Consider the following 48313-nt stretch of genomic DNA (forward strand, 5'->3'; position numbering starts at 1 on the left):
CGACCCGGCCGTCGTACAGCGTCAACTCGCTGTGCCGCCACGGTGGTACAGCGAATGTTTCACGTGAAACAGCGAAAAAAATCAGGCGGTGGGGTCGTACACCTCCGCCATCGCGACCGCGATCCTGCGCGGGCCGGTGAACGGCTCACGGCCGTGCGCGGCCAGCATGTTGTCGACGATCAGGATGTCGTCGCGCTGCCAGTCGAAGCGCGTGGTCGCCGAGCGGTAGGCGGCACGCAGATGGGCCACCGTCTCGTCGGGGATACGGCCGCCGTCGCCGTAGTAGGTGTTGGTGGGCAGGTCCTCGTCGTCGAAGATCTCCCGCAGGCCCTCCTGGACCTCGGGGGCCAGCGAGGTGACATGCCAGAAGGTGGCGTGGTTGAACCACACCTCCTCGCCGGAGCCGGGGTGGGTGTGCACCACAGGCCGGATCGCCGTCGTGCGCAGGCCGCCGTCGGACCGCCATGCGGCCGTGATGCCCTTCGTCCGGCAGTACTCCACGACCGCGTCCCGGTCGGTGGTGTTGAACGCCTCTTGCCACGGCACCCCGAAGTCGGCGTGGAAGTTGCGCACCACCCGCCAGCCACCGCGCCGTACGAACTCCTCGCGCACCGCCGGGTCGATGGCCCGGTACACCTCGCGGATGTCGGCGAGCGGGGTCGCGCCCTCGGTAAGGGCCGGCTCGATGCAGTAGAAGTACAGGGTGTTCGGCCAGACGGCCTGGTAGGAGTTCTCGTTGTGCAGGAAGATCTCCTCGTCCGCCGGGTAGTCCGTGGACGTGTAGACCTGGCCCTTGATGGTGGAACGCGGGGAGGAGCGTTCGGCGTAAGTCAGCGGGGCGCTGCCGGAGAAGCCGCGCACCACCCCGTCGAAACCGTCGACCCCGCCGACCTCGAAACCGCGCAGCAGGATCGCGCCACGCTCGCCGAGAACCGTGCGCAGCTTGTCGCGGTGCTCGCGGAGGTGGTCGTGCACCGATGCGCCGGGCTCGGCGGTGTACACGACGGCGGTCGTCTCCTCGATGGCGGTCATGGGACCAGCACCCCTTCCGTGTCCTTCGTCTCAAGGTCCGTGTAGCGCCGGAACACCACCGGGCCGGTGGCGCCCGCCTCCCGGGCCAGCGCCGCGAACACCCCGTCGGCCACCGGCAGGTCCTGCACCACCCAGCTGTCGGGGCCGGTCGGTTCGGTGTGGGCGACCAGGACCGGGCCGTCCTTCGCCGGCTGGACGTCGACCTCGCTGAGGTCGGTGATGATGCCGACGCCGATCGCCTTGACCACGGCCTCCTTGCGGGTCCAGCAGCGGAAGAAGGCGTGGGTGCGCTCGGGTCCGCCGGGCGCGGAGAGGATGTGCGCGAGCTCGGAGGCGCTCATCACGAACCGGGACGCACCCTCGACGTCCAGGGTGCGGTCGTCCTCCAGGTCGACGCCCACCTGGTGGCCGACGACCACGGCCAGCAGCCAGTGCGGTCCGGAGCGCGAGAGGTTGAAGTCCAGGTCGGTGGGCGGCCAGCTGATCCTGGGCCGGCCGTGCTCGGGGTGCGCGCAGCGCGGGCAGGGGCGGCGGCCGAGGACCACCTCGCGCGGAGGCACGCCGAGATAGCCGGAGAGCACCCGGCGCACGGCCGTGTGGGCGGCCGCGTACCGGGCCGCGGCCGGTTCCGGCAGCCGCCGGACCATCGCGGCCTCGTCGTCCGACAGCAGATCGGTGGCGCCGGGGGCGAGCGTGTCGGGCGCCCGCCCCCGCCAGATGTGGACCGCGTCGCGGTCCCTGAGCTGTTCGTATGCGGCGGTCATCGCCTCAGTCCGTTCGTCGGTGGGTCGTGCGTGCGCGCGGCCGGGGCGGCTCAGTCCGACATGGCCACCAGGACCCGGCGGTCGCCGGTGAAGGGGCGGCGGCCGTGGGCGAGCAGGATGTTGTCGATCAGCAGCAGGTCGCCGGTGCGCCAGTCGACGTCCACGGCGTGCTCCAGGCCGCGGTCGCGGATCTGGACGACGTACTCGGCCGGGATGGGGCTGCCGTCGGCGAAGGTGACGTTCTGCGGCAGGTCGTCCTCGGGCAGGATCTGCGCGAGGGCGGCCGCGGTGTCGTCGCCGAGTCCGGCCGGGTGCCACTGGTCGGCCTGGTTGAACCAGGTCTCGGTGCCGGTGACCGGGTGGCGGGTGGTGGCCGGGCGGACCGAGGTGACGCGGATGCCGCCGTCGGCCTTCCACTGCCACTGCGCGCCCGTCGGGTCCAGGAAGGCCTCGACCTCCTCGCGGCTGGTGGTCTCGAAGGTGTCCTGCCAGCTCTTGCCGAGGCCGTAGCCGTCGTGCAGGTTCTGCACATAGCGGACCCCGCCGGCGAAGGCCTCCCGGACCTCGCGATCCAGGGAGTTCAGCCACAGCTCGGCGTCGACGACCGGGGTGGCGCCGCCGCTGCCCGGCTGGATCTGGCAGTAGAAGGCGAGGCGGGCGGGCCAGGCGTGGGCGTAGCTCATCTCGTTGTGCATCGAGATGGTGAACTCCTGCGGGTACTCCGTGGAGGTGTAGACGTTGCTGCCGACCTTGGTGCGCGGGGAGTTGCCGTGCACATAGGCGAGGCGGTTGGGCAGCACCAGGTCGAGGACCTCGTCGAGGCGGTCCGGGGTGACGCCGAAGCCGCGGAAGACCAGGCCCTTCTCCTGGGTGAGCAGCCGGGCGAGCTCGTCCTGGCCCATCTCCGCGAGCCGGGCGAGGAGTTCGTCGGCGCCGCCGACGCCCTCGGACTCGAGGTCCAGCGGCGTCCAGATGGTGTCGCGGGTGGTGTCGCGGGTCGTCATGGGGTCATGCCTCCAGGTCCTTGATGAGGTCGGCGACCAGTTCGGCCTCCCGCTGGGCGAGGTAGAAGTGGTCGCCCGGGTAGGTGCGCAGGGCGAAGCCGGCCGTGCGGGTCAGCTCGGCCCAGGCCAGGACGTCGTCGGGGTCGCAGCCCGGGTCGTCGGTGCCGAGGTGCGCGGTGATCGGGGCCCGGGTCGGGCGGGGCGGGGACGCGGGCCGGTAGTTCTCGATGAGGCGGTAGTCGGCACGCAGGGCGGGCAGCAGCAGTTCGCGCAGCTCCGGCATGTCGTAGACCTCGGAGCCGAACGAGCCCAGCCGCCGTACGCCGGCGACGAGTTCGTCGTCGCCGCGCAGGTGCAGGCCGGTGGGGCGGGCGCGGTGCGGGGCGGAACGGGCCGACACGAACAGGTGCCGCGGTACGACACCGTGCCGCTCCTCCAGCCGCAGCGCGGTCTCGTAGGCGACGGACGAACCCATGCTGTGCCCGAACAGGGCGAGAGGCCGGTCCAGCAGCGGGAGCAGGGCGGTGGTGACGGCGTCGGCGAGCGTGGCCATGTCCTCGACACAGGGCTCGGCGAGGCGCTCCTGCCGGCCCGGGTAGCGGACGGCGACCAGCTCGACGTCGTCGGGCAGGTGTGCGGGCCAGGTGTGGAAGAGCTGGGCGTTGCCGCCGGCGTGCGGGAAGCAGACGAGCCGGACGCGGGCGGTGCGCCTCGGGGGATGGCGGCGCAGCCAGGGGTTCTCGTGCTCAGTCACGGGGGTCCTCTCGGGTCGCTTCATCCGCCTGCTCTCCCTTCAGATCCGGTGCCAGCGCGGCGAATACAGCCAGGACGGCCATCGCGGCGGCGATCGTGCGTACGGTGGGCAGGGCGCCCCAGGCCGCGAGGAGCAGGCCGCCCGCGAAGGAGCCGGCGGCGTTGGTGCCGGAGCCGATCAGTCCGGCGGCGGCGGCCACCCGGCCCTGGAGGGCGTCCGGGGTGGTGCGGACCTGGTAGACGGCGGCGGCCACGTTGAAGACCGCGCCGACGAAACCGGTCCCCGCGTACAGGGCGCCCAGGGCCACCGGGCTGCCGGTGAGCCCCATCGCCCCGATCAGCAGCGCCCAGGACACCGCGCCGGCGATGAGCAGCGTGCGCTGCCGCCGTATCCGGCGCTGGATCCGGCCGCCCGCCAACGCCCCGCACAGCCCGCCGACACCGCCGATGCCGACCACCACGGCGAGGGTCTGGGAGGGCAGCCCGGCCTCCTTGATCCTGAGGACCAGGGCGAGCGCGAGCATCTGGAACAGCACGTTGGTGGCGGCGACGTACCCGAGAGCGGCCCGCAGGAACCGCTGCCCCCACAACCACCGCAGGCCTTCGGCGACTTCCCCGGCGAGCCGGCCGGTGTCCGCGGGGGCGGCCCGCTGCTCCTGGAACGGCTTGCGGATCAGTAGCAGGCTTGCCGCCGAGAGCAGGTAGCCCAGGGCGCCGGAGGCGAAGGGGAGGGCGCGGCCCGCCGACTGGAGCAGGACTCCGGCCGGCTGGCCCAGCAGGCCGGCCGCCCTTCCCCGGGCCTCGTTCTGGGCGAGGGCGGCGGGGAGCTGGGAGGCCGGGACCAGGTTGCGCACGGCACCGCGTTCGGCGAGCCGGTAGAACACGGCGAGGGACGCCTCCGTGAAGGCCACGGCCGCCAGGTGCGCCACCGACAGCCGCCCCACCGCGAGCGACAGCGCCACGCTGCCGACCGCCAGGACCCGGCCCGCCTCGCAGCCCAGCATCACCCGCCGCCGGTCCCACCGGTCCACGACCGCCCCGGCCGGCAACTGCACCAGCAGCAGCGGCAGCAGCGCGGCCGTGGACACCACCGACATGGCCAGCGGCGACCCGGTGTGCCACAGCACGATCAGCGGATACGCCACCGAGGTGACCCGGGTGGCGAGGAACGACAGGCTCGCCCCCGACCACAGCAGCAGGAAGTCGCGGTTGCGGCGCAGCGGCAGCTCCGTCGTCGCCGGGCCGGCGGCCCCGGTCAGCGTCATGTCCTGCACCACTCCAGGACCGCCATCGCGCTGTGCATCTTGTTCTCGGCCTGGTCGAAGGCGATGCTCGCGGACCCGTCCAGGACCTCCGCGGTGACCTCGTCGCCGCGGTGCGCGGGCAGGTCGTGCATGAAGACGGCCTTGGGGCTGGCCTCCCACAGCGCGGAGGTCACCTGGAACGGCGCGAACACCGTCCGCCAGTCAGGGTCGGGCTTGCTGGTGCCGGTGGTCTGCCAGCGGGTGGTGTACACGACGTCCAGGTCGGCCGGCAGGTCCGCCATGTCATGCCGCTCACCGAACACCGAGCCGTACCGGGCGGCCTGCTCGGCGGCCCGCTCCCGGAACCGCGCGGCCAGGCCGTAGCCCGCGGGAGTGCGCAGCTCCAGCTCGGCGCCGGGGAAGCGGGTCAGCGCGAGCGCCAGCGCGGACGCGGTGTTGTTGCCCTCGCCGACGTAGAGCACCCGCAGGCCCTCGATCCGGCCGAACTGCCGGCGCAGTGTGGTCAGGTCGGTGAGCGCCTGGGTGGGGTGCTCGTCGGCGGACATCGCGTTGACGACGGCCATCCGGTCCTGGGCGGCCCAGGCCCGCATCTCGGCGGGGTCGCCCGCGGTCCGCGCGACCAGCACGTCGAGCATCCGGGACATCACGCGTCCGGTGTCCTCGCTGGTCTCCCCGGTGTTGAGCTGGAGGTCGCCGGGACCGTAGGTGACGAGCTGGGCGCCGAGCCGCAGCGCGCCGCTGGAGAAGGCGGTGCGGGTGCGGGTGGACGTCTTGCTGAAGTAGACGCCCACCACGTCCCCGGCGAGCGGGGCGGGCCGGCCCGCGGTGCCGGCCGAGAAGGCGGCGCCGCGTTCGACGAGGGTGTGCAGGTCGGCGTCGGTGAGGTCGTCGATCGAGATCAGGTGCCGTACGGATGTCACGGAGGGCCTCCTGGTGGCAGTGGTGGAAGAGGGGCCGCGGGTCATGCCCGCTCCTCGTCGGTGACGACCGGGGCGAGGACCGCGGGGAGCGCGTCGGAGTCGCCCGCGGAACGCCAGTCGGCGGCCAGCCGGCCCTGTCCGAACGTCCCGTCCTGGCGGCCCAGTTCGGCGGTGAGGTGCTTGACGACGGCCTTGCCGGAGTCGGCGTTGGTCAGCGCGACGAAGCCGGTCCCGGCGTGCAGACGGCTGATCGCCATGTTCCAGTAGCCGGTGGGCTCGCCCCCGTGACCGAACTCCAGGTCGTCGCCGCTGTCGTCGACGATCGTGCCCAGCCCGTAGAAGGTGCCGGTCTCGCCCGCCAGCAGCTCCCTGGCCAGGGCCTGCGGGACGAGCGCGCCCGGGGCGCCGAGCAGCGCGTCGCGCACGGCGAGGGTGAACCGGGCGGCGTCGGCCGCCGTCGTCCACAGGCCCGCCGCCGCGAGGTGGGCCCGGCGCCGCCAGCCGCCCTTGAGGGGGGTGCCGTGGGCGTCGTGGCCGAGCGCCACCGGCAGGCCGGCGGTGTGCGGGTGGTCCTGGTCGAAGCTGGTGTCGGCGAGACCGAGCGGGTCCAGGACCAGGCGCCGCATCAGCGGCTCGAAGGGCTCACCGGTGACGTCCTCAAGGACCTGCTGGAGGACCCAGTAGTGCGTGCTGCTCTTCCGGAACACCTCACCGGGCGGCAGCTCCCGCCGCACCCTCGGCGTGGTCACCGGCCCGCTGCCCGCCAGCAGGTCCAGCAGCGTGGGCAGCTCCTCGCCGGGCCGGAAGCCGACGCTGCGGTGCCGGGCGAGCCCGGCGCGGTGCCCGAGCAACTGCCGTACCGTGACCGGCCCCTGGGCCTGCGGGTCGTCGGCGAGCTCCCAGCTGGTGAGGTAGGTCGAGACGTCCGCGTCGAGGTCGAGGACCCCCTCGTCGACGAGCCGCAGGACGCCCAGCGCGGTCACGTGCTTGCTGATCGAGCCGACCTGGAAGAGGGTCCGCGTGGACACCGGCACGTCCCCGCCCGCGGCGAGCACCCCGTGCCCCTCCACGGCCGCGACCTTGCCGTCCCGGATGACGGCGAGGGCGACACCGGGGACGTGGTGGTCGGCCATGACGGCGTCGATGCCCTCGACGGCGGGAGCCCGCGGCGGGAGCAGCGCGGCGACCTCGGCGGCCGCCTCGCCGCCGGCCCGGGCGAGCAGCCGGGACAGCAGCTCGGCGGGGACCTCGACGGTGGCGGGAGCCTCGACCGTGGCCGGAGCCGCGGTCACCGGTGCCTCGACGGCCACCGGAACCTCCGAAGCCGCCGGAGCCTCCGAAGCCGGGTCCCCCTTCATGTCCTCGTCCACCGCCGCCGCCAGCTCGATCAGCGTGTCGTGCTGGTACATCCGGTAGATCGAGATCGCGAGCCCCGCCGCGCGGGCCGCGGCCAGCACCTTGATCATCAGCAAGGAGTGGCCGCCGAGGTCGAAGAAGCGGTCGTGGACACCGATCTGCTCGACCCCGAGCACCTCGCTCCAGATGGCCGCGAGGGCCTTCTCGGTCGGGGTGCGCGGCGGCACATGGTCGGTGCCGGTGCGCAGGTCGGCCCGGTCGGGGGCGGGCAGGGCGCGCCGGTCGACCTTGCCGTTGGCGTTCAGCGGCATGGCGTCCAGGGCGATGAAGGCCGCCGGGACCATGTAGTCGGGCAGCCGCAGCGCGCAGTGCGCGGCGAGGTCCTCCGGGGAGGACCCGGTGCCGGTCCAGTACGCCACCAGCCGCCGGTCCCCCGGCACCGGTTCGTGCACGGAGACGAAGGCCTCCCGCACCGCCGGATGCCCGGTCAGCACCGTCTGGATCTCACCGAGTTCGACCCGGTAGCCGCGGATCTTGACCTGGTCGTCGATGCGGCCCAGGAACTCCACGTTCCCGTCCGGCAACTGACGCACCAGGTCCCCGGTCCGGTACAGCCGCCCGGCACTAAAGGGATCCGGCAGGAACCGCTCCGCCGTCAGGTCCGGACGGCCCGCGTACCCGCGCGCCACCCCGGTACCACCGACGTACAACTCCCCGGCCACCCCGACCGGCACCGGCCGCATCCCCGAGTCCAGCACGTACACCCGCATGTTCGGCAGCGGACGCCCGATCGGGACGACCTCACGGCCGACCGGCCCGGTGACCGGGAAGACCGTGGAGCCGACGGAGGCCTCCGTGGGGCCGTACTCGTTGATCAGACGGCCCGGCCCGAGGATGTCCAGCGAACGGTCCGCGGTGGTGCCCGGCAGGGCCTCGCCCGCGACGACCGTCACCGCAGCCAGCTCGTCCGCCTGCTCGGTGGTGAGCTGCTCGGCGAGCAGGTCGAGGTGGCCCGGGGTCAGCTTGACGAAGCTGTAGGGCGCTCCGGCCAGCAGTGCGCGGCCCAGTTCCGCGGGGGCGGTGTCCTGCGGGACGGTGAAGACCCGCTGGCCGGTGACCAGCGGCCCCCACAGGTTGGGGACGATCAGGTCGAAGGCGACCGAGGAGAACATCGGGGCCCCGCCGGTCCCCCGGGACGCCAGCTCCCGGGCCGCCCAGGCGACATGGTTGACCAGGCCCCGGTGCGGCACCTCGACGCCCTTGGGGACACCGGTCGAGCCGGAGGTGAAGATGACGTACGCCAGCGTGTCGAGGTCGTCCCGGCGGGTGGGAGCGGTCGCCGGGAGAGCCGGGTCCGCCGCGGCGAACAGCACCTGCGTGCCGGCGAACCGGTCCGCGTACGCCGGAGAGGTCAGGGCCACCCGGGCCCCCGCGGTCCGCACGATCGCGGCGACCCGCTCGGCCGGGTGGGATGGGTCGACCGGCACATACGCGCCGCCGGCCTTCCACACCGCGAGCAGCGCGGCGATCAGGTCGGGGCCCCGGTCCAGCTGGACCGCGACCCGGGCCTCCGCGTCGACACCCCGGGCGCGCAGGGCGTGCGCCATCTGGTTGGCGCGGGCGTCGAGTTCGGCGTACGACAGGGTCTCGGCGCCCAGGGTGACGGCGGGCGCGTCCGGGCCCCGGGCGGCCTGGGCCTCGAAGAGCTGGAGGACGGAGGCGGTCTCGGCCTCGTGCGCGGTGTCGTTCCACTCGACGAGCTGGCGCTCCCGCTCGTCCTCCGGCAGCGGCACCTCGCGGGCGTCGCCGGACGGGTCCTGGGTCATCGCGTCCAGGACGGCCGTGTACAGCGCGGTCAGCCGGTCGGCGTTCGCGCGGGACAGGGCGTGGGTGTGGGTGGTCATCAGGAGGTACCCGGAGACCGCCGACACCGCCAGGTCGAACTCGGTGGCGCCCTCGCCGGAGCTGGCGTCCAGGTCGACGCGCTCGGTGTCGACGTGGTCGAAGTCCTGGTAGCTGAAGCGGACGTCGAGCAGGCGCTCCACGCCGGCGTCGTGCTGGATCGCCGGCATCGGGTAGCGGCGGTGCTCCCACATGCCGGCCTCGTGGGCGAAGACCTCGCGGACGAGCTCCTCCCAGGTGCGGTCGCGGTCGGCGTCGAAGGCGAACGGCAGGGTGTTGAGGTACATGCCGTAGACCCGGTCGGCGCCCGGTGCCTCGGGGCGGGCGCTGAAGACCAGCCCGGAGTGGAAGCGGTCCTCCTCGGTGAGCAGGCTCAGCGTCTTGAGATGGGCGGCGAGCAGCACGCTCTTGACCGAGACGCGGGCCCGGGTGGCGAGGGCGCGCAGCCCGGTGTCGAAGGGCTTGAGGGCGACCGCGACCCGGAACCGCTCGCGCGGGGCGGTGCGGTCGCCGGCCCAGGCGGACGGGAGGGAGAAGCGGGCGTGTCCGCCGGTGACGCCCTGCCAGTGGTCGCGGTCGGTCTCCGATTCCAGTGACCGCAGTTCGGCGGCGACGAAGTCCGCGTACCGCACCTGCGGTGCCGCGACGGTGACCCGTTCGGCGCCGTCGCGCACCCGCCGGTACTCGTCCAGCAGTTCCATCAGCAGGGCGCGGTGGCTCCAGCCCTCGGTGATGGCGTGGCAGACGGTCAGTCCGAGCCGCCAGCCGTCGTCCTCGACGTGCGCGGTCATGCGCAGCAGCGGGGCCCGCTCCAGGTCGAAGAGGTCGGCGCGCTCGGCGGCGACGAAGGCCCCGACCGTCTCGTCGACCGCTGCGGCGTCCAGGCCCCGCAGGTCGTGGACGGCGACCGGGATCTCGGCGTCCGCGTGCACCACCTGGAGCGGCTGGGAGAAACCGTCGAGGTGGAAGGAGGTGCGCAGCATCTCGTGCCGGGCGGCGACCGTGACGGCGGCGGCGCGCAGGGCGTCGGCGGCGAACGGCACGGTCTCGCCGATCCGGAACGACGACACGTTGTGGTAGGCGTGCCGGTCGTCCGCCAGCATCTCCAGGACCATGCCGAGCTGCACCTGGGTCAGCGGGTACGCGTCCACCGCGTCGGCCGGGAGCGCGGCCCGGTCCCCGTCGCCGATCAGCGCGAACCGCTCGACGGGCACGTCGACCTCGGTGCGCGCGGGGCGGCCGGTGAGGAACTCGGCGAGCTCGGCGACCGTGCGGTGCTCGAAGACGTCCCGCACACCGATGTCGAACCCGGCCGAGCGCAGCGCCCCGACCAGGGCGACGGCCCGGATGGAGTGGCCGCCGATCTCGAAGAACCCGTCCTCGACACCGACCCGCTCCAGACCCAGCACCTGCGCCCACACCTCGGCGATGCGCTCCTCGGCCACCGTGCGCGGGGCGACGTACCCGTCCGCCACCGTCTCGGCGGCGTCGGGGTCGGGCAGGGCGCGCCGGTCGACCTTGCCGTTGGCGTTGAGGGGCAGCGCCTCCAGGGGGATCAGGGCGGCGGGGAGCATGTACTCGGGCAGCCGCTCGGCCAGGTGCGCCCGTACGGCGTCGGGGGCGGCCTCGGCCGGCGCGTAGTAGGCGGCGAGCTCACCGTCGTACGTCGTCACGAACGCCTCGCGGACGGCGGGGTGTCCGGTGAGGACGGCCTGGATCTCGCCCAGCTCGATGCGGTAGCCGCGGATCTTGACCTGGTCGTCGATGCGGCCCAGGAACTCCACGTTCCCGTCCGGCAGTCGGCGCACCAGGTCCCCGGTCCGGTACAGCCGCCCGGCACCGAAGGGATCCGGCAGGAACCGCTCCGCCGTCAGGTCCTGACGGCCCGCGTACCCGCGCGCCACCCCGGTACCACCGACGTACAGCTCCCCGGCCACCCCGACCGGCACCGGCCGCATCCCCGAGTCCAGCACGTACACCCGCATGTTCGGCAGCGGACGCCCGATCGGCAGGACGTCGAGGTCAAAGGTGTCCGGGACCGGGAAGACGGTCGATCCCACGGACGCCTCGGTGGGGCCGTACTCGTTGATCAGACGGGTCCCGGGGGTGAGGGCCCGCCAGCGTTCCACCGTGGCCCGGGTGAGGGCCTCGCCCGCCACCACGAGGACCGGCGCGAGCGCGGCGGCCTGGTCGGCGGTGAGCTGCTGGGCCAGCACGTCGAGGTGTCCCGGGGTCAGCTTGACGAAGCTGAACGGCCCCGCGGCGACGAGGTGTTCGCCCAGGTCGGCCATGTCGACGTCCTGGCCGACCGTGTGCACGGCCTGCCCGGTGACCAGGGGCGCCCACAGGTTGGGGACGACGAGGTCGAAGGCGACGGAGGAGAACAGCGGGGCGCCCCCGGTGCCCTGGGAGGCCAGCTCGCGCGCCGCCCAGGCCACATGGTTGACCAGGCCCCGGTGCGGCACCTCGACGCCCTTGGGGACACCGGTCGAGCCGGAGGTGAAGATGACGTACGCCAGCGCGTCGAGGTCGTCCCGGCGGGCCGGGGCTCCGGCGGGCAGCCCCGTGAGGTCCGGGAGTTCGGTGAGCGTGGCCACCGCGCCGGACGCCTCGCGCATCGCGTCGACGCGGGCGGCCGGGTAGGACGGGTCGACCGGCACATACGCGCCGCCCGCCTTCCACACCGCGAGCAGGGCGGTCAGCAGGTCGGGGCCGCGGTCCAGCTGGACGAGGACGCGGGACTCGGCCGTCACGCCCCGCTCCCGCAGGACGTGCGCCACCTGGTTGGCCCGCCGGTCGAGTTCGCAGTACGACAGCGATCCGCCCGCGTGCCGTACCGCCGCCGCCCGCGGGGTGCGGGCCGCCTGCGCCTCGAAGAGCCCGAGGACGGAGGCGGTCTCGGGCTCGTGGGCGGTGGCGTTCCACACGACGAGCTGGCGCTCGCGCTCGCCCTCCGGGAGGAAGGTGGCGCGGGCGTCGCCCTCGGGATCGCCGGCCATCGCCTCCAGGACCTGGCGCAGCATCTGCGCGAGGCGGTCCGTGCCGGTGCGGCTCAGGGCGCGCGGGGAGGCGGTCAGGACGAGGTGGCCGACGCGGGCGGAGACGCCGAGCGGGAACTCGGTGGGGCTGTCGTCGATGCTGGCCAGGTAGTCGACCTGGGCGCGGTCGACCTGGTCGAAGTCGTGGTAGCTGAACCGCATGTCGATCAGCCGCTCGCCGTCGGCGAGTTCACGCTGGATGACCGGCATGGGATAGGTGCGGTGCGGCCACAGCTCGACCTCGCGGGCGAACACGGAGGCCACCAGCTCGCGCCAGGTGCCGGCCGCCGTGCGGTCGTGGGCGAAGGGCAGCGTGTTGAGGTGCATGCCGTAGACGCGGTCGGCGCCGAGGACCTCGGGCCGGGCGTTGCAGACCAGCCCTGAGAAGAAGCGGTCCTCCTCGGTGAGCATGCTCAGCGTCTTCAGGTGGGCCGCGTGCAGCACGCTCTTGAGGGAGGCGCCCGCCTTGGCGGCCAGGGCGCGCAGCCGGTCCTCCAGGTCGTGGAAGGGGACCGGGACACGGTAGGGGGCGCCGGTGTCGTCCGGGGCGCCGCGCCAGGGGGCGGGCACGGTGAGCCGGGCGTGTCCGTCGACGACGGACTGCCAGTAGGCGCGGGACTCCTCGGAGGCCAGGGCCTCCCGTTCGGCGGCGACGAAGTCGGCGTAGCGGACGGCCGGCCGCTCGGGCTCAACGGCCTCGGTGCCGTCCACCAGCCGGTCGTACTCCTGGAGCACCTCCATGAGGAGCGAGTGGTGGCTCCAGCCGTCGAGGATCGCGTGGCACTCGGTGTTGGTGATCCACCAGCTGCCGTCGGCGGTCGTGTGCGCGTACAGCCGCAGCAGCGGCGGGTTCGCCAGGTCGAACAGCCGGGCGCGCTCCTGCTCGGTGAACTCCCTGAGGGACGCGAGGAGTTCGTCCTGGCCGAGGTGGGAGAGGTCACGGGCGCCGACCGGCATCTCGGCGCTGTCGTGGACCAGTTGGAGGGGGACCGAGCAGGTGGTGAGGTCGAAGGAGGTGCGCAGGACCTCGTGCCGGGCGACGACCCGCGCGGCGGCGGCGCGCAGCGCGTCCAGGGAGAAGGGGCGCTCGTCGCGGATCCGGAACGAGGTGACGTTGTGGTACGGGTGCTTGCCGTCGTCGGTGAGCATCTCGACGACCATGCCGAGCTGCACCTGGGACAGCGGATAGGCGTCGACCAGACCCGCCGCAGGGAGCTTCGCCCGGTCCGCGTCGCCGATCAGGGCGTACGGCTCGACGGTGCGGTCGGCGTCGGCCGGGGCCGGGCGCCCGGTGACCAGCTCGGCGATCCGGGCGACCGTGCGGTACTCGAAGACGTCCCGCACGGCGAGGTCGTAGCCGATCGCGCGCAGCCGTCCGACGAGGGTGACCGCGCGGATGGAGTGCCCGCCCACCTCGAAGAACCCGTCCTCGACGCCGACCCGCTCCAGGCCCAGCACCTCCGCCCACACCTCGGCGACGCGCTCCTCGGCGACCGTGCGCGGGGCGACGAAGTCGGCGCCGCCGAGGGCGTCCTGGCCGGGGGTGGGCAGGGCGCGCTTGTCGAGCTTGCCGTTGGTGGTCAGCGGCAGCGCGTCCAGGGTGACGAAGGCGGCCGGGACCATGTACTCGGGCAGCCGGGCCGCCAGACGGGAGCGCAGGTCGCCGGGCTCGGGCGCGGTGTCCCCGGCCGGGGTCACCCACGCCACCAAGCGCTTGTCGCCGGGGGTGTCCTCGCGGACCAGGACCACCGCGTCCCGCACGTGCGGGTGGGCGGCCAGGGCGGTCTCGATCTCGCCGAGTTCGACGCGGAAGCCGCGGATCTTGACCTGGTCGTCGATCCGGCCCAGGAACTCCAGGCTGCCGTCGGGCAGCCGGCGCGCCAGGTCGCCGCTCCTGTAGAGACGGGAGCCGGGCGGGCCGTAGGGGTCCGGGACGAACCGCTCGGCGGTCAGACGCGGCCGGTTGAGGTAGCCGCGGGCCACGCCGGGGCCCGCCACGTACATCTCGCCGGGCACCCCGACCGGGACCGGGCGGGCGTGCGCGTCCAGCAGACAGACGCGCAGGTCCGCCAGCGGGTGGCCGACGGGGTTGCCGGCCCGCGGGTCGAGGTCGGCCCCGGTGATGCGGTGGTAGGTGGTGTGCACGGTGGTCTCGGTGATCCCGTACATGTTGACCAGGGCCACCCGGTCCAGGCCGAACCGGTCGGCGAACGGCCTGAGTTCGGAGACCTCCAGCTTCTCGCCCGCGAAGACGACCGCCCGCAGCGACAGCTCGGCGTCGGTGTCCACCAGCGCACGGAACGCGGTCGGCGTCTGGTTGAGCACGGTGACCTTCTCCCGGACCAGCAGGTCCAGGAAGTCCTCCGGCGAGCGCGTCACGGCCTGCGGTACGACGACCAGCCGGCCGCCGAACAGCAGCGCGCCCCACATCTCCCACACCGAGACGTCGAAGGCGTAGCTGTGGAACAGCGGCCACACGTCGGTCTCGGCGAAGGCGTAGTGCTCGTGGCCGCGGGCCAGGAGGCGGGCCACGTTGGCGTGGGTGAGGGCGACGCCCTTGGGGCGGCCGGTGGAGCCGGAGGTGTAGATCGTGTAGATCAGGTTCTCGGGGCTGCCGGGGACGCCGGGGCTGGTGTCGGGCTGCTCGTCGAGCGGGTCCCGGTCCAGGAGCAGCAGGTCCACGTCGAAGAGGTGGGCGTGGTCCGAGACGGTGACGACGACCGGGGCCCGGGCGTCCCCGACGATGTAGGCGATGCGGTCGGCCGGGTTGGCCGGGTCCAGCGGGAGGTAGCCGGCGCCGGACTTCAGGATGCCGAGGAGGGCGGGGATCAGCTCGATGCCGCGCTCCAGGCTGAGGCCCACCAGGGTCTCCGGGCCGACGCCCTTGGCGATCAGGGCGTGGGCAACGCGGTTGGCGCGGGCGTCGAGCTCGGCGTAGGTCAGGTCGGTGCCCTCGAAGCTCAGGGCGGTGCGGTGCGGGGTGCGGGCGGCCTGCTCCTCGAACAGCTCGTGCACCCGCCGGGTGACCGGGAACTGTTCCCGGGGCGGGCCGAGCAGCACGGCCCGCTCCTGCTCGTCCAGGATCTCCAGGGCGGACAGCGGGGACCCGGGGGCGTCGGCGATCGCGTGCAGCAGCCGGACCAGGTGACCGGCCAGGCGCTCGATCGTCGTGCGGTCGAAGAGCGCGGTCGCGTACTCCAGGTGGCCGCCGAGCGGGCCGTCGGCGCTCTCGCGGACCTGGAGGTCGAGGTCGAACTTGGCGACGCGGCCGGAGCCGGCGAAGGGTTCGGCCTCGATGCCGGGCAGGTCGAAGGCGGCGCCGCGGTCGCCGTGCAGGGTGAAGGCGACCTGGAACAGGGGGGTGCGGGACAGGTCGCGGTCGGGGGCGAGGGCCTCGACGACCTGGGCGAAGGCCACGTCCTGGTGGTCGTAGGCGTCCAGGACCGTGGCGCGGGTGCGGGCCAGCAGGGTGGTGAAGGACGGGTCGCCGGTGAGGTCGCCGCGCATCACCAGGCTGTTGATGCCGTAGCCGATGAGCTGCTGGAGCTCGGGTCGGCCGCGCCCTGAGACCACGGTGCCCACCGCGATGTCGGTGCGTCCGGTGTACCGGGACAGCAGGGTCTGCCAGGCCGCCAGGAACAGCATGAACAGGGTGCTGTCCCGGTCGGCGGCGAGCTGCCGGAGGCGGGCGGCGAGGTGGTCGGGCACCTCGAAGGGGACCGCGTCGCCGGCGCCGTCGCGGACCGGCGGACGGGGGCGGTCGGCGGGCAGCTCCAGCGGCGGCAGGTCGGCCAGCGCGGCCTTCCAGTGGTCGAGGTGACGGGCGACCACGGCGTCGGTCAGCGTGGTGCGCTGCCAGGCGGCGTAGTCGGCGTACTGCACGGCGAGCGGGGCCGGGGCGGTGCCCGTGTACAGCTCGCTGAGCTCCTGGCCGAAGACCTGGGTGGACCAGGCGTCGCAGGCGATGTGGTGGAAGACGACCGCGAGGACGTGCTCGTCGTCGCCGACGCGGACGAGACGGCCGCGCACGGGCCAGTCCCGGCCGAGGTCGAAGGTGCGGGCCAGGTCGGCCTCGACGAGGGCCCGCACCCCGGTGTCGTCGGCGGCCGTGGAGTGGGTCAGGGGCAGCGGGCGCGGCGGGTCGACGATCTGCACGGGCGCGTCACCGGCCAGCTCGTAGCGGGTGCGCAGGATCTCGTGCCGGTCCAGGACACCCTGCCAGGCCCGCTCCAGCGCCTCGGTGTCCAGGGTGCCGCGCAGCCGCAGCACCAGCGGCACCAGGTACTCGGGGCTGTCCGGCTCCAGCCTGCTGAGGAACCACATCTGCTGCTGGCCGTACGACAGCGGCAGCGCCGCGGTGCGGTCGGCGCGGGGTATCTCCGTGCGGCGCGGGGCCGCGGCGCCGCGGCCCGCGAGCCGGCGGCGCAGCAGTTCGGCGCGCAGCGCGTCGGCCTCGGTACCGGAACCACCGTCGCCGCCGCCCGTGACGACGGGCCTCTCCATTTCCCCGGTGCTCATGCCTGCTGCTCCTCGGTGTGCGATGCGGTGTGGGGGCGGACGGTGGTCTGTGGTGCGGTGCCGGTGGTGGGGGCCCCGGCGGTCGCGGAGAGCCCGGCCGTCTCCCCGGCCGTGGGGGCCCCGGCGGCCTCGTCCAGCAGTTCGCGGTCGGACAGCGCCGCCACCTCGGCCGTGACCCGGTCGGTGACCGTCGCCGCCAGCTGGGCGATCGTCGGGCCCTCGAAGACCGTGCGGACGGCGAAGTCGATGCCGAACTCCTGCTGGATGCGGGAGATGAGCCGGATCGCGAGGATCGAATTGCCGCCGATGTGGAAGAAGTTGTCGTGCGCGGAGGCCTGCACGCCGAGCAGTTCGGTCCAGACCTCGGCGATCCGCTCCTGCACGGGCCCCTTCGGCGCCACATGGGCGGGCCCGTCCTCGCGGCGCCCCGGTTCGGGCAGGGCCCGTCGGTCGACCTTGCCGTTGGCGTTGACCGGGATCGCGTCCAGCGCGGTGAAGGTCGCCGGGATCATGTACTCCGGCAGCCGGGCAGCGAGCGACGCGCCGAGGTCGGGCAGTTCGGCGCCGGGCGCGGCCGGTACGGCGTAGCAGGCCAGCGCCGGTTCGCCGCCCTCGGGACGGTGGACGACGACCACGGCCTCCCGGATCTGCGGGTGCTCCTCCACGACCGCCCGGATCTCGCCGAGCTCGACGCGGTAGCCGCGGATCTTGACCTGGTCGTCGAGCCGGCCGAGGAAGGCGACGTTCCCGTCCGGGAGCCGGCGCACCAGGTCCCCGGTGCGGTACAGCCGGGCGCCCGCCGCGTCGCCGTACGGGTCGGGCACGAACCGCTCGGCGGTCAGCTCGGGCCGGCCGGCGTACCCGCGGGCCACGCCCGTCCCGCCGACGTACAGCTCGCCCGCGACCCCCACCGGGACCGGGTTCAGGGCCGGGTCGAGGACGTACATGGTCATGCCGGGCAGCGGGCGGCCGATGGGCAGCACGTCGGGGACCGGTTCGGCCTCGTCCTGCGGCACCGGGAAGACCGAGGTACCGACGGAGGCCTCGGTCGGGCCGTACTCGTTGACCAGCAGCATCTCGGGGGCGAGCTCCCGCCAGCGTTCCAGGGCCGCCCGGGTGAACGGCTCGCCCGCCACCACGGTGAGCGGGGTCAGCGAGCCCGCCTGGGCCGGGGACAACTGGTGGGCCAGGATGTCGAGATGGCCCGGGGTCAGCTTGAGGAAGCTGAAGGGGGCCGCCTCCGACAGCCGCTTGCCGAGCTCCGACATGTCGGTGTCCTGCGGCAGCAGGAACAGCCGCTGCCCGGTGACCAGGGGCGCCCACAGGTTGGGGACGACCAGGTCGAAGGCGACCGAGGAGAACAGCGCGGCACCGCCGTGGTCCCGTCCGGCCAGCTCCCGCGCGGCCCATGCCACGTGGTTGGCCAGGCCCCGCTGGGTGACCTCGACGCCCTTGGGGACCCCGGTGGAGCCGGAGGTGAAGATGACGTACGCGAGCCGGTCCGGGTCCCGGTCCCGCGCGGGCGCGGCCGCGGGCCGTACGGCGATCTCGGCGGCGTCGGTGTCCAGCCGCAGCACCCTGAGGCCCGCCACGCCGGTGAACCGCTGCTCGTACGCCGACGCGGTGACCGCCGTGCGCACTCCGGCCGCCCGGCACATCGCGGCGACGCGCTCGGCCGGGTAGGACGGGTCGACCGGTACGTAGGCGCCGCCCGCCTTCCAGACCGCGAGCAGGGCGGTGACCAGTTCGGGGCTCCGGTCGAGCAGGACGGCGACCCGGCGCTCGGCGCCCACGCACAGGGTGCGCAGCTGCTGGGCGAGCCGGTTGGCGGCGGTGTCCAGCTCGCCGTAGGAGACGGTCCGTTCGCCGAAGGCGAGGGCGGTGCGGTCGGGGCGGGTGCGGGCCTGCTCCTCGAAGCGTTCGAGGATGGTGCGCTCGTCGGACTCCCATGCGGTGTCGTTCCAGCCGTCGAGGAGCTGCCGGCGCTCCTGCTCGCCGAGCAGGTCGAGGGAGCCGAGCGGGGCGTCCGGGTGGGCGGCGACCTGGTCGAGGAGGGTGAGGAAGTGGCCGGCCATGCGGGCGGCGGTGGCCTGGTCGAACAGCGAGGTGGCGTACTCCAGGACGCCGTCCAGGGCGCCCTCGGGGGTCTGCCGCATGAACAGCGACAGGTCGGTCTTGGCGACCTGCCAGGCCTCGGTGAACGCGGCCAGGTCCGCGTCCTCGGTGACGACGCTGGTCACGCCCTCGCTGTGCAGGTCGAAGGCGACCTGGTAGAGCGGGGTGCGGGACAGGTCGCGCTCCGGCTGGAGCTCGTCGACCAGCCGCTCGAAGGGCAGTTCCTGGTGGACGAAGGCGGCGCGCGCCGCGTCCCTGACCCTGACCAGGGCCTCGGCGAAGCCCAGGTCGGGGGTCAGACCGCAGCGCACGACCAGGGAGTTGAGGAAGAAGCCGACCATGTGCTCGGTCTCGGGCCGGGTGCGGCCCGCCACCGGGGTGCCGACCGGCACGTCCCAGCGGCCGCTCCAGCGGGCCACGAGGGTGGCGTACGCGGTCAGCAGCGTCATGAACGGCGTGGCCCCGTGCCCGCGGCCCAGCTCGGTCAGGGCGGCCGCGGTCCGCTCCGGAACCCTGAGCGGCACAACGGCGCCCCGCGGGTCGCGGACCGCCGGGCGGGGCCGGTCGGCGGGCAGCTCCACCGGCTCGACGCCGTCGAGGGCGGCCCGCCAGTGCGTGAGTTCCGCCTGGACGAAGTCCTCGGTGAGCCGGGCGTGCTGCCAGGCCCCGTAGTCGGCGTACTGGAGCTCCAGGGCGGGCAGTTCGGGCTTCCGCCCCTCCATGCGGGCCGCGCACAGCTCGCGCAGCTCCCGCTCCAGGACGACCGTCGACCAGCCGTCGCAGGTGATGTGGTGCAGGGTCAGCAGCAGCAGGTGGTCCTCGCCGGGCAGCCGCACCAGCAGCGCCCGCCACAGCGGCCCTGCCGCCAGGTCGAAGCCCTTCGCGAACTGCTCGGCGAACAGCCCGGACACCGCGTCCCGGCCGGCGTCCTCGACCCGCAGCTCGACACCGGCCGTGCCCGGGGCGTCGATCACCTGCCGCACCTCACCGCCCTCGGCGAGATACCGGGTGCGCAGCGGCTCGTGCCGGGCGGCCAGCGCGTCGAGGGCGGCGGCCAGGTCGGCCGGGTCGAGCCCGGAGGGCAGCCGCAGGAAGAGCGGCGCGACCCACTCGGGGCTGCCGGGGTGCATCCGGTCGAGGAACCAGAGACGGCGCTGACCGGAGGAGAGGGGGAGGGCGCCGGTACGGGGGGTGGGGCGGAGTGATTCGGACTCCGCGGTGGCCGCCGGGGGCGTTCCGAGCAGTCTGGCCTGCGCCTCGACCGTCGTCGCGCCGAACAGGCCGCGCAGGGAGATCTTCTCGCCGGAGGCCGCGCGCAGGCGGGCGGCCAGGCGGGTCAGTTGGAGCGAGGTGCCGCCGAGGGCGAAGAAGTCGTCCAGAGCACCCACCCGTTCGCGGCCCAGCAGCTCCGCCCAGACCCCGGCGACCAGCTCCTCGGCCGCGTCGCGCGGGGCGACGAAGCCGGACCGGGACGCGGCGGCGATCTCGGCCGGCGTCGGCAGCGCGGCCCGGTCCGCCTTGCCGCTCGCCAGCAGCGGGAAGGCGTCCAGGACGTGGAAGAAGGACGGCACATGGCTCTCGGGCAGCCACTCGGCGAGGAAGACCCGCAGCTCGGTGGAGCCGGGAGCGGGACCGTCGGTCGTCAGATGCGCCGCGAGCCGCTTGCCGCCGTCCTCGCCCTCGTACGGCACCACGACGGCACCGGTGACCGAGGGGTGCGCGGCGAGCGCGGCCTCGACCTCGCCGGGCTCGATGCGCACGCCGTTCACCTTGACCTGGTGGTCCAGGCGGCCGAGGTACTCCAGCGTGCGGTCGGCCCGCCACCGCACCTGGTCCCCGGTGCGGTAGAGCCGGGCGCCGGACTCGTACGGGTCGGGCACGAACCGCTCGGCGGTCAGAGCGGGCCGGCCCGCGTACCCGCGGGCGACGCCGACGCCGCCGACGTACAGCTCCCCCGGGACGCCGACCGGCACGGGCGCGCCGGACGGGTCGAGCACGAGCACCTTCATGCCGGGCAGGGGCCGGCCGATCGGCACCGGTCCGGTCGTGACGGCGGGATCGGCCGCGAAGGCCGTGACGTCGATGGAGCACTCGGTGGGACCGTAGGTGTTCCACACCTCCAGCCCCGGACCCGCCAATTCCCGCACTTTCGCGACGAGTTCGGCGTGCAGCGCCTCGCCCGCCGAGAACAGCAGCCGCAGCGGGCCGCAGCCGCTCCAGTCGCCCTCCTCCACCAGCAGCCGCAGCACCGAGGGCACGACCTGGAGGACGGTGACCCGGTGCTCGGCGACGGCCCGCAGCAGCGCGGCCGGGTCGCGCTCGGCACCGGCCGGGGCGAGCACCACCGTGCCGCCGCCGACCAGCGGGGCGAAGATCTCCCAGCCGGCCGCGTCGAAGCCGATGGTGGTCTTCTGGAGCACCCGGTCACCGGCGCCCAGCGCATGCCGTTCGACCGTCCAGCCGACCCGGTTGGCGATGCCCGCGTGGGTGACGGCGACGGCCTTGGGGGTGCCGGTGGAGCCGGAGGTGAAGATGGCGTACGCGACCCCGTCCGGGTCGGGAGCAGCCAAGGGGCCGTCCGCGGAGGGGAGTTCGGCGGCCGGGTCGACCCGGCGGGCACCCGCCTCGGCCACCGCCCGCTCCAGCTCCGCCCCGGCCAGCACCAGCCCCGCCCCCGACTCGCGGATCAGCGAGGAAAGCCGGGCCGCGGGCTGGGCCGGGTCGAGCGGCACATAGCCGGCGCCCGCCCGCCACACGCCCAGCAGCGCGACCACCAGGTCGACGCTCCGGGGCAGGCTCACCCCGACGAGCGTCTCGGGCCCCGCACCCAGGTCCCCGAGGAGGCGGGCCATGCGAGCGGACGCGCGGTCCAGCTCCTCGTACGTCACCGCCCGCTCGCCGTCGACGACGGCGACGGCGTGGGGCGTACGGAACGCCTGCTCGGCGAAGCGTTCCGGAAGCAGTTCGGCGTTCACGGCAACTCCTGTCACAGACCTGGGTGGAGGGCGGCGCGACTCAGGCCGCGGAGGACTCGTGCATGCGGCGGCGCAGGCTCAGCGGACGCATGTCGGTCCACACCTCGGCGATCCGGGCCAGGCACTCCTCGCGGGAGCCCTCGGTGCCCTCGGCGTGCCAGCCGGCGGGCAGCTCGCGGGCGACGGGCCACAGCGAGTACTGCTCCTCGTCGTTGAACACCACGCGCTGGCGGGGGCCTTCGGTCTGCTGCTCGGCGGTCATGACTGCTCCTTCAGGCATACGGATGACGACAGTTGGCATGAGACGGGCGCCGGCTCTCAGGCCGGCAGGAAGTCCTCGACGCGGATCCCGAGCCCGCGTCGGCCGGCCTCCTCGCGCACGTACTCGGCGAGCGCGATGTCCAGCACGCCGAGGCCGAACGGCGAGTACACGACGGGCCGTTCGGGGGTGCGCGCGAGCTTCACGCGCCCCCGCAGCAGCGCGCCGATCTCGGCGGCGACGAAGTCCCGGTCGCCCGTGATCTGCTGGGCGAGGTCGAGGGAGGTGCGCTCGCGGCACACGTGGTCGGTGTCGTCGACGACGTTGACCGCGCCGAGGATCGCCTCGGCGGTGAGGTCGCGCAGCGAGACGTGCAGGACGGTGGTGTCGGGGCCGCAGGCGGCGAGGTCCAGGTGCGGGGTCGCGGCCGTGGTGGCCAGCGACACGAGCCGGTGCTCGCCGAGCGCGGCGGTGAGGTCGGTGACCGGGCGGGCCTGCACCGCGGGGGCCGCCTCCTGGCAGCGGGCGGCGAACTCCTCGGCGCGGGCCGGGTCGGTGTCGTACAGGGCGGCCTCGGTGAGCCCGGGCAGGGCCGCCGCCAGGAAGCGCAGGATCTCCAGGTTGATCACCCCGCAGCCGATCAGCAGCACGGAGGCGGGCGGGCGTTCGGCGGTGAGCTCGGCGGCGGCCAGTGCGGCGCTCGCCGCGGTCCGCTTGGCGGAGACCACCGCGCCCTCGACCAGGGCCACCGGGCGCCCGTGGTCGAGGGAGTTGAGGAGGATGGCGGCGCCGGCCCGCTCGGTGCCGGCGGCCACGTTGCCGGGGAAGGAAGCGATCCACTTCATCCCGGCGGCCGGCCGCCGGCCGCCCCGGTAGGCGGGCAGTCCGATGATCCGGTCGCGGGCGTGGTGCTCCTCGGGGAAGCGCAGGAACGTCGAGTGCGGCAGGGACGTGCGGCCCTCGTCGTGCAGCCGGTAGGTGTCGGCGACGAGGTCGATGATCTCCGTCTCCCGGCCGGACAGGACGTCCGTCACGTCGGTGCGTCGGAGGATCAGCATGGGGTTCCCTCTCTGCGGAGCCTTTCGGTGATGCAGCGATGGTGGATTCGGCCGCTATATGGGCCCTATACGGCCGCCCTCGACGCCCCGCCCGGCTACGCCCGCACGGCCTCGACGTCGTACAGCACGGTGTCCGCGAGCAGCGGGTCCTGCCGTACGTCCACGGTGAACCCGCGGGCCGTCAGCAGCTCCCGTACGGCGGCCAGCCGGCCGTCCTCGTCGTGGACCTCGGCGACCACGGCGCCGACGAGGGGCCAGTGCTCCTCCTCGACGCCGCGCAGCACCTCCAGCTCGGCGCGCTCCACGTCCACCTTGAGCAGGTCGACCCGCTGGACGCCGTGCCGGCGCAGCAGTTCGGAGACGGTGACGGCGGGCACGGTGAACTCCACGCCCTCGTGCAGCCCCTCGACCAGTTCGGCCGCGTCCTCGGGGTCGACGCCGCTGTTGCGCAGGAAGGTCAGGGTGATCTCGTCGTCGGCGTGCGGGTCGGCGTGCAGACCGGAGTTGCCGGGCGCCTCGGGGTAGTAGGTGAACCTGAGCTGTCCGGGGCTGTCGGCGACGGCGGCGCACTCGGCGTGCCAGCCGGGGGCGGCGTGCTCGGCGAGGTTGCGCTCCAGACAGGCGTGCAGGGCCGGGGCGGGTTCGGCGGCCAGCACGCGGACGCCGGGGCGGGTGCGGGCGCAGTACACCGACATCAGGCCGATGTTGGCGCCGACGTCGACCACGGTGTCGCCGGGCCGCAGCCGTCCGGTGGCCCGGTGGTAGGCGCCGGGCGGCAGCATCTCGCGCCACATCGCCACGGCGGCGGGGCCGTTGGTGCACCACACCTCGGGCCCGTCGGGGAGCTGCTGGCGCCGGGGCGTGCTCATGCCGCCCCCGATCCGAGCGCCAGCAGGAACGCCAGGTCGTCGTGGGCGACCAGGCCGACGTCGCCCACCGGGGTGTCCGGGGCGTCCAGGGACACCTCCAGCAGCCGCTGCCAGGTCTCCCCGAACCGTTCGAGGGTGGTGGCGTCGAAGAGGTCGGTCCGGTAGCGCAGGACGGCCCTGAAGCCCCGGGAGTCCTGGAGGATCTCCACGGTCAGGTCGAGCTGGCCCTCCTGCTGGGGCACGTCGACCAGGTCGGCCCGCAGGCCGCCCAGGTGCACCGGACCCTCGTACAGGCCCTCCACGGGCAGCCGGTCGGCGGCGACCAGGGTGCAGGAGATCCGGAACAGCGGTCCGCCGCCGAGCAGTTCGACGGGGTGGCGGGCGTGGGCCAGGCCCCGGCGCAGCTGGTCCCGGGCGGCGGCGACGGTGTCCAGCAGGGTGGTCGCGGGGGTGAACCGGGCGGGGAGCGGCAGGGCGTTGACGTAGTAGCCGACGGCCTGCCGGGTGTCCGGGGTGAAGCGGGTGGTGGCCGGGCACCCGATGAGGAAGCCGTCGCCGCAGCCGGAGCGGTGCAGGGCGGCCTGGAAGGTGCCGAGCAGCCAGGCGAACGGGGTCAGCCCCCGTGCGGCGGCGGCCTCCCGCAGTCGGCGGGCGGTGTCCGGGTGCCAGTCGATCTCGTGGGTGGCACCGCGCAGGGTGCGGTGCGGCGGCCGGGGCCGGTCGGTGGGCAGCTCGGCGGCGCGGAGCCCCGCGCACACCTCCCGCCAGTGAGCGGCGGCCCGCGCGCCGCGGGGCGAGGCGACGAAGTCCCGCTCTCCCCGCACGTGTGCGTCCCAGGCGACGGCCGGTTGCCGCCCGGGCGGTGGCTGCCGACCCGTACGTGCTCCGTACTCCGTGAACAGGTCGCGCAGCAGCAGCCACTGGGACGTGGCGTCGCTGACGATGTGGTGGGTGACCGTGACGAGGACCGTGTCCTCCTCCGACCGGCGCAGCAGGACCGCGCGGAAGGCGCCCGCGGCGAGCCGGAAGGGCTCCTCGCCGGCCAGGGTGGCGAGCCGGAAGAGCTCGGCGTCGTCGGCGCCCGGCGTCTCGCGGACGTCGAGGCGGACGGAGCCGGGCGCGTCGACGTGACGCACCGGGCCGTCGTCACTTGCGGGGAAGCGGGAGCGCAGCAGGTCGTGGCGGGCCACCAGCGCGGTCAGCGCCTCCTGGAGGACGTCGACCCGCAGGGCCCCGCGCAGCCGTACGGCGAGGACGACGTTGTAGGCGGAGCTGTCCGGGTCCAGCTGGTGGGCGAGCCAGAGGGCTTCCTGCCCGGCGGAGAGGGGACGCGCGCCGCTGGTGGCCCCCGGGGTGACGGTCATGACCGGTCAGTCCTTCCACAGGTGGGAGACGTCGCCGAAGTTCTGGCGCACCCACGTGTCGGAGTAGATGGTGTCGAGGTAGCGGTCGCCGCCGTCGGGGAACATGAGGACGCAGTTCGAGCCCTCCGGGACGCGGTGCCGGATCTTCCACAGCGCGGCCACCGCCGCCCCGGAGGAGCCGCCCGCGAGCACCGCCTCCCGGGCGATGAGCCGGCGGCAGGCGACCACGCACTCCAGGTCGGAGATGTGGACCACCTCGTCGGCGTAGGCGGGGTCGGCGAGCGGCGGCACCACGGAGGCGCCGTGTCCGGGGATGAGCCGCTGGGTGGACTCCAGGCCGAAGATCGCGCTGCCCAGCGCGTCCACCGCGACCACCTTGGTGGCGAGGCCGCGCTCGCGGATGTGGTCACGGCAGCCGCGCAGGGTGCCGAAGGTGCTGACCGGGCAGAACAGGTAGTCGACCTTGCCGTCGAGGCTCTCGGCGATCTCCCGCATGGTGGTCTCGTGGGCCTTGGGGTTGAGCAGGCTGGAGTACTGGTTGGGCCAGTACGCGTCCGGGATCCGGTCCACCAGCTCCCGCACCCGGCGCAGCCGCACCGGCAGGTACTCGCCGGTCAGCCCGTCGCGTTCGGTGATCACCTCGACCTCGGCGCGGAAGGCCCGCAGGACGGCGAGGTTCTGTTCGGTGGTCTTGCCGTCGACCACGCAGATGAAGCGCAATCCGAAGTAGCGGCAGATCTGCGCGAGGCCGACGGCCAGGTTGCCGGAGCTGGACTCGACGATCACGGACCGGCCGGGCTCCACCTCACCGCTGCGGATGGCCCCCAGCAGCATGCCGAGCGCGGAGCGGTCCTTGATGCTGCCGCCGGGATTGAACCGCTCGACCTTCCCGAACACGCGGGACCCGAAGTCCGGGAGCAGCCGCGACAGTTCGACGAGCGGGGTGTTGCCTACGGTGGACAGGATTCCGGGAAAGGTTTTCCGGGGCATGGCGGGCCCTCCAGGGCGTACGGCTAGCGAGCCAGCTCGGCCGCGAGGTGGGCGGTGATCGCGTCGATGGTGGGGTGGTCCCAGGCCAGCGTCGGCTCCACCACCAGCCCGAACCGGTCCTCCACGTCCCCGCACAGGGTGAGCGCGTACACCGAGTCGAGCCCCATCTCGGCGAGCTGGGTGCCCTCGTCGATGTCGGCGGGGTTGCGCTCCAGGTAGTAGGCGACCCGGTCGACGAGCCAGGCCCGGATGGCCTGCGGCGCGCTGACCTCGGCGGGGGCCGCGGTGGCGGCGGTGGTGTCGGTCATGAGTCAACTCCCTTGTCGGACCCGCCGTTCGCGGCGAGCCGGGTGCGGAAAAGGTCGAAGGTGCGAGCCGTTCCGTGCCGCGCGGAGAGCTCCGCGAAGAGTCCCTCCACGACGGCCTCGGACAGCGGTGCGCGACGCGGGCCGAGCCGCTGGGCGAGCCGGTGCAGCGCGGCCACGGCCCAGCGCGGATCGGCGAGGAACGGGTCCCCGGCCGGGTCCTCGGCGGCGGCCCGCCACACGCCCAGACAGGCGGCGGCCGCGAGAAGGAGCACGTACCGCTCGGCGAGCAGAAAGGCACGGCGGCCGGCGAGCGGGGTGCGGTCCTGCGGGGAGAGCGCGCCGGCACGGTCCGCGAGGTCGGCGAGATGCCCGCTGAACTCGGCCGCGAGCGAGCCCAGTTCGGCGTACTCGGGACCGCGCCGGGCGAGCTGCTCGGCGAACTCGGGCAGCAGCGCGGCCAGTGAGTCGGCCCCGCGCGCGGTCAGTTCCAGACGGCCGAGGTCGAGAGCGGGCAGCGGGTCGTGGAGCCGGAAGAGCGCGTCGTCGTACGACCGTCTCGTCCCGGTGAGTGCCGGGCGCCAGGCGCGGTCGGCGAGCCGGGGCAGCTGCGGCACGATGTTCGACAGGCACACCGCCCCGCTCGCGTGGGCGAGCGCGACGACGGGCAGGTCCCGGGCCGTCTTCTGGAACCCGGCGTAGGGCCCCTCGCGCACATAGCTGCGGGCGCCCAGCAGCACCCCGAGCCGGTAGGAGCTGTCCTGGAGCAGCCTGGGCACCAGGTACTTCACCGCCGCCGACCGCACGCTCGCCTCCTCGGGCGCGAGGTGCAGGGTGCGGGCGGCGACCATGGCGAGCGCGTCGCAGACCAGCAGGTCGACGAAGGCGCCGGTCAGGGTGGCGCGGGCGAGGGGCAGGGCGCTGACGGGACCGCCGTACAGCTGCCGCTCCTCGGCGAAGGAGAGCACGGTGCGCAGTTGCCGGTCGCCGACACCGACCACCATCCCGGGCAGCACGCAGCGGGTGACCTGGAAGACCTTCAGGACGGTCTCCAGGGCGCCGCCCTCCTCGCCGAGCAGGGCCTCGGCGGGGACGGGGGCCGCGGTGAAGTCGGCGCCGCCGAGCAGGCAGCCGCGCACCCCGGAGGTGGGGTAGCGGGCCGAGCGGTCGATCTCCGGCGCGTCGAGGCCCACCAGAAGATGGGAGTGGCCGCGGCTGCCGGGGCGGTCGTCGGTGCGGGCGAACAGGACCGCGGCCTCGGCCCGGCCGATGTTGTTGACCAGCTGTTTCCCACCGTCGAGGAGGTAACCGCCGCCGGGCGCGGGCCGGGCGGTGAGCGCGATGCGGGCGAAGTCGCTGCCGTGGTCGAGCTCGGTGTAGGCGGCGACGACCCGGCCGCCGCCGCACAGCAGGTCCGCCACCCGGCGCCGCTGCTCGTCGGAGCCGTCCGCCCACACGGGCAGTCCGGCGATGAAGCTGGTCACCCCGTGCCCGATCGCGAGCGAGGCGTCCCACCGGAACAGGCTGCGCATGAGCAGCGCGAACCGGTCGGCCCGCGCGAACCGCCCGCCGAACTCCGCCGGCACGAACTCGGCCCCGAGCCCGAACCCGGTGAGCGCCTGCTCCCCGGCCGCGAGCAGCTCACCGCGTTCGTCGGCGTCGAGCACGGCCTTCAGGCCCAGCGGGTTGGCGGGGTCGTCGGGGTCCCCGATCAGCTCTTCGAGGGCGGCGATGCGCTTGAGGGCGGGGTCGGTGGCGGTGTCGGTCGCGGGGCCGGCCGTCTCCGGTGTCAGCAGGTCCGTCATGCCGCTTCCTCCTTCGGGGTCTCGGCCAGGCGGCACGGGAACAGCGAGAACAGCAGGCCCTGTTCGCTCTGTGCGCGCAGGGCCGGGAGCAGGGCGTCCAGCGCGGGCCCGTCGGTGTCGTCCAGGTCGGGGGCGCCGGTGAGGCGGTGCAGCAGGCGGGCCAGGACCGCGTCCAGCCAGGCCGCGTCCGTCCACAGCGGACCCCGGGTCCTGGGCGTGCCGGTGTTCTCCAGCCACAGGTGCAGGCTCGCCGCCCCCGCGTACACGAGGGCGTACCGGCGGGCCGCGTCGAAGGCCGACTCCGGTACGGCCCGGGCGCTGTGCCGCAGGGCGCCCATCTCGGCGTGCAGGTCCTCGGCCAGGGCGAGCAGCGTCCGGGCCCGCTCGGCGACCCCGGCGGGCGCGCTCCTCGCGACCCGCTCGACCGCCTCGGGCAACGACTGCACCACGCTGGACCCGGACCGCGCGTACAGACTCAGCCGGCCGTGGTCCAGCGCGGGTGCGGGGCCGTCGAGGCGGGCGGCCACCGCCACGCCGTCGAGGTCGGCGAGCCGGCCGCGCCATCCCCGGCACAGCACCGGGAACTGGTTGATCAGCGAGTTGAGGTTGACGGCCGTGCTGCCGTCGAAGATCCCGACGATCCGGTGGTCCCGCTCCAGCTTCTGGAACGCCCCGTCGGCGAAGTCCCTGGTGAGCATCGCGCGGGCGCCCAGCAGTGCGCGCAGCGCCCCGATCACCTCGTCGCCCAGGGTCGGCACCAGGTACTTCGCCACCGCCGAGACCGCGCTCTGCTCCCCGGTCAGGGTGTGCGTGGAGCGGGTCGCCACCAGGCTCGCGGCCTCCATGGCCAGCAGGTCGGCGTAGGACTCGGCCAGGGTGCGGCCGGCGTGCGGGAGGTCGGCGAGCGGGCGCCGGTAGAGCTGGTGGGAGCGGGCGAAGGCCTCGGCGATCCGCAGGGCGTGGTCCGTCATGCCCAGGGACATCGCCGAGCAGAGCGTCCGGGTGATCTGGAAGCCCTTGAGGATGATCTCCAGCCCCTCTCCCTCGCCGCCCACCAGCGCGTCGCCCGGGATCAGGGCGCCGTCGAAGGCGATGCCGCTGATGTCGGCGCCGCGCACCCCGTGCGTGGGCACCTTCGGCAGCGGCCGCCAACTGCCCCCGGGCAGTGCGGACTTGTCCACCAGGAAGAGGCTGAAGCCGCGGGTGCCGCCCTCCGGCCGGGTACGGGCCAGGACGCACACCAGGTCGGCCCGGGTGGCGTTGTTGATGAGCCACTTGCGGCCGTCCAGTCGCCAGCCGTCCGTCGTGCGCTCGGCGCTCAGCTCGCCCGCCAGCAGATCGCTGCCGTGGGCATGCTCGGTGAGCGCGAGCGAGACCACGGCGCCCTGGTTCACCCGCTCGGCCAGCGCGCGGGCCTGCTCCTCGCGTCCCGCCACCCACACCGAGACGGCGCCCAGGTAGGTCTTGGCGTGCGCGAGGGCGGAGGTGAAGTCCCGCCGGGACAGGGTGCGGATCAGCTGGAGCAGCTCCTCGGCGCTGCGCAGCTCGCCCCCGTGCTCGACCGGCACGAAGGAGCGGGGCACGGCGAGTGCGTCCAGCTCCCGGCACACCTCGGCCGGGAACTCCTCGTCCCGGTCCCACCGCGCGACCCGCCGGTAGGAGAACGCCCGCCGCTCGTCCCGGGGGTCGCCGAGCCGCTCCTCCAGCTGCCGGGCGAATCCGTGCGGATCCCAGCCCGTCCGGAAGGACCTGGTGAGCTCGGGCGACAACTCCTCGTGCAGCGGCGCAAGTTCACCGGCCTCGAACAGCTCCCGCATCCGGGCCCGCCGGATCTTCCCGCTGGTCGTGCGGTGCACCCGGCCCGGCTTGACCAGCACCACGCCGCCGACCCGCACCCCGAGGCGCCGGGCGAGACGGGCGCGGGCGGTGCGGGCGAGCGCGGCCAGCTCGTCGGCCGTACGACCCCGCCCGCGCACCTCCTGGACCGCGACGATCTCCTCGGCGCCCGCGCCGGCGGGCCGGGACGCGAAGACGGCGGTCGGACGGTCGGTGAAGGCGGCGTCCAGGTCGCGCAGTTCCCGCTCGATGTCGTGCGGATACAGGTTCCGGCCGTGCACGATGATCATTTCCTTGAGACGGCCGGTGACGTACAGCTGTCCGTCCCGGAACGCCCCGAGGTCACCGGTGCGCAGAAAGGGACCGCTCCCGTCGGCGGTGACCGCGCCGAAGGTCCGCCCGGTCTCCTCGGGCCGGTTCCAGTACCCGAGCGCGACGCTCTCGCCGCGGATCCAGATCTCCCCGACCCGCCCCTCGGCCAGCTCACCCCGGCCCGCCGGGTCCACGATCCGCACGTCGAGCCCGTCCACGACACCACTGCCGGCCAGCTCCTGGCGTACGGCGCCCTCCTGGGCCTCGGCGACCTCGTCCCGGGCCAGGGCGCCCGCGTCGGCGGACAGCACGGTCGGCGGTTCGTCGGCCGGGGTGCCGGAGACGTAGAGGGTGGCCTCGGCGAGGCCGTAGCCGGGCAGCAGGGCGCGCGCCGAGAAGCCCGCGCCGGCGAAGCGCTCGGCGAACCGGGCCAGGGTGGCGGCGTCGACGGGTTCGGCTCCGTTGCAGGCGTAGCGCCAGCGCGACAGGTCGAGGCCGGCGGTCTGCTCCTCGGTGAGGCGGCGCGCGCACAGGTCGTAGGCGAAGTTGGGGGCGCAGCTGACCTCGGCGCCGTACTCGTCGATGAGCCGCAGCCAGGACACCGGGCGCTTGAGGAACTCGGTGGGCGACATCAGCACCGCCGTGCCGCCCAGGTACAGCGGGGCGAGCATCATCGCGATGAGGCCCATGTCGTGGTGGGCGGGCAGCCAGCTGCACCAGGTCATGTCGCCGTGCCAGCCGTGCCGGTCGCGCATCATCCCCAGGTTGTGGACGAGCGCCCCGTGCGGCACCATCACGCCCTTCGGGTCGCTGGTGGAGCCGGAGGTGTACTGGAGGAAGCACAACGCGCCCGCGTCGACGGGCAGTTCACGCCAGGCGTCGGCGTCCCCGGCCCGCTCGGCCCGCGCCACCTCCACCGCCGTGAGTCCGGGCAGGTCCGCCCGCTCGGCCTCCAGCCACCGGCGTACGGCCGTCAGGCCCGGGCCGTCGGTCAGCACCAGAGGGGCCCCGGTGTCGGCGGCGATCGCGGTGGTCCGTGACTCCTGGCGGCCGAACCCGCCGGGCAGCGGCACCGGCACGGGCACCGCGCCGGCGTACAGGCAGGCCAGGAAGGCGCGCAGGAAACCGGTGCCGGGCCCGCAGGACACCAGCACCCTTTCTCCGGGCGCCACTTGGCCCGCGAGCCAGTGCGCCGCCGCCCGGGCCCCGCGGTCCAGCTCGCCGTACGTCAGCTCCTCCACCTCCGCCCCGGTGCGGAAACGGACGGCGCTGTGCGCGGGCCGGCGCTCGGCCCTGCGGCGCAGCGCGCCGACGAAGCTCTCGAAGTCGGTCACCCCAACTACTCACCCTCTGCGGCCCGTCGGGCCGCGCTCGCACAGCAGCGGTTTGGACTTCAGCCAACCGGCGCGCACTATGCGGCACCTATACGTGGCTTTTGCCGGCTCGTCCGACGTCCGGCGGGACGCCGACGGCCGCCGTACGCACCTCAAGGGGGGAGGGGTCGCGTACGGCGGCCGTGGGGGGTGATGCGGTGGGCCGGGGGGTCGGCTCAGCCGCATCCGCCCGCGTGCCCGTCGTCGACGCGGACTTCGGCGCCGTCGAGGGGGGCGGGCTCACTCGGGTCCGGCGCGAGCCGGGGGTCCTTCGCCACCAGCGCGGCGACGAAGGCGGGGAGCCGGTCGACGCCCCAGTACTTGTCGTAGTGGTCGACGAAGAAGGGCACGCCGAAGACGCCGTCCCGCTGGATGTCCAGCAGCACCCGCACTCCCTCGGCACGCAGCTCCGGATCGTCCGAGGCATGCGCCAACTCATCCGGATCGAGACCGAGTTCGGCGGCGAACCCGGCGACGGTCCGCCGGTCGCAGACGTCCTGCCCGAGCTCCCAGCGGGCCCGGGCGGCCAGCGCGATGTACTGCGGCCCCCGGCCGTGCCGGGCCGCGGCCAGATAGCCGAGGTGCGGCACCTCCCACACCGGGTCGCGGTCCACCGGCCAGCTGAAGGAGAGACCGCGCGCGGCGGCCAGCCGCCGTACGTCCTGGAGGATGTAGCGGTGCTTCTCCGCCGACATCGGCGTGTAGGGAAAGGCCCCGCCGGCCTCCGCGAGCAGCTTCGCGCTCAGCTCGTCCGGCTCGAAGAACGGCACCCACTCCAGGGCCGCCGCCGTGCGCGGATGGTGCGCCAGCAGATCCCGGTAGGCCAGCCACGAGTAGGGGCTGCGCAGCGAGAAGTAGAACCGCGGGGGTCTGCGGGTGCGCCGGGCGGCGCTCACAGCGAGATGCCGCCGTCCACCTGGAAGACCTGGCCCGTGATGTACGACGCCTCCTCGGAGACCAGGAAGGACACCAGCGAGGCGACGTCCCCGGGGGACCCGAACCGCTTGAGCGGGATCCGGCCCTGCATCTCCTTGGCCTTCTTCGGCGGCAGCACCGAGGTCATGTCGGTGTCGATGAAGCCGGGCGCGACCGCGTTGGCCCGGATGCCGTGCCGTCCCGCCTCCTTGGCGAAGGACCGGGTGAAGCCGATGATCCCCGCCTTGGACGCCGAGTAGTTGGTCTGGCCCGCGTTGCCCGCCACCCCGGCCACCGAGGAGAGGGTGACCACGGCGCCGCCGCCCCGCTTGACCATCGGGAAGGCCACGGCCCGGCACAGGTGGTAGGTGCCGTCGAGGTTGGTGCGCACGACCGCGTCCCAGTCCTCGTCCGGCATCAGCACCAGCGGGCTGTCCCGGGTGATCCCGGCCGAGGTGACCGCGGCCGTCGCCGGCCCGAGGACGTCCTCGGCCGCCTGCACGAACTCCCGCACCTGGGCGGCGTCGGCCACGTCCACCCGCCGTGCGTGCACCCGCCGCCCCAGCTCCCGCACCTCCTTCTCCACCACGGCGGCGGACTGTTCGTCGGAGCGGTAGCAGAACCCGATGTCGTAGCCGTCGCGGGCGAGCCGCTCGACGACCGCGCGGCCGATACCGCGCGAGCCGCCGGTGACGAGCGCGACGCGTGGGCCCCGGCTCTCTGTCTGTACGGACATTCCGTCGTCCCCTTTCTGTGTGTCGGACGGTCGGCTTTCTGTGTGTCGGACGGTCGGTTCTCCGTGTCTCAGACGGTCAGCAGCGCACGCCCGGGCGCCGGCGCCAGCTCGGTGACATCGCGCAGCGCCACGACGAACGCCCCGATCCGCAGCACCTCACGGCTGCCGACGTACGTCTCCCCGGCGAGGATCGCCGTCTCGTCCACGGCCTTGACCATCCGCACCCGGTGCTCCAGGACGTCCCCGGGGTAGGCGCGCGCCCCGAAGGCCACCTCGTTGATGGAGCCGGCGAGTTCGACCTTCCCGGCCAGCACGTCCGGGTTGGGCGCCTCCCACACCGACAGCAGCACCGCGGACTGCGCCCAGGACTCCACGACCAGGGAGGTCGGGTAGGCGTAGTCGGCCGGGTCGGCGTCCTGGCCCAGCGGGGCGTAGCAGGGCTCGTTGCCGGAGACGGCCTTGACGGCGGTCAGGCTCTGCCCGGGCACGATCCGCCGGACCCGGTCGACGAGCAGCAGCTGGCCGCGGTGCGGGATGGTGTTCTTGATACGGCTGAGGCCGTACGCGTCCCCGGTCACGCGGCGCCCTCGGCTTCCCGGGCCTCCTGGTCGTGACCGTCCCTGACCCGGTACCGCAGCCGGATGTCGGCGACCTTGCCGCGGTTGGTGGCGACGACCGCCTTGAAGAGCAGACCGGCCGCGTTGTCGGTGACGCTCAGGTCGGCCAGCACCCGGTCGCCCGGGAACACCGGGCGGTGGAACCGGCAGCGGTCCATGGCGACGAGGTCGACCTCGCCGCCCTCGGCCCCGTCGGGGGCGGGCACGTTGCCGTGCGCCCACTGGCGGACCGTGCGGTCGGCGGCCTCGATGAGGAAGACGCCGGGCAGCACGGGGAAGCCGGGGTAGTGGCCGTCCACGACGGGCCCGTCCTCGGGGGCGTCGAAGGCGGTGACCGCCCCCGCAGGCCCGCTGCGGATGAGCTCCAGCTCGCCGAGCGGCGTCGCGGCGCTCATCGCGCGTCCCGCAGCTTGCGGTCGAGCAGCTCGTAGGTGCCGCGCAGCGAGGTGATCGCGGCGAGCTCGGTCTCCTGGAGCTTGACCCCGTACTCCTTCTCCAGCCGCACGGTGATCTCCAGCGCCATCAACGAGTCCACGTCGAGGTCGTCGACGAAGTGCGCCTCGTCGGTCACCTCGGCGACGTCCAGGTCGAGAACATCGGCGACGAGCTCCCGCAGCTGCTCCTTGTCGAGCACGGAGCCGGCGATGGTGATGTCGGTCATGACGTACACACGTCCTTCCTGATGATGACGAACACAGACAAACCTGACGAACAGCCGCCGCAGCCGCTGGAGGGAGCGACGGAAGAGAAAGAAGAAAGACGGAGCCCGCAAACCCGAGCCCACCGAAGACGAGCGCGCGGCCGCCGACGGCGCATCCGCCCCACCGGGGCCACCCGCACCCGACGACGATGGCGAAACGGGTGGTGCGGGTCGGAATCCAATAACCACCCACGAACCCGCGGCCGCCGACGGCGCATCCGCCCCACCAGGGCCACCCGCACCCGACGACGATTGCGAAACGGGTGGTGCGGGTGGGCTCACAAAGGCCGAAGGCGAAGCCGAGGTCACGGCGCCCCGACCCGCAGCACCACCGCCCCCGCCTGCCCGTCCACATCCACGGAGGTCACCAGCGCCACCTCCCCCCGACCACCCGCGGCGACCACCCCGGCGACCTGGAGCGACGCCGACGCCGCCCCCAGATCCCCGACCAGCCGCCGCAACCGCAGCCGAGGCGGCCGGCGCTCCCCGAAGATCCCGGCGAGCGCGGCGTCCTCCCGCGCCCCGAGCACCCCGCCCCCGTCGGACGGCACCAGCAGCCCCACGTCCTCGACCCGGACGTCGGCCTCCTTCAGCGCCTCCCGCACGGCCCGCGCCACCGCCTCGTCCACCCCCTCCGGATCGGGGAAGGCGATGAACCGGGACCCGAGCAGCGAAGCCACCGCGGTACGCCCGTAGGCCCGCGCCCGCCCCGCCGACTCCAGCAGGAACAGCGCGCACCCCTCCCCGAGCGGCCCGACCGGCTGCCGCTGCGGCGCCCCGCTGCGCGCCCGGTACTCCAGCCAGGCCCGCTCCCGGGAGAACTCCTCGACCGCCCCGCACAGCACCGCCTCGCAGTGCCGGCGCCGCAGCAGCCGCGCCGCGTAGCTGAGCGCGAGCAGCCCGGTCAACGCCCCGCCGGAGACCGTCGTGTTGGGCCCGCGCAGGGTGTGCCAGATGGCACTCTGCCCGGCGGCACGGTTCATCACGGTGTTGGGGAACAGCGCGGGATCGACGTGGAAGGGCTTCTCCCCGGTCAGCGAGTCCCGCGTGAAGTCCATGATCGACTGCACACTGCCGTGCCCGGTGCCGAGCACCATGCCCACGGCCTCGGGCATCTCGTCGGCGAGCCCCGCCCCGGCCTGCTCCAGCAGCATCCCGGCGGTGGCCACGGCGAGCCCGGTGGCCCGGTCCATCGCCCGGGTCCCCTTGCGCCCGAGCACCGCCCGCACCTCGAAGTCCGGTATGCGTCCGGCCCGTTCGTAGGGCCCGAGGTCGGCGTCCGGATCACCGGCGCGCACCGCGTCCCGCGAGCCCCGTACGCCCTCGGCGAAGGCCTCGGCGCCGAGCCCGTACGGCGACGCCACGGACCAGCCGGAGACGACCAGGGTGTCCGGGTCCGCCCCGGTGGCAAGACTGACACTCATAGCTGTCTGCTCCTGAAGTCGTAGAAAGTACGCGGAAGTTGGCAGGTGACGTACGGCAGGACCCGCGGGCCGCGGCGCGTCGGGACAGTCCCCTCAGCCCCACGCCCCCGCGGCGGCGTGCAGCTCCGCCCCGTCGACGCCGATGGTGTTGCCGGTCAGCCACGAGGACTCGGTTCGCGACAGCAGCGCGACCGCGTCCGCGACGTCCTCGGGCCGGGTCAGCCGCCCGTGCGGGTTGTTCTCGGCGGCCCGCTCGATGTACCCGGCGTGCTCGGGGATCCGCCGCAGCGCCGGAGTGACGGTGGTCCCCGCCCGCAGCGCGTTCACGGCGATCCCGCGGGTGGCCAACTCGCAGGCGAGCTGCCGCACATGGGACTCCAGCGCGCTCTTGGCCGCCGACACCGCCCCGTAGCTCGGCAGGTGCTGCGAGGTCCCGGCGCTGGTCATGGCGTACACCTTGGAACCGACGCGCAGCAGGCCCGCCTCGACCAGGTCCTGCGTCCAGTGGACGAGGCTGTGCGCCATGACGTCGAGCGTCATCTCGATCTGCCGCCCGCTGATCCGCTTGTCCCACCCTTCGCGCGGCAGGAACGGCACGAGCGATCCGAAGGCCAGCGAGTGGACGAGGATCCTTATCCCCCCGCCGGCCCCGGTCAGTTCGGCGAGCTCGGGCACGACCGCGGCCCGGGTCGCCCCGGAGGCGGCGTTGGCGTTGAAGAACCGCGCCTCGACCCCCTTGCCGCGGATGTCCTCGACCAGCCGCGCGACCTCGTCCGCACGGGCCGCGGTGTCGAAGTGCACCCCGGCGACGTGGACGCCCTCCTCGGCGAGCCCGAGCGCGATGGCCCGCCCGATCCCGCTGGACGCCCCCAGGACCAGGCACCAGCTCCCCTCAAGCGACTTCAGCATGCTGCAACTCCCCTGTGAGACGGTCCTGTACGGCCGTGACCCGGACGAACGCGACCTGCCCCGCCCCGGTCGCACTGACGACGAGCCGCTCCCCGCCACCCGGCGCGGTCACGGCGGCCGCGAGGGCGAGAGCGGGTCCGAGACAGCCGGTGCGCCGGGAGGGCAGCTCGCCCTCCCCGGCCGTGCCACGCGGACGCAGCCCGGCGACGGCCCCGGCGACGGCCCCGGACACCGGCGAGGTGTCGAGATCGAGGTGCACCTGCGGCACCGGCGCCCCCGGAACCAGCTCCTGAAGCACCCGGTCCAGCACCAGCGCGGCCCGCTCCCGCCCGTCCCGACGCTCCAGCGCCCCCGGGGGCAGGAACACCGAGCGGGCCCGCAGCGTGGCGTGCACGGCGGCGCCGCGGGCGCGGGCCGCGGTGAGCGGTTCCAGGGCGAGTACGGCCGCCCCCTGCTCCCCGCCCCCGCCCCGCGAGGCCGGCACCGGTTCCTCCGTCGCGGCCAGCAGCAGCGCCCCGCAGCGGCCGGCGGCCAGTGCCGAGGCCCCCGTGGACAGGGCGTCCAGCGCGGCCGTACGGGCGGTGGCGACGGTCAGCGCGAAGCCGTGCAGGGAGAGTTCGGCGGCGAGCCGGTTTCCGAGCACGTTGACCGCGAAGTACGGCGCGAGAGCGGGGGAGATCCCGTCGGCCCCCTGCTCGGCCACGGTGGCGTCCATCGCGTCGTAGGCCCCGGCGAGCCCGGCGTTGGTGGCGAGCAGCAGCCCGCGCCGGTCGGCTGGGACGGCATCGCCCCAGTTCCCGTCGGCGACGGCGGCCCGAGCGGCGGCGAGCACGTACTGGGCGGCGGCGGGAAGGTACTTGTACCCCCGCGCCCCGAGCCGCACCCGGTGGTCGAACCACGCCCCGTCCCCCGGCAGCCCCCCGTAGGCGGCGGCCTCACCGGGCTGGTCTCCCCACGGAGAAACCACCCCGACCCCGGTAACAGCAACGTCACCCACCGAGACCTCCCGAGAACGACGAGCCCGAATTCCCGGCAGCAGACGAACCACCGCCACCCACAGGCGACGAACCGTCAGCCGCCGACGGCGAATCCGCCCCACGGGGGCCACCCGCACCCGACGACGATTGCGCAACGGCTGGTGCGGGTGGGAACGAAAAGGCCGAAGGCGAAGCCGAAGCCACAGCCCCCAGCACCACCGACGCGTTGTTCCCCCCGAACCCGTACGCGTTCACCAGCACCCGCCCCGCACGCAAGGGCACAGCCCCCGACGGCAACCACACCCCGCACTCCGGGTCCTGCTCCTTCACCGGCACGTTCCCCGGCACCACCCCGTGCCGCAGGATCAACGCCCCCGCCACCACCCCGAGCGCCGCGGAAGCCCCACCCGCGTGCCCCAGCAACCCCTTCAGGCTGTACAGCGGCACCCGCCCGGCGTCACCACCGTCACCGCCACCCAGCACCCGCCCCAGCAGCCGGCTCTCCAGCACGTCGTTGAGCCGCGTCCCGGTCCCGTGCGGCACCACACAGCCCACGTCGTACGGCGGTTCGCCCAGCGCCCGCTGCATCGCCCGCACGATCTCCTCGCCGTCCTCCCGAGGAGCCGTCGGATGGTCGCCGTCACAGCTCCATCCGACCCCGTCGAGCCGCAGCACCCGTCCGTCCCCGGCGTCGAGCGCGCCCCGGGCCCGGGCGTGCGCCGCCGACTCGACGACCACCACCCCCGCGCCCTCCGCGAACACCGTCCCGGCCCGGTCGCTCTCGAAGGGCCGGCACCGCTCGGGATCGACGGCCCCGAGCCGGTTGAAGCACCCGAGCGCGACCCGCGAGTAGGCGTCGGAGCCACCCGCGATCACCACATCGGCCGCGCCGCCCCGCACCAGGTCCAGCGCGACTCCGAGGGCGTACCCCCCGGCGGCGCAGGCGTTGGCGACGTCGACGGCCTCGCCGAACAGGCCCAGTTCACCGGCGAGCGCGCTCGCGAGCCGGAACGGCGGCTGCCACCGCTCCCCGCCCCGCCCCCGCTCGTTGACACCGGGCTCACCCATGCAGCTGCCGAGCACGACCGCACCGCGCACCCCGTCCAGGGCAGCCGCGTCCAGCCCCGCGTCGGCCAACGCCTCGGCGGCGGCAAGAGAGGCGAACCGCGTCGCCCGCTCGTCGGCGAGCCCGAAGCCGGACCCGTCCGGGCCGGGCAGGTCGAGGTCGGGCACCAGGTTGATCAGCGGCAGGTCCATGAGGGCGAGCGGGTCCGCCGGCCGGTCCGGCAGACGGGTCCCGGCCGCCGTCATGGCCCGCCACAGCCGGTCCGCACCGACACCGTGGCAGGTGACGGCGCCGACCCCGGTGACCACGGCCTCGACCTCGGCGTTCATGCCGTCCGGCCCTCCAGGGCCGCGTTCATGCGGTCGTCGAAGGAGACCAGCGACCAGTCGCGCCGGTTCTCGATGACGGCGTACCCGTGGGTGATCCGCCCGGTGGCGGTCTGCACCAGCTTCCCGTGGCGGACGACGTAGGTGTCCATGCGGGAGTCGTAGGTGAACCCCTTGAAGACGCTCTCGACGGTGAGGACGACGTACAGGTCCTCCTCCATGCGCGCCTCGTCGAGGACGGTGATCCGCGAGTGCGGCACCACGGGGATCCAGTTCTGCTCGTCGAGGAGCGTCTTGATGGAGACCCCGCGGTCGGCGACCAGCCGGTCCTTGGCCTCCTCCATCAGCCGCAGATAGCCGGACATCTGCTGGCGCTCGGTGAAGTGGCAGTACCAGTAGGGGATACGGAACTTCCAGGCGTACGCGTTCTTCCCGGCCGTCAGCTCCTTGACCAGGTCGTCGGCGGCCAGGTCGGCCTCGACCGGCTCCGGCGTCCAGCCCGGCTCGGCGGCCAGCCGGTCCACCGCGAACGGCGCGAGCGCGGCCGGCACGGGCAGCTCGCCGCCACCGCGCGGGTCGAGGCGCAGCTGGACCCGCACGGTGGAGGTGACGGCCTTCAGCAGCGTCTCGCGTCGCACGTGCAGGGTGACGGCGAAGACCAGCTCGCCGTCCTTGGCCCTGCGGTGCGGCTGCACCTCGGCGACGGCCGTGTCGTCGATGTGGAAGGCGTGCAGGATGCGGGTGTCGATGTCGACGATGTCGGTGCACAGGCCGTACACCTCGTAGACCGTGCCGGGCGCGAGGCCGGCCTGCCGCAGATGGTTCAGTACGGCTTCCTCGACGAGGTAGTTGACGTGCTTGAACCCGATCCAGGTGCAGATGTTGGAGCCCTCGTAACGGGGCCTGATCTCCAGGGAGCTGGGCTCCTTCAGGGCGAGGACGGCGGCCTCGATGTCAGCGCTGGGCGTGGTGGTCACGTCGACTCCGTGAGTAGTGATGGGCAGGAAGAACGGAACGCTCGTACAGGTGAAGGAAGGTGAGGGTGCTCGGCGGCGCTCAGGCCCCGGCCCGCTCGGGGAAGACCTCGTCCAGCAGCTCGTGCACGGCGTCGGCGAAGTCCCGCGGCCGCTCCGCCATCGCGAAGTGCCCGCAGTCGTGGAACAACCGCAGCCGGCCGTCGGGCAGGGCGGCGGCCAGCGCCCGGGCGTCGTCGGGCGGGGCGGCGAAGTCGTCGGCACCGGCCACGACGAGCACCGGCAGCCGCAGGGCGGCCACATCGAGTCCGGGACTGCGCAGATAGGCCCCGAAGAACTGCTGCCAGCCGTACGGCCCGATCCGCTCCCGCACCCTGAGCGCCATCGCGGCACGCAGCTCGGCCGGGACACGGTCGCCCGCGCCGATCCGCAGCCCCTCTTCGAGGATCCGGTGGAACCCGTTCAGGTAGTACTGGGCGTCGTCCCAGGTGAAGGCGTCGGGGGAGCGCCGGTGGAAGGGAGCGACGACCACGGCGGCCCCGACATCCCCTCGCCGGGCGAGCACTTCGAGCGCGGGCCCCGCGGTGAAGGAGTGCACGACGAGCACGTCCACCCCGCCGGGCACGGCATCCAGGGCCCGCTCCACGTACCCGCCGGGCTCATCGGTGACACTCCACCCCGGGTCGCCTTCGGCCCCCCAGGGCAGCACGGCGTCCCACACCTCGACACCGTCGTCGGCCAGCCCGGCGTAGGCCCCCCACTGGGAGGTACTCCCGGCGAGCCCGTGCAGCAGCAGAACCCGCACGGCCTCCCCTCCTGCGAGCGCCGCCCGCCGCAACCGCACTTCCGCGCCCCGCGGTCGCGCCCGGCCGACCGTCGAACCGTCGGCCGCCGACGGCGATGTGGCCCCACCGGGGCCACCCGCACCCGACGACGATTGCGAAACGGGTGGTGCGGGTGGACTCACGAAGGCCGAAGGCGAAGCCGAGGCCGTCACCCCGCACCCCCCGCCGACGCGAGCAACAGCAACGCCGCACTCGCGTCGTCGCCCCCCGCGTCCCCGGTCCCCGCACTCGCGAGCACCACCTCGTCCGACCCCCCGCTCAGCCACACCGCCCCCGCAGCGCACTGAAGAACCCCCAGCGCACCGGAAGCAGGCCCGTACAGAGCGGCCAGGTCATGAACGGGCGTCGCACTGCTCACCCCCGCTCCCAGTCCCGCCGCGGGCGCCCGCACCCCTTCCGGATGCTCGGGCACACACCACAGCCCGACCGTCCCCGGCCGGCGCCGCCGTACCTCGGAGACCGCGTCCGCGTGCCGCCCCCGCCGCGCGTAGGGCCCGAGCACGGCCAACGCCCGTACTGCGCGAGCCTCGGCCGAGGCCCGTGACTCGACGACGAGCGCGACGGCCCCGTCGAACAGCTCGGGCACCCCGTCCGCACGCCCCTCCGCGACCCCCGTGACCCGGCGCACCGCCGGATTGTCCGGCTCCACGCCCACCACGAGCATCCGCTCGACCCGCCCCGAACCGATGAGCAGCCGGGCCCAGTTGACGGCGTCGAGCCCGGACGTGGGCCCGTTGCACAGCGTCAGGTTCGCGCCCCGCAACCCGTGCGTGATCGCGACCCAGGAGGCCACCACGTTGCTGGAGGTGGCGGGCAGCATCATCGGGCTGGTGTCCAGATAGGAGCCGTCGGCGATGGTCCGCACGGTCTCGCACACGGTGTCGGCGTTGCCGTAGTTGGTGCTGGCACTGACCCCGACGCTCTCGCCGGGCACGGTGAGATCCCCGGCCTCGTCGACGAGCCCGGCCGCCCGCAGCGCGTCCCGCGCCGCGACCATGGCGAGCTTGGTGGCCCGGTCCTTGTACCGCAGCCCGCGCCCGCTCAGCCGCGAGACGGGGTCCGCCGCCTCCCGGTGCCCGTCGGGCAGCGCCGAGAGCAGCCGCGAGGGCCCGTCGAGCCCCCGCACGGCACTGCCGAGCCCGGTGACCACGACTTCCGCCGTGTCGGCGTCGCCCATCACTCACCCCCCGCACGCTCGATGACGGCGACCGCGTTGAGCCCGCCGAAGCCGAAGGAGTCGATCTGCGCGAGCCGCATCGGCTCGGCCGGCCGCTCGGCCGCACCCCGCACCAGCCGGAACCCGGCCACGGCCTCCACGGGATCGTCGAGGTACACGGTGGGCGGGACGGTCCCGGTCCGCAGCACGTCCACCGCCGCGACCAGGCTGTGCAGCCCGGACGCCCCGGCGGTGTGCCCGGTCATCGACTTGATGGCCGTCATGTACGGCGAGACGTCCAGCCCCGCGAACACCGTGCCCAGCGCCGTGGACTCGGCCTCGTCGTTCAGCGGTGTGCCGGTGCCGTGCAGCATGACCAGGTCGATGTCGGCGGGCCGTACGCCGGCCCTCCGGTGCGCCTCCTGCACGGCGGCGGCGATGCTCTTGGCGTCGGGCGCCGAGGGGTGGTAGGCGTCGCAGTTGACCGCGACCCCGCGCACCCGGGCGTGCACCCGCCCCGCCGTTCCCGGCCCGTCGGCCTCCCTGCGCAGGACGACGGCCACCGCGCCCTCGCCCTGGAGCATCCCGCGCCGGGCCCGGTCGAACGGCCTGACCCGGTCGGGGGCTTCGGGGTAGCAGCGGTCGAGCAGCCCGTAGGTGCTCTCGGTGATGGTGTCGACCCCGGCCACGACCACGGTGTCGGCCGCGCCCGTCTCCAGCAGGTCGGCGCCCATGGCCAGCGCGTACAGCGAGGCCGAGCAGGCGTTGGCGACGGTGTGGGTGTCGGCGGCGCCGAAGCGCCGGCGCAGCATGGTGCCGAAGTGCAGGTCGGCCGCGTCGAAGGGGATCCCGTCGCGCCAGGCCAGCTCGACGGAGCGCAGCTCCCTGAGCGTCGTGCCGATCAGCACCGGCACCGCGGACAGGTCGTCCCCGAGCCCGGCGTCCGCGGCGGCCGCGGCGACCGCCTGTTCCAGCCAGCGGGTCGCCCGCAGCGGCTCGTCCACGCCCGGCGCCGGCCGGTCGTCGATCTCGTACGCCACCTGGGCCCGGAACTTCTCCCGGTCGTACCCGCGCAGCGGTCCGAGCCCGCTGCGCCCGGCGACCAGCGAGTCGAAGATCTCCTCGACACTGCCGCCGATGCTGGCGACGGCTCCCATCCCGGTCACGATCCAGCTCATGCCGCGCTCCGGTGGTCGCGGTACGCGCCGAGGATGAGGACGGCGTTGTTGCCGCCGAAGGCCAGCGCGTTGTTCTGGACGACGGTCAGCTCCGCCTCGACGGCCTCGTTGGGCACGCAGTCGACCGCGCACTCGGGGTCGGTCTCGCGGTGGTTGATCGTCGGGGGGATGAAGCCCTCGGTGATCGCCAGCGCACAGGCCGCCGCGGAGACGGCGCTGGCCGCGCCCATGCTGTGCCCGATCATCGACTTGATGGAGACGGTCCGCGGCATGGCGTCCTCGCCGAAGACCTGGCGGATGGCGCCGGCCTCGGTGATGTCGTTGGCCTTGGTCCCGGTGCCGTGCGCGGAGACGAAGTCGACCTGGTCCGGGGTCACGCCCGCGTTGCGGTGGGCGATCTCGATGGTCCGCGCGATGCTGCCCTGGTCGGGGGCGACCGGGTGCAGGGCGTCGCAGGCGAGCCCGTAGCCGAGCACCTCGGCGTAGATCCGCGCCCCGCGGGCCAGTGCCGACTCCAGGCTCTCCATGAGGAGGATGCCGGCGCCCTCCCCGGTGAGGATGCCCTCGCGGTCCTTGTCGAAGGGGCGGCACACCTCGGGGGCGACGGTGCCGAGCCGGTAGAACCCGGTGAACGTCTTGCGACAGGCCGCGTCCGCGCCCCCGCACAGGGCGATGTCGACGTCTCCGCTGCGCAGGGCGTCGTAGCCGTAGCCGACCGCGTAGTTGCCCGCCGCGCACGCGGTCGGGATCGTCACGGCCTCCACGTCCGTCAGGCCCAGTTCGCGCACGATGCCCGCGGACAGCCGCCCCGCGGGAACGCGCCGGGCGACGACCGGGTCGTGCTCCTCGAAGCCGCCCGCGACGCTCGCCCCGACGAGCTGGTCGAGGTCGCGGGACTCGCCGTCCGTGGTGCCCACGGACACCAGGGAGCGGCGGGCCCGTACGTCCTCCTCGGTCAGTCCCGCGTCCTCGACCGCCATCCGCGCGGCGGCCACCGAGAACTGGCTCGCCCGGCCCAGCTCCTCGGGGGGCTGGCGCACGATCCAGCGCTCCGGCTCGAAGTCGGTGACCTCGCAGCCGTTGGCGTGGGCGAAACCGGTCGTGTCGAACGCGGTGATCGGCTTGACGCCGCTGCGTCCGTCACGGAGTCCGGCGGTGAAGGCCTCGACGCCGATGCCGATGCTGGTGACCACACCGAGTCCGGTGATGACGACCCGGCGGCCGGAGGCCTGTGTGTCCGTGCTGATCGAAGCATTCATCGCAGCTCACCCGTCTGACGGTCGGAAGGGGCGTCAGCGTCGGGCGGCTTCGGCCACCACCGCGTACACGCCCTCCAGGTTGACCATGCGGCTGAGCTCGGCCTGGTCGATGGTCACGTGCTGCGTCCGCTCCAGGGCGGCGAGGATCTCGATGGCCCGCAGCGAGTCCGCGTCGTGCTCCTCCTTGAAGAGGCTGGTCTCGGTGACCTCGTCCTCGTCGATCTCGAGGATGTCGCAGACGATCTCCTTGATCTCCTGCTTCCGCTCGGCGTCCAGCCCGTCCGTCAGGCTCACGTTGCTCATCTCGACTCCCTGGGATGATCCATCGGCGCCGGAGCCCGGTGACTCCGCCGTCCCTGATGACCCGAGACTCGACCCACGCGCTATACGGCCCCTATACGGCTTCTGCGCCCACCCAGACGTGCGGGGAACTGCACGACCACCCACCCAGCGGCGCGGGGAACTGCGCGACCAGCCACAACGGACCCGCACCCGACGACAACCGAACCCGGCACCCCCACCGGCGCGCTACTCGTCCTCCATCCCCGCCAGCCACCCCCACTGGGCCGCCCGCAACCCCGCCTGGAACCGGCTCCGCGCCCCCAGCCGGCTCATCAGCTCGGCCGTGATCCGCCGCCCGGTCCGCACCGAGACCCCGAGCTTGCGCGCGACGACCTCGTCCGTGAGCCCTTCCCCCAGCAGCCGCAGCACCGCCTGTTCCTGCGACGTCAACTCCCCCTCGCCGCGCTCCCGGTGCTGCGGCCGCCCCCGGGTGAAGGGCAGCGCGTTCTCCCACACCCGCTCGAACAGCTCGCCCAGCGCGACCAGCACCCCCCGCCCGTGCAGCACCAGCGCCCCCGCCGCGGAGTCGTCGGGATCGGTGGGCAGCACGGCATGGGCGCGGTCGAACACCAGCATCCGCGACGGCAGCGAGGCGGTGGTGCGCACCTCGTCGCCGTGCGAGTGCAGCCACCGCAGGTGTTCCACGGTCGCCGGATCGTTGTGGACGCTGTCGAGGTACACGCTGCGCATGGCGACCCCCCGTCCGGCGAGGTCCTCGCAGAGCGGCCGGCTCGCCTGCCGGCTCTCCGCGGTCTGGGGCCCTCCGGCCGCGAAGGTCAGCAGCTCGGCCTCGCACTTCTGTGTGAGCTCCTCGATGCGGGTACGTATCTCCTCGAGCCCGTTGAGACGCTCGATGACCGAACCCCGCAGATCCTGCTGTGCCGCGTTGTGGTCGTCGATGAAGCGCGCGACCTCCGTCCGCGCCTCGGCCAATTCCTTCTGCCGTTCCAGGAGTTCGTTTTCCCGGCGCGTCACCAGCGCCTGAAGGGCCACGTCCGGGCTCACCGCGCGAAGGTTTTCCGGGGCTCCCCAGGACGGCTTTACGAGATTGAGCCGCACACATTCGTCGAGCGCGGAGCGCACTCGCTCCGGCCGCCACCCCAGGGAGGACACGAGGTCCTCCACCGAGCCCGGCTGTCTGAGCAGCGACCGGTAGATCTCGGACACATGGGACGGCAACCCGAGCGGCTCCAGCATTTGTGCTCCTCCCCCAAGCGATCACAAGGCCGCCGATCATTATGTTTATGCAGAAAATGATTGGCAACGAAAATGTGACTACTCACAGGGTGACCGCACGGTAACAAAGGGCCCGCTTCATCGAAGCGGGCCCTTTCGGCCATGGTTGGCCGACTTCCGTCCCCCGTGGGGGACCGGCTCATCCCCAGATGGGGTCCTCGTCCGGGCTGTCCGTGGACAGGGTCACCGAACCCCAGATCGGGTCCTGCGGGGCGGCCGTCGCGACGCTCGCACCGCCGAGCACGACGGTGACCGAAAGAACCAGGCCGGCGATGACGGCACGCAGCAGGTTGTCACGCATGAAGTATTTCCCCCTCGGAAATCAAGAATTGATTTTCTTGCGATTCCGTCGGCCGGATTTCCCCGTCCTGCCGACAACTGAATCCTTGCCGAGGAAGTGCGTGCACCACCACAGAAAAGCAATGCAGGGAGCTGCGCTGGCAAGGTGCTGACACCGGAACCCGCCCCGCCGTTTCCCGTCCCGGAATACCGCTCTTCCGTGAAAGTCGGCTGACCTGGCCCTACAGCCCCGCCCAGCGGATCGGAATTACCCCCTCCGCGAGCCCCACCGCACCACCCCTGGACGCCTCCCGCCCCGGGGCCCGCACGGGGTGCAGCTTGATGCCAGCTCCGCGCCGCCGAAAGCGCCCGCGCGCGCCGATGAGAGAGACCTCACAGCGTGAGCCGCACCACCACCCCGCCCCCGCGACCAGGCACGAAGAAGCCCCCCAGGTCCGAGACCTGGGGGGCTTCCGTGGTGCGCGAGGGGGGAGTTGAACCCCCACGCCCTTGCGGGCACTGGAACCTGAATCCAGCGCGTCTGCCTATTCCGCCACCCGCGCATTGGGTGTGTCCTCGGGCCCCTCGCCTTGCGGTCCGGCGCCTTCCGACACGCAGAACATTAGCACGCTGGAGGGGGTGGGTTCACATCGCTTATCCGTGGGCAGCCGCCCACCAGCGGGTACGCACACGCCCGCCGAACCCGGGGTGCCGCCGGCCACGTATCAAGCTGTGCCGGTTCACGTATCAACCTCGTACCGGTAGCCCCCGTACGCCCACGAGCCGGTCGGGGTCCACAGTCAGGTGCGGGACACTGGTCTGCGGCCGCCTCTACGATCCTTGACGAAGGAGTTCGACAACGGAGTTCGAAGACGAGCTCCACAGGGAACTTCGGAGGCGTCGACACCCGTCGACCGTGCCGACAGGGGGAACCAGCCGATTCACCGGCGCGTGGATACGATCAGTAAGCAGTACCAGTCAAGCAGCCGGCGCAGTACCCAGGACGGCAAGGACGGAGGAGGTGCCTCATGGGAGTCCTGAAGAAGTTCGAGCAGCGTCTCGAAGGTCTGGTCAACGGCACCTTCGCCAAGGTGTTCAAGTCCGAGGTCCAGCCCGTGGAGATCGCGGGCGCGCTCCAGCGGGAGTGCGACAACAACGCCACCATCTGGAACCGCGACCGCACGGTCGTACCCAATGACTTCATCGTGGAGCTGAGCACGCCCGACTTCGAGCGGCTCAGCCCCTACTCCGGCCAGCTCGGCGACGAGCTCGCCGGCATGGTGCGCGACTACGCCAAGCAGCAGCGCTACACCTTCATGGGCCCGATCAAGGTCAACCTGGAGAAGGCGGACGACCTCGACACCGGTCTGTACCGGGTGCGCAGCCGTACGCTCGCCGGATCCACCGACCAGCAGGCCCCCGGCACATCGGCCCCTGCCGGCCGGCCCGGCCCGGGAGCCGGCTACGGCTACCCGCCGCCCGCTCCGGCCGGCGCTCGGTGTACGGGAGGCCGCTATCACCGAACGAGACCTCGACGAGCACGGCATCCTCACCCCGCCCC

The 48313-nt window shown here is 73.7% G+C and carries 34 protein-coding genes and 1 tRNA gene; 1 reads left to right on the plus strand and 34 read right to left on the minus strand.

Going from position 1 to position 48313, the window contains the following annotated elements:
* Positions 1 to 81: 81 nt before the first annotated feature.
* The 34 genes from ACFULQ_RS32420 to ACFULQ_RS32585 all read right to left on the minus strand — a co-directional run bounded on the left by ACFULQ_RS32420 (position 82) and on the right by ACFULQ_RS32585 (position 47315).
* Positions 82 to 1032, minus strand: coding sequence for a TauD/TfdA family dioxygenase (locus tag ACFULQ_RS32420; RefSeq protein WP_383550836.1), 951 nt, complete (start codon positions 1030 to 1032; stop codon positions 82 to 84).
* A complete protein-coding gene (locus ACFULQ_RS32425) occupies positions 1029 to 1796 on the minus strand; it encodes a 4'-phosphopantetheinyl transferase family protein (protein WP_383550838.1) in 768 nt (255 codons plus the stop codon). The genes ACFULQ_RS32420 and ACFULQ_RS32425 overlap by 4 nt, the downstream gene beginning before the upstream one ends.
* A 50-nt stretch (positions 1797 to 1846) precedes the next feature.
* Positions 1847 to 2800 carry a TauD/TfdA family dioxygenase gene (locus tag ACFULQ_RS32430; RefSeq protein ID WP_383550840.1) on the minus strand — a complete coding sequence of 318 codons (954 nt, stop codon included), beginning with the start codon at positions 2798 to 2800 and terminating at the stop codon, positions 1847 to 1849.
* 4 nt (positions 2801 to 2804) lie between these two features.
* On the minus strand, positions 2805 to 3554 hold the full coding sequence (locus ACFULQ_RS32435; protein ID WP_383550842.1) for a thioesterase II family protein: 750 nt from the start codon (positions 3552 to 3554) through the stop codon (positions 2805 to 2807).
* Positions 3547 to 4818, minus strand: coding sequence for an MFS transporter (locus ACFULQ_RS32440; protein WP_383550844.1), 1272 nt, complete (start codon positions 4816 to 4818; stop codon positions 3547 to 3549). Before ACFULQ_RS32440 ends, ACFULQ_RS32435 begins: the two co-directional genes overlap by 8 nt.
* Positions 4815 to 5783 carry an ornithine carbamoyltransferase gene (locus tag ACFULQ_RS32445; RefSeq protein WP_383550846.1) on the minus strand — a complete coding sequence of 323 codons (969 nt, stop codon included), beginning with the start codon at positions 5781 to 5783 and terminating at the stop codon, positions 4815 to 4817. Before ACFULQ_RS32445 ends, ACFULQ_RS32440 begins: the two co-directional genes overlap by 4 nt.
* The gene (locus tag ACFULQ_RS32450) at positions 5780 to 16552 is read right to left on the minus strand and encodes an amino acid adenylation domain-containing protein (RefSeq protein ID WP_383550848.1); all 10773 of its coding nucleotides are present in this window, start codon (positions 16550 to 16552) and stop codon (positions 5780 to 5782) included. The genes ACFULQ_RS32445 and ACFULQ_RS32450 overlap by 4 nt, the downstream gene beginning before the upstream one ends.
* Positions 16549 to 21642 carry an amino acid adenylation domain-containing protein gene (locus ACFULQ_RS32455; protein WP_383550850.1) on the minus strand — a complete coding sequence of 1698 codons (5094 nt, stop codon included), beginning with the start codon at positions 21640 to 21642 and terminating at the stop codon, positions 16549 to 16551. Before ACFULQ_RS32455 ends, ACFULQ_RS32450 begins: the two co-directional genes overlap by 4 nt.
* A 40-nt stretch (positions 21643 to 21682) precedes the next feature.
* Positions 21683 to 21904, minus strand: a complete 222-nt coding sequence (locus tag ACFULQ_RS32460; protein WP_311713486.1) for an MbtH family NRPS accessory protein — start codon at positions 21902 to 21904, stop codon at positions 21683 to 21685.
* 56 nt (positions 21905 to 21960) lie between these two features.
* Positions 21961 to 22959 (minus strand): 2,3-diaminopropionate biosynthesis protein SbnB, encoded by a 999-nt coding sequence (gene sbnB / locus ACFULQ_RS32465; RefSeq protein WP_383550852.1) that lies wholly within the window; start codon positions 22957 to 22959, stop codon positions 21961 to 21963.
* Between the two features lie 95 nt (positions 22960 to 23054).
* On the minus strand, positions 23055 to 23828 hold the full coding sequence (locus ACFULQ_RS32470; protein ID WP_383550854.1) for an FkbM family methyltransferase: 774 nt from the start codon (positions 23826 to 23828) through the stop codon (positions 23055 to 23057).
* Entirely contained in the window at positions 23825 to 25192 is a 1368-nt protein-coding gene (locus ACFULQ_RS32475) for a condensation domain-containing protein (protein ID WP_383550856.1), read from the minus strand. The genes ACFULQ_RS32470 and ACFULQ_RS32475 overlap by 4 nt, the downstream gene beginning before the upstream one ends.
* 6 nt (positions 25193 to 25198) lie before the next feature.
* Entirely contained in the window at positions 25199 to 26182 is a 984-nt protein-coding gene (gene sbnA / locus ACFULQ_RS32480) for a 2,3-diaminopropionate biosynthesis protein SbnA (protein ID WP_383550858.1), read from the minus strand.
* A gap of 23 nt (positions 26183 to 26205) precedes the next feature.
* On the minus strand, positions 26206 to 26490 hold the full coding sequence (locus ACFULQ_RS32485) for an acyl carrier protein (RefSeq protein ID WP_383550860.1): 285 nt from the start codon (positions 26488 to 26490) through the stop codon (positions 26206 to 26208).
* Positions 26487 to 28292, minus strand: coding sequence for an acyl-CoA dehydrogenase family protein (locus ACFULQ_RS32490; protein ID WP_383550862.1), 1806 nt, complete (start codon positions 28290 to 28292; stop codon positions 26487 to 26489). The genes ACFULQ_RS32485 and ACFULQ_RS32490 overlap by 4 nt, the downstream gene beginning before the upstream one ends.
* The gene (locus ACFULQ_RS32495; protein ID WP_383550864.1) at positions 28289 to 31774 is read right to left on the minus strand and encodes an AMP-binding protein; all 3486 of its coding nucleotides are present in this window, start codon (positions 31772 to 31774) and stop codon (positions 28289 to 28291) included. Before ACFULQ_RS32495 ends, ACFULQ_RS32490 begins: the two co-directional genes overlap by 4 nt.
* Before the next feature lie 215 nt (positions 31775 to 31989).
* Complete coding sequence (locus ACFULQ_RS32500; protein ID WP_383550866.1) at positions 31990 to 32709, minus strand: 2-hydroxychromene-2-carboxylate isomerase; 720 nt, start codon at positions 32707 to 32709, stop codon at positions 31990 to 31992.
* A complete protein-coding gene (fabG, locus tag ACFULQ_RS32505) occupies positions 32706 to 33464 on the minus strand; it encodes a 3-oxoacyl-[acyl-carrier-protein] reductase (protein WP_383550868.1) in 759 nt (252 codons plus the stop codon). The genes ACFULQ_RS32500 and fabG overlap by 4 nt, the downstream gene beginning before the upstream one ends.
* 68 nt (positions 33465 to 33532) lie before the next feature.
* Positions 33533 to 34042, minus strand: coding sequence for a 3-hydroxyacyl-ACP dehydratase FabZ family protein (locus ACFULQ_RS32510; protein WP_383550870.1), 510 nt, complete (start codon positions 34040 to 34042; stop codon positions 33533 to 33535).
* A complete protein-coding gene (locus ACFULQ_RS32515) occupies positions 34039 to 34476 on the minus strand; it encodes a 3-hydroxyacyl-ACP dehydratase FabZ family protein (RefSeq protein ID WP_383550872.1) in 438 nt (145 codons plus the stop codon). The genes ACFULQ_RS32510 and ACFULQ_RS32515 overlap by 4 nt, the downstream gene beginning before the upstream one ends.
* Positions 34473 to 34742 carry an acyl carrier protein gene (locus ACFULQ_RS32520; protein WP_383550874.1) on the minus strand — a complete coding sequence of 90 codons (270 nt, stop codon included), beginning with the start codon at positions 34740 to 34742 and terminating at the stop codon, positions 34473 to 34475. Before ACFULQ_RS32520 ends, ACFULQ_RS32515 begins: the two co-directional genes overlap by 4 nt.
* Positions 34743 to 35086: 344 nt before the next feature.
* On the minus strand, positions 35087 to 36205 hold the full coding sequence (locus tag ACFULQ_RS32525; RefSeq protein ID WP_383550876.1) for a beta-ketoacyl synthase N-terminal-like domain-containing protein: 1119 nt from the start codon (positions 36203 to 36205) through the stop codon (positions 35087 to 35089).
* 93 nt (positions 36206 to 36298) lie between these two features.
* On the minus strand, positions 36299 to 37114 hold the full coding sequence (locus ACFULQ_RS32530; RefSeq protein ID WP_383550878.1) for an SDR family oxidoreductase: 816 nt from the start codon (positions 37112 to 37114) through the stop codon (positions 36299 to 36301).
* The gene (locus tag ACFULQ_RS32535) at positions 37098 to 38081 is read right to left on the minus strand and encodes a beta-ketoacyl synthase N-terminal-like domain-containing protein (protein ID WP_383550880.1); all 984 of its coding nucleotides are present in this window, start codon (positions 38079 to 38081) and stop codon (positions 37098 to 37100) included. Before ACFULQ_RS32535 ends, ACFULQ_RS32530 begins: the two co-directional genes overlap by 17 nt.
* A gap of 22 nt (positions 38082 to 38103) precedes the next feature.
* Complete coding sequence (locus ACFULQ_RS32540; RefSeq protein ID WP_383550882.1) at positions 38104 to 39486, minus strand: beta-ketoacyl-[acyl-carrier-protein] synthase family protein; 1383 nt, start codon at positions 39484 to 39486, stop codon at positions 38104 to 38106.
* On the minus strand, positions 39483 to 40460 hold the full coding sequence (locus ACFULQ_RS32545; protein ID WP_383550884.1) for an acyl-CoA thioesterase: 978 nt from the start codon (positions 40458 to 40460) through the stop codon (positions 39483 to 39485). The genes ACFULQ_RS32540 and ACFULQ_RS32545 overlap by 4 nt, the downstream gene beginning before the upstream one ends.
* A gap of 79 nt (positions 40461 to 40539) precedes the next feature.
* On the minus strand, positions 40540 to 41262 hold the full coding sequence (locus ACFULQ_RS32550) for an alpha/beta fold hydrolase (protein ID WP_383550886.1): 723 nt from the start codon (positions 41260 to 41262) through the stop codon (positions 40540 to 40542).
* A gap of 188 nt (positions 41263 to 41450) precedes the next feature.
* Positions 41451 to 42479: a beta-ketoacyl synthase N-terminal-like domain-containing protein gene (locus tag ACFULQ_RS32555; RefSeq protein ID WP_383550888.1), complete on the minus strand. Its 1029-nt coding sequence runs from the start codon at positions 42477 to 42479 to the stop codon at positions 41451 to 41453.
* Positions 42479 to 43636: a beta-ketoacyl synthase N-terminal-like domain-containing protein gene (locus ACFULQ_RS32560; RefSeq protein ID WP_383550890.1), complete on the minus strand. Its 1158-nt coding sequence runs from the start codon at positions 43634 to 43636 to the stop codon at positions 42479 to 42481. Before ACFULQ_RS32560 ends, ACFULQ_RS32555 begins: the two co-directional genes overlap by 1 nt.
* Positions 43633 to 44895: a beta-ketoacyl-[acyl-carrier-protein] synthase family protein gene (locus ACFULQ_RS32565; RefSeq protein WP_383550892.1), complete on the minus strand. Its 1263-nt coding sequence runs from the start codon at positions 44893 to 44895 to the stop codon at positions 43633 to 43635. Before ACFULQ_RS32565 ends, ACFULQ_RS32560 begins: the two co-directional genes overlap by 4 nt.
* Positions 44896 to 44928: 33 nt before the next feature.
* Positions 44929 to 45198 (minus strand): acyl carrier protein, encoded by a 270-nt coding sequence (locus ACFULQ_RS32570; RefSeq protein WP_383550894.1) that lies wholly within the window; start codon positions 45196 to 45198, stop codon positions 44929 to 44931.
* Between the two features lie 225 nt (positions 45199 to 45423).
* Complete coding sequence (locus tag ACFULQ_RS32575) at positions 45424 to 46434, minus strand: LuxR C-terminal-related transcriptional regulator (RefSeq protein ID WP_383550896.1); 1011 nt, start codon at positions 46432 to 46434, stop codon at positions 45424 to 45426.
* A 178-nt stretch (positions 46435 to 46612) separates the two neighbouring features.
* Positions 46613 to 46774 carry a hypothetical protein gene (locus ACFULQ_RS32580; protein ID WP_383550898.1) on the minus strand — a complete coding sequence of 54 codons (162 nt, stop codon included), beginning with the start codon at positions 46772 to 46774 and terminating at the stop codon, positions 46613 to 46615.
* Between the two features lie 454 nt (positions 46775 to 47228).
* Positions 47229 to 47315, minus strand: a tRNA-Leu gene (locus tag ACFULQ_RS32585).
* A gap of 465 nt (positions 47316 to 47780) precedes the next feature.
* Here ACFULQ_RS32585 and ACFULQ_RS32590 point away from each other — a divergent pair.
* The coding region (locus ACFULQ_RS32590) for an FhaA domain-containing protein (RefSeq protein WP_383550900.1) at positions 47781 to 48313 on the plus strand (533 nt) is incomplete at its 3' end.

The sequence above is a fragment of the Streptomyces sp. NPDC057253 genome (genome assembly GCF_042669125.1).
Lineage (GTDB): Bacteria > Actinomycetota > Actinomycetes > Streptomycetales > Streptomycetaceae > Streptomyces.

Excerpts from the sequence above, each read along its gene's own strand:
- ACFULQ_RS32430 (WP_383550840.1), bottom strand. The coding sequence starts at position 2,800 with ATGACGACCCGCGACACCACCCGCGACACCATCTGGACGCCGCTGGAC.
- ACFULQ_RS32580 (WP_383550898.1), bottom strand. The coding sequence starts at position 46,774 with ATGCGTGACAACCTGCTGCGTGCCGTCATCGCCGGCCTGGTTCTTTCG.
- ACFULQ_RS32470 (WP_383550854.1), bottom strand. The coding sequence starts at position 23,828 with ATGAGCACGCCCCGGCGCCAGCAGCTCCCCGACGGGCCCGAGGTGTGG.
- ACFULQ_RS32515 (WP_383550872.1), bottom strand. The coding sequence starts at position 34,476 with ATGAGCGCCGCGACGCCGCTCGGCGAGCTGGAGCTCATCCGCAGCGGG.
- ACFULQ_RS32490 (WP_383550862.1), bottom strand. The coding sequence starts at position 28,292 with ATGACGGACCTGCTGACACCGGAGACGGCCGGCCCCGCGACCGACACC.
- ACFULQ_RS32520 (WP_383550874.1), bottom strand. The coding sequence starts at position 34,742 with ATGACCGACATCACCATCGCCGGCTCCGTGCTCGACAAGGAGCAGCTG.
- ACFULQ_RS32425 (WP_383550838.1), bottom strand. The coding sequence starts at position 1,796 with ATGACCGCCGCATACGAACAGCTCAGGGACCGCGACGCGGTCCACATC.
- ACFULQ_RS32420 (WP_383550836.1), bottom strand. The coding sequence starts at position 1,032 with ATGACCGCCATCGAGGAGACGACCGCCGTCGTGTACACCGCCGAGCCC.
- fabG (WP_383550868.1), bottom strand. The coding sequence starts at position 33,464 with ATGTCCGTACAGACAGAGAGCCGGGGCCCACGCGTCGCGCTCGTCACC.
- ACFULQ_RS32555 (WP_383550888.1), bottom strand. The coding sequence starts at position 42,479 with ATGGGCGACGCCGACACGGCGGAAGTCGTGGTCACCGGGCTCGGCAGT.
- ACFULQ_RS32450 (WP_383550848.1), bottom strand. The coding sequence starts at position 16,552 with ATGAGCACCGGGGAAATGGAGAGGCCCGTCGTCACGGGCGGCGGCGAC.
- ACFULQ_RS32525 (WP_383550876.1), bottom strand. The coding sequence starts at position 36,205 with ATGAGTGTCAGTCTTGCCACCGGGGCGGACCCGGACACCCTGGTCGTC.
- ACFULQ_RS32540 (WP_383550882.1), bottom strand. The coding sequence starts at position 39,486 with ATGAACGCCGAGGTCGAGGCCGTGGTCACCGGGGTCGGCGCCGTCACC.
- ACFULQ_RS32460 (WP_311713486.1), bottom strand. The coding sequence starts at position 21,904 with ATGACCGCCGAGCAGCAGACCGAAGGCCCCCGCCAGCGCGTGGTGTTC.
- sbnA (WP_383550858.1), bottom strand. The coding sequence starts at position 26,182 with ATGCCCCGGAAAACCTTTCCCGGAATCCTGTCCACCGTAGGCAACACC.
- ACFULQ_RS32445 (WP_383550846.1), bottom strand. The coding sequence starts at position 5,783 with ATGACCCGCGGCCCCTCTTCCACCACTGCCACCAGGAGGCCCTCCGTG.
- ACFULQ_RS32440 (WP_383550844.1), bottom strand. The coding sequence starts at position 4,818 with ATGACGCTGACCGGGGCCGCCGGCCCGGCGACGACGGAGCTGCCGCTG.
- ACFULQ_RS32530 (WP_383550878.1), bottom strand. The coding sequence starts at position 37,114 with ATGCTGAAGTCGCTTGAGGGGAGCTGGTGCCTGGTCCTGGGGGCGTCC.
- ACFULQ_RS32475 (WP_383550856.1), bottom strand. The coding sequence starts at position 25,192 with ATGACCGTCACCCCGGGGGCCACCAGCGGCGCGCGTCCCCTCTCCGCC.
- ACFULQ_RS32570 (WP_383550894.1), bottom strand. The coding sequence starts at position 45,198 with ATGAGCAACGTGAGCCTGACGGACGGGCTGGACGCCGAGCGGAAGCAG.
- sbnB (WP_383550852.1), bottom strand. The coding sequence starts at position 22,959 with ATGCTGATCCTCCGACGCACCGACGTGACGGACGTCCTGTCCGGCCGG.
- ACFULQ_RS32560 (WP_383550890.1), bottom strand. The coding sequence starts at position 43,636 with ATGAGCTGGATCGTGACCGGGATGGGAGCCGTCGCCAGCATCGGCGGC.
- ACFULQ_RS32575 (WP_383550896.1), bottom strand. The coding sequence starts at position 46,434 with ATGCTGGAGCCGCTCGGGTTGCCGTCCCATGTGTCCGAGATCTACCGG.
- ACFULQ_RS32565 (WP_383550892.1), bottom strand. The coding sequence starts at position 44,895 with ATGAATGCTTCGATCAGCACGGACACACAGGCCTCCGGCCGCCGGGTC.
- ACFULQ_RS32485 (WP_383550860.1), bottom strand. The coding sequence starts at position 26,490 with ATGACCGACACCACCGCCGCCACCGCGGCCCCCGCCGAGGTCAGCGCG.